The sequence below is a fragment of the Duganella rhizosphaerae genome, assembly GCF_040364205.1.
Taxonomy (GTDB): Bacteria; Pseudomonadota; Gammaproteobacteria; order Burkholderiales; family Burkholderiaceae_D; genus Rugamonas; species Rugamonas rhizosphaerae.
Genome location: NZ_BPWK01000006.1, coordinates 1 through 57,671, shown reverse-complemented (window position 1 = coordinate 57,671; position 57,671 = coordinate 1). Strand labels below are relative to the sequence as shown.

Here is a 57,671-nt window from a genome sequence, read left to right as displayed (position 1 = left end):
CTGGAGACCAACGATGTCGGCGCGCTGACCACGGCGGTGATCGCCGCCTTGCCGACCAGCGCGCTGCTGAGGCTGAGCAGCGCCCAGGTCGCGGCGCTGAGCACGCGCCAGATCGCCGCGCTCGGCTCCGACCAGCTGCTGGGACTGAGTTCGCAGCAACTGGCGGCGCTGACGTCGGCGCAGCTGGGCGCGCTCGGTTCCAGCCAGCTCGGCGCGCTCTCGACCAGCGCCATCGATGCGCTCGACCCGGCCGCCCTGGTCGGCCTGAAAGTGGCCGCGCTGGCCGCGCTGAGCTCGGCCCAGCTGGCCCAGCTGGGCAACGACGCCGGCGGCGCCAGCCATATCGACCTGCTGTCCACCTTGCAGATCGCCGCGCTGCGCAGCACCACCATCGGCGGCCTGAGCACGCGCCAGATCGTCGCCCTGAGCACGGCCCAGGCGGCCGCGCTGAGCAGCGCCCAGCTGGCCGCGCTCGGCACCGGCGACATCGCCGCGCTCGAAGCGGTGGACGTGACGGCCTTGCGCGCGGCCGCGCTGGCCGGCCTGTCGACCGAGCAGATGCGGGCGCTGAGCGCCGCCCAGCTGGCCGCCCTGAGCACCCAGCAGATGGCCGCCTTGAGCAGCCTGCAACTGGGCGCCCTGTCCAACGCCACGCTGGCGGGCTTGTCGACCGCCAATCTCGCGGCGCTGACCACCGCCGCCATCAGCGCCCTGACCACGCGGGTGATCTCGCAACTGGCGTCGTCGCAGCTGGCGGTCTTGAAATCGCAGCAGTTGATGGCCTTGGGCAGCGACCAGATCGCCGCCCTCGGCAGCGCGCAAATCCTGGCCTTCAGTTCGGCGCAGCTGGGCGCGTTCGGCTCGCGCCAGATCGCCGGCCTGAGCACGGTCGACCTGGCCGCGCTCGACAGCCGCACGCTGCCGGGCTTGAGCACGGCGGCGATCGCCGCGCTCAATTCGGCGCAACTGGCCGCCCTCGGCGGCGGCCTCGCCAGCGCCCAGTTCGCCTCGCTGGGCAGCGCGCAGATCGCGGCGCTGAGCACCGCCGCCTTGGCCGGACTGGGCAGCGCGCAGCTGGTCGCCCTGACCACCGGCGAAGCGGCCGCCTTCGGCAGCGCCCAGATCGCCGCCTTCAGCTCGGCGCAGATCGCCGCGCTGCAAACCGATGACCTGGCCGCGCTGAAGACCGCCGCCATCGCCGCCCTCAGTTCCGGCCAGCTGGCCGTGCTGGGCACCGACACGGCCGGCGTCAGCCATATCGATGCCTTGACGACGGCCCAGATCGTTTCCTTGCGCAGCGGCGCGCTGGCCGGCCTGGACACGCGCCAGATCGTCGCCTTGAGCACGCTGCAGGCGGCGGCCTTGCTGAGCCAACAGGTGGCCGCGCTGTCGACCCGGCAGATCGCCGCGCTCGAGTCGGCCGACCTGGCCGCGCTGAAGCTCGCCGCGATCGCCGGCCTGGGCAGCGCCCAGCTGGCGGCGCTGAACAGCGTCCAGCTGGGCGCGTTGACGAGCGCCCAGTTCGGCGCGCTCAGCAGTGCGCAGATCGGCGCCCTGAGCAGCCAGATGGTGGTCGGCCTGTCCACCGCCAACCTGGCCGCCTTGAGCCAGACCGCGGTGGCCGGCCTGAACGTGTCGCTGCTGGCCAACCTGTCGCTACCTCAACTCAACAGCTTGAGCACGCGCCAGGTGACGGCGCTGCAAAGCCATCAGATCGCCGCCCTCGGCAGCGCCCAGGTGGCCGGACTGACGCTGGCGCAAACCGGCGCGCTGGGCACGCTGCAGATGGCCGGCCTGTCGACCGCCGGTCTGGTCGCGCTCGACACCGCGCATGTGAGCGCCCTGAGCACGGTGGCGATCGCCGGCCTGCGCTCGGACCAGATGGGGGCGCTGGGCGTGGAGCCGAACGGTTCGCCGTCCTACGTCGGCGCGTTGACCACGGCGCAGGTGGCGGCCTTGAGTACCGCCGCCTTGCAGGGCTTGACCGCGGTGCAGCTGCTGGCCATGAGCACCAGCCAGGCAGCGGTGCTGAGCAGCGCGCAGCTGGCGGCGCTGGCGCCGGCCTTGCTGACGGTGCTGTCCACCCAGGAAATCGCGGCGCTGCGCACGGTCGCCGTCGCCGGCTTGCGGACGGCCCAGGTCGCGGCGCTGAGCAGCCTGCAGCTGGCGGCCCTGACGACCGCCCAGGCCGGCGTGTTGAACAGCGCCCAGGTGGCGGCCTTGAGCACGGCAGCCTTGTCGGGCCTGGAAAGCGCCGACCTCGGCGCCATGAGCACCATGGCGCTGGCTGGCCTGTCGGGCGCCGATTTCGGCGGCCTGAGCGCGTCGCAACTGGCCGGCCTGACGTCGGCCCAGGTGACGTCGCTGCGCAGCGCCCAGCTCGACGCGCTGGGCACGCAACAGATTTACGGCCTCAGCTCGGCGCAGATCCGTGCGCTCAGTTCGCAACAGTTGGCGCAACTGTCGCTGGCCGACGTGGCCGCCATCAGCACCGCCAACCTGGCTGCGCTGAGCACGGCGGCGCTGGCCGGACTGTCGTCGGCGCAAATGGGGATGCTCGGCGCCGACCCGCTGGGCAGCGCGGCGCAGCTGATCTCCGCGCTCGGCACCGAACAGATCGCCGCCTTGCGCAGCGGCGCCTTGCTGGGCTTGAGCACGGCCCAGGTCGCGGCGCTGACCACGGTCCAGGCCGCAGCGCTGGGCAGCGTCCAGTTGGGCGCCCTGCAGCTGACGGTGCTGGCGGCGATGGAAACGGCGGACGTGGCGGCACTGAAAACCTCGGCCATCGCCGGCCTCAGGACGCAACAGCTGCAAGCCATGACCAACGCCCAGCTGGCGGCGCTGGGCAGCGCCCAGGTGGCCGCGTTGTCCAGCAACCAGCTGGTCGCCCTGAGCGCCGGCCAGGTGGCGGCGCTGGGCACGGAAGACGTGGCCGCGATCAATCCGCTGCTGCTGAACGCCGCCGCGCGCGACGGCAACCTGCTGTCGGCGATGGGCACCGCCCAGCTGCACGCGCTGACCACGGCGCAGTTCGCCGCGCTGGGTACGGCGGCCGTGGTGCAGATCCAGGCGCAGGCGCTGGCCACCATCGAAACGGCCCACATCGCGGCGCTGGGCACGGCCGCGATCCGCGCGCTGCACGACGACCAGCTGCTGGCGCTGGGCACCGACCAGATCACCGCGCTGAGCCTGGCGCAAGTGGCTGCGCTGCTGCCGAACGCTTCCAGCGCCAGCCAGTTCACCGGGGCCCAGATGGTGGCGCTGTCCTCGGCCCAGCTGGGGGCGTTGAGCACCGCGCTGATCGCCGACCTGACCGCGGCCAACCTGAGCGCCATCGAAACGCGCGACATCCCCGGCCTGGCCACGCGCCAGATCGTCGCGCTGTCGACGACCCAGATGCAGGCGTTGTTGACGGAGCAGTTGTCGGCGCTGACCACGACCCAGACCCACGCGCTCTCTTTGGCCCAGTACAACGTCTTGAGTGTCGACCAGCAAGCGGCCTTCAACGCGGCGCAGCTGGCCGCCATGCCGTTCAACACGCCGCTGGTGCTGGACCTGGACGGCAACGGCGTCACCACGCTGGGGCTGGAGGCGGGCGTCCGGTTCGACCTGGCCGCCAGCGGCCGGCAACGGGCCACCGGCTGGGTCGGCGCGGGCGACGGCTTGCTGGCGCTGGACCGCAACCACAACGGCAGCATCGACGACGGCAGCGAGCTGTTCGGCTCGTCCACCCGCCTGGCCGCCGGCGGCACCGCCGTCAACGGCTACCAGGCGCTGGCGGAACTGGACGGCAACCACGACGGCATGGTCAGCGCGCTCGACGCCGGCTACAGCGACTTGCGCGTGTGGGTCGACGCCAATGCCGACGGCGTCAGCCAGTCCGGCGAGCTGAAGACGCTGGCGGAACTGCGCATCACCAGCCTGAACCTGGATGTGCAGCGGGGCGGCGCCGTCGATCACGGCAATCTCATCGGGCTGACGTCCAGCTACACCACCACCGACGGCCAGCAGCACGCGGCCGCCGACGTCTGGTTCCAGCAGGGCTTGAGCGCGCAGGTCAGCGGCATGGCGCAAGCCTTGTCCGCGTTCGGCGCCGGCGCGCAGCCGGCGCAAGCGCAGCAGGCCAGGCAGGGCTTCGACGGCGGCCCAGCGGCCGGTGCGCTGGCGGCCAACGCGGCGCGTCTGGCCGATGTGCTGCAACAGTTCCACGACCTCGGCCGCAACGCCGCGGGCTCCCAGGCGGACAGCGACACGCTGCGCCTGAAAGCCTTGCAGCAGACGGCCAGCCATGGCCTGCTGGCGGTGCCCAAATAGCCGGCAGTTCCGCACCAAACAACCGCCCGCCTGAACGCGCTCAAGATCGCGTTCAGTGCAGGCGGTTTTTTTTGCCCGCGCGCATAGCAAATCCTTAACCTTTCCTTTTCCCTCAACTCAAGCTCGCTACCACTTCATCAAAAAAAAAGGAAATACCATGACCTTCGACAGCAGCCTGACCCCGGAGCAGTTTGCCGCCGGCGGCACCCGTCTGATCAGCCGGCTCACCACCGCCGACCTGGCCCACCTGGGCGTGGAATACATCGCGGCGATGACCACGGCGCAGGCTAACACCCTGACCGCTCCGCAACTGGCGGCGCTGCCGGCGGCCAGCGTCAGCGCGCTGCAGCCGGCCGACTTCGCGGCCTTGCGCACCTACTCGCTGAACCAGGTTTCGCAATCGACCGCCTTCATGGCGGCGCTGACGCCGGAACAACTGGCGGGGCTGACGGTGGGGCAGGCCGGACTGCTCAGCGCCAAGGGCATCCGCGGCCTGTCGCCCGAGGCGCTGGCCGCCATCGGCACCCGGCAGGTCAACGCGCTGGCGGTCGCGCTGATCGAGAACCTGCAGCCGGAGCAGGTGCATGCGCTGGGCACCGCGCAGATCGCCGCGCTCAAGCTCGGCCAGGTGGCCGCGCTGCCGCTGCTGCGCCGCGAGGGCGAGGACATGTTCAGCGCCGAGCAGATCGCGGCGTTTTCCACCCAGCAGATCGGCGCGCTGGGCACGGCGCTGATGAAGCAGCTGAGCGCCACCGAGCTGGCGGCGATAGAAACGGCCGATGTGGCGGCGCTGGGCTCGCGCCAGATCGGCGTGCTGAGCGCTGAGCAGCTGATGGCCCTGACCCTGGACCAGTTGCACGCGCTGCAGAGCCGCCAGGTGGCGGCGCTGGGCAGCCGCCAGATCCAGGCGCTCGATGCCGAGCGCATCCATGTGCTCAGCGCGGCGGTGATCGGCGCGTTCAGCACGGCGCAAATCCACGCGCTGCAAGCGGCCCAGCTGCATGCGCTGAGCAGCGCCCAGCTGGCCACGCTGACCGCGCGCCAGTTCGGCGTGCTGTCGACCGAGGACATCATGGCGCTCGACGGCGCCAGCCTGGCCGCGCTGCGGGTGGCGGTGATGGCGGGCTTGAGCTCGGCCCAGCTGGCGGCGCTGGGCGCCGGCGGCGACGGCGATTTCGGCCTGTTCTCGACCGCGCAGGTGGCGGCGCTGGGCAGCGCCGCGCTGTCCGGCCTGACGGCGCAGCAAGCGGCGCAGCTGACCAGCGCCCAGGCCGCCGCGTTGAGCGCGACGCAGCTGGGCAGCTTGTCGACCCAGGCCATCGTCGCGCTCGACGGCGGCGACCTGGCGGCCCTGAAGGCGAGCGCCATCGCCGGCCTCAAGACGCGCCAGATGGCCGCCCTGAACGGCGAACAATGGGCCGCGCTGACCACGGCGCAGGTGGCCATGCTGAGCAGCAGTCAGGTCAACGCGCTCGATGGCGACGCCTTCGCCGCCATCGAGACCGCCGACCTGGCCGCGCTGGGGGCGAACGCGATCGCCGGCCTGTCGACGCGCCTGCTGGCGCTGCTGGGCCCGGACCGCATCGCGGCGCTGACGCCGCGCCAGCTCACCGCGTTCGGCGCGGCCAGCCTGAACGCCCTGAGCATCGAACAATTCCAGGCCTTGAGCACGGCGCAGATCGCCAAGCTGAATCCGGCGTCGGCGGCCGGCCTGTCGACCGCCAACCTGGCGGCGCTGGCGCCGGCCGCGCTGGCGGCCTTGCCGGCGACGGTGTTCGGCGCGCTGAACTCGGCGCAGTTTGCGGTGCTGGGCGGGGCGGAGCACCAGATCGGCCTGCTCGGCACGGCGCAGATCGCCCAGCTGAAGCCGGCCGCGCTGGCCGGCATGACGGTCGAGCAGGCCTTCGCGCTGAGCACGCTGCAGGCGGCCACGCTGAGCGGCGCCCAGATCGCCGCGTTGTCGCTGGAGGCGGTGGCGGCGCTGGAGTCGCAGGACTTCGCGGCGCTCAGCGCGGCGGCGATCTACGGCTTGCGCACCGCGCAGCTGGCGGTGCTGGGCAGCGAACAGATCCTGGGGCTGACCACCAGGCAGGCGTCCGGCCTGGGCAGCCAGCACATCGCCGCCCTGTCGAGCGACGTGATGGCGCAGATGCAGACGGCGGAAATCGCCGCGCTGCAGGTCGGCGCCATCGTGGGCCTGCGCACCGACCAGTTGCAAGCCATGGGCAGCGACCAGATCAACGCGCTGTCGGCCGGCCAGGCTTCCATGCTCAGCAGCAGCCAGTTCGCCGCGCTGTCGGCCGAGGTGGTGGCCAATATGCAGCTGAGCGACCTGGCGGGGCTGAACACCTCGGTGATCGCCAACCTGACGCCGGCCACGCTGGCGGCGCTGACCAGCCGCCAGATCGGCGCGCTGGCCGGACGCCAGGTGGCGGCGCTGACCACCGCCGCGCTGGCCGGCCTGAGCCTGGAACAGTTCGCGGGGCTGACGGTCACGCAGTTCGGCGTGCTCAGTTCGCGCCAGTACCAGGCCCTGACCGCGGACGAAGTGGCGGCGATCCGCACCGGGCAGCTGGCGGCGCTGTCGTCGCAGGTGATAGGCAGCCTGAACACGGCGCAGCTGGCGGCCTGGTCGACCACGCAGGTGGGCGCGCTGAGCGCGGCGCAGGTAGGGGCGCTGGCGGCCTCGCAGTTGCGCGGCCTGGGCAGCGACGGCCTGGCCGCGCTGAGCACGACGGCGATCGGCGGCCTGAGCACCGGCGCCATCGCCCAGCTGTTGCCGGAACAGTTGCAGGCGTTCGGCACCGGGCAGATCGCCGCCCTGTCGCAGCGCCAGATCGCCGCGCTGCCGACCGCGCACATCACCGGCGGCGACGTGCTGACCACCGATCAGATCGTGGCGCTGACGTCGAGCCAGGTGGCGGCGCTGAGCAAGCCGCTGCTGGCGGCGCTGGGTTCGGACGATCTGGCGGCGATCGAAACGCGCGACCTGCGGGCCCTGAGCAGCGCGCAGCTGGCGGTGCTGTCGACCGCGCAGATCGGCGCGCTGACGACGGCGCAGGCGCTGGTGTTCACCACCGCGCAGACGGCCGGCCTGAGCACGGCGCAGCTGGCGGCGCTGGCGGCGGCCAAGCTGCCGCACCTGACGGCGCAGGGCGGCCCGTCCTTGCGGATGAAGGTGGGCGGCATGGTGGAGGCGCTGGCGGCCTTCGGCGAGGCCGGCCAGCCGGTCGCGGCCGGGCAGTCGCCGCTGACGATGCCGGGCGGGCTGAAGGAGGCGGCCGGCATGCTGGCCGCGCCGGATGGCTTGCGCTTGACTACCCTGCTGCCGGAGACGAAGGACTTGCTGGCGCCTCCGCGCAAGTAAGCGCGCACCCCGGCGGCCGAGCCGCAAGGAAGGGGTCTGACCCCGTACGGGGTCAGACCCCAGGTTTGCGGGTTACGTCAAAGCGGCTGGAACACGCCGGCCGCTTTGTTTTTCTGCACGTTATCCCACGCGAAGATCTTGCCGTTCATGGCCACGTACACGCCCGGCGGCAGGGTCTGCGCCACGCCGGCGGCGAAGCCCAGGTTGAACAGCGCGTCGGAATTGGCGATCTCGTAGGGGATCATGGCGCCGGTCAGCACGATGGTCTGGCCCAGGCCGGCCGGTCCCAGCACGGCGGCGGTCTGCGGCATGGTGTCGGTGCCGTGGATGATGACGATCGCCTTCTCGCCGGCGGCGCGGCACGAGGCCAGGATGCGCTCACGGTCGGCGTCCTGCATGTCCAGCGAATCCATCAGCGGCAACTGTTCCAGCGCCACGTCCACCGTCAGGCGGCAGCGCGCCAGCAGCGCCGGCACATGGCTGTCGGCGAAGCCCAGGGTGCCGTTCAGTTCGTTGTAGTGTTTGTCGAAGGTGCCGCCGGTGGCGAGGATGCGCAGGGTCATGATGAAAGCTCAGGCAGATTAAAATGATCTGCATCATAACCCATACCGCAAGCGCCCAAGAACGCGAAAAGAGTCCGTCGGCGGGCTGGAAAGTTGGGCATACTATGGCTACACTGGTTTCTTTGTTCGTTTCGATACCATGAAAGCGCTTGCCCCCGGAACCGTCATTTTCCATCGCCATCGCGGCTACGGCGTCATCACGTCGGTCAATTTGCTGACCGGCTGGATCTCGGCCCGTTTCGGCAGCGAGGCGAGGACGCTGGACTTGAACTTGTCCACCGACGAGGTGCAGTTCGCCGACGGCGAAGCCATCCTGTTCCGCCGCGCCCCGCCCGACCGCATGCCGCACGCGCGCCTGATGGCGCTGGTGCGCGCGCTGCACGAGGCCGGCTACCAGCGGCTCTACCTGTATTCCTGGCCCAAGCCGTCCGGCCTGCACTGGCGCTGGCACCTGTTCACCGGCCAGCGCGACTGGATGCAGCGTTCCTGGCGTGAGGGCTGGTATGGCTCGGGCGCCGACTACAACGTCAATCCGGTGCTGGGCTGGGGCGACACGCCGGGCGCCAGCACCGAGGAGCTGATCCACGCGCTGGCCAAATTCGACCCGCAAGGGCTGGCGCAGGCGCTGGGCCGCGACGAGGACCACACGGCCTGGTTCGCCAGCGTGTGCGATGCGCTGCTGCCGGGCTATATGTACAGCCTGGACATGCAGCGTGCCGACGGCGGCCCGCTGATCGACATGCCGCCGGTGCCGGTGGTGCCGGTGCGCGCCACCCTGCCGCCGTACGCCGGGCCGGACATCTGCTGGCCGCCCGGCTGGGCCGGGCTGTGGAGCAAGGTGCACGCCATGCCCGCCCCCCGCATCAACCTGACCGGCCTGCCGGAAATCCCCGAACAGACGGACTAGCGGGCGTTTGCCTGGTAGCCCGGGTTGTTGATCTTGTCGCAGCTGCCGGCGGCGAAATCGACGATGTTCTGGAACGCGTGGCGGAAATACAGCTCGTAGCTATCCTGCTCCACATAGCCCAGGTGCGGCGTGGCCAGCACGGTCGGCATGCGCAGCAGCGGGCTGTCGGCCGCCAGCGGCTCGGATTCGAACACGTCCAGCGCGGCGTAGCCCGGGCGGCCCTGGGGCAGCGCCTGCTCCAGCGCGCCGGGCTGCACCAGCTCGGCGCGGCTGGTGTTGACGAACAGCGCGCTCGGCTTCATGCGCGCCAGGTCGTCGGCGGTGACGATGCCGCGCGTGTCCGGGTGCAGCCGCAGGTGCAGGCTCAGCACGTCGGACTGCCCGAACAGCGCCGCGCGCGATTCCGCCGCCGCGTGGCCGTCGGCCACAGCCTTGTCGCGGCTGGACTGGCTGCCCCAGACGATCACCTTCATGCCGAAGGCGCGGCCGTAGCCGGCGATCACCTGGCCGATCTTGCCGTAGCCCCAGATGCCCAGCGTGCGGCCCTTGAGCACCACGCCCAGCCCGTTCAGCTGCGGGTTGATGGAGGCGGTCTGCCACAGTCCGTCCTTCAGGTTGGAGGCATAGGGCACGATCTTGCGCGCCGCCGCCATGATCAGCGCCCAAGTCAGCTCGGCCGGCGCGGTCGGCGAGCCGACGCCCTCGGCGATCGCGATGCCCAGCTCGGTCGCGGCCTCGACGTCGACGTGGCCGGCCAGCTTGCCGGTCTGCGAAATCAGCTTCAGATTGGGCAGCTTGGCCAGCAAAGCGCGGTTGAGCGCGGTGCGCTCGCGGATCAGCACCAGCGCGTCGAACGGGGCCAGGCGGATCGCCAGCTGGCCCAGGCCGCGGGTCGAGTTATTGAACACTTTAACGTCGTGTTCACGCAATAAAGCTAAGCAGGCCAGCGTGGCCGTGGCATTCTGATAATCGTCGAGAATCGCAATTTTCATGGAAGATAACCGATTTTATGAGGAATTTCGTAGGGAAATAACGGCTTGCAAAAGAACCCGAATAGCTTACTACTTTACTCAACTAATTCTCCTACATTTTTGACTGGAACAGCTATTGACGGGTGTACAATCGCCTCAAAAATAAGGCCTGTCGATGATCCATCCGGGCCGCGCAAGACCGCCGTGACCCCGCCGACCCATTTCGAATGGGCATCTGAGCGCAAGCCAAAAGCTGACGACGATCCTGCCGCATGCAGAATTTTAATTAGCATTGGAGGTAGTATGAATCAACCCGTCATGGGTGGCGTTGCAGCACTGCTCAACGTCCCAGCTTACATCAAGCAGCAAAAGTTGATCAACTGGGTAGCGGAAATCGCAGCCCTGACCAAACCGGACCGCATCTACTGGTGCGACGGCTCCCAGGAAGAGTACGATCGCCTGTGCGCTGAAATGGTTGCCGCCGGCACCATGAAAAAGCTGAACCAGCAACTGCGTCCGAATTCCTACCTGGCCTGCTCCGACCCGACCGACGTCGCGCGCGTCGAAGACCGCACCTACATCTGCTCCAACACCAAGGAAGAAGCCGGCCCGACCAACAACTGGATGGCGCCGTCGGAAATGCGCGCCACCCTGAACCCGCTGTTCGACGGCTGCATGGCCGGCCGCACGATGTACGTGGTGCCGTTCTCGATGGGCCCGCTGGGTTCGCCGATCGCCCACATCGGCGTGGAACTGTCGGATTCGCCGTACGTGGCGGTCAATATGCGCATCATGACCCGCATGGGCAAGGCCGTGTACGACGTGCTGGGCAGCGACGGCGAGTTCGTGCCGTGCGTGCACACCGTCGGCGCGCCGCTGGCCGCCGGCCAGAAGGATGTCGCCTGGCCTTGCAACGCCACCAAATACATCGTGCACTTCCCCGAGACCCGCGAAATCTGGTCCTACGGTTCGGGCTACGGCGGCAACGCGCTGCTGGGCAAGAAGTGCTTCGCGCTGCGCATCGCCTCGAACATGGGCCATCAGGAAGCCCAGGCCGGTGGCACCGGCTGGCTGGCCGAACACATGCTGATCCTGGGCGTTGAATCGCCGGAAGGCAAGAAGCACTACGTCGCGGCGGCCTTCCCTTCGGCCTGCGGCAAGACCAACTTCGCCATGCTGATCCCGCCGGCGAGCTTCGACGGCTGGAAAGTCACCACCATCGGCGACGACATCGCCTGGATCAAGCCGGGCGCCGACGGCCGCCTGTACGCGATCAATCCGGAAGCCGGCTACTTCGGCGTGGCGCCGGGCACCAACACCCGCACCAACTCGAACTGCATGGCATCGCTGGGTTCGGACACCATCTTCACCAACGTCGCGCTGACCGACGACGGCGACATCTGGTGGGAAGGCCTGACCAAGGAAGCGCCGTCGCACCTGATCGACTGGCAGGGCAAGGACTGGACGCCGGCCTCCGGCACCAAGGCCGCCCACCCGAACGCCCGCTTCACCGTGGCCGCGACCCAGAATCCGGTGATCGATCCGGCCTGGGACGATCCTGCCGGCGTGCCGATCTCGGCCTTCATCTTCGGCGGCCGCCGTTCGACCACCGTGCCGCTGGTGACCGAAGCGCGCAACTGGGTCGAAGGCGTGTACATGGCCGCGACCATGGGCTCGGAAACCACCGCCGCCGCCGCCGGCCAGATGGGCATCGTGCGCCGCGACCCGTTCGCGATGCTGCCGTTCATCGGCTACAACATGAGCGACTACTTCCAGCACTGGCTGAACATGGGCGAGAAGCTGGGCAAGGTCAACGCCGCCACGCTGCCGAAGATCTACTGCGTCAACTGGTTCCGCACCGACGACCAGGGCCACTTCGTCTGGCCTGGCTTCGGCGACAATATGCGCGTGCTGAAGTGGATGCTGGAACGCATCGAAGGCGTGGCCGGCGGCATCGAAAACATCTTCGGCACCACCCCGCGCTTCGGCGACCTGAAGTGGGACGGCATCCCGTTCTCGCCGGAAGAATTCGAAACGATCACCTCGATCGACAAGGACGCCTGGCGCGAAGAGCTGAAACTGCACGATGAACTGTTCGCCAAGCTGGCCTACCATCTGCCTACCGAACTGACCGCCGTCAAGGCTGAGTTGGAGAAGCGCCTGGCACGATAAGCCGGCCTGGAGGGGACCGAAAACGGCGCGCGTGGGTGATCCCATGCACGCTGTTTTTTTTTGCGCGAGGGACCAGCATGCTAGTATCGGCCGACTTCTTTTTCGATCGGATATTTCATGTCGCGTCTGCCAGCCCTGTTGCTTGTTTTGACCCTGCCTTTTGCCGCCGTCGCCGCCGACGATGCCGCGCTGGTCCATGCGAGGACGCTGCTGAAATCCACCATCCTGCTGGACGGCCACAACGACCTGCCCTGGACCATCCGCGAAGACCCGAAGGCGCCGATGGACGTGGAAGCCTACGACATGCGCAAGACCACCAGCGGCGAGACCGATGTGGCGCGCCTCAAGCAAGGCCAGTTGCGCGCGCAGTTCTGGTCGATCTTCGTGCCGGGCGAGACCAAGGAAGGCTACGCCAAAATGCAGCTGGAACAGTTCGACATCGCCAGGCGCATGATCGCCAGATACCCGGAGGCGATGGAGCTGGCGTTGTCGGTGGCGGACGTGCGCCGCATCGCCGCCCAGGGCAAGGTGGCGTCGCTGCTGGGCATGGAAGGCGGCCACGTGCTGGAAAACTCGCTGGGCGCACTGCGCGCCTACTACAGCCTGGGGGCGCGCTACATGACGCTGACCCACAACGTGACCTTGGACTGGGCCGATGCCGCGCTCGACGCTCCGCGCCACCATGGCCTGACCCCGTTCGGCAAGGAAGTGGTGCGGGAAATGAACCGCCTCGGCATGCTGGTCGATATCAGCCACGTCTCGCCCGACGTCATGCGCGACGTGCTCGACACCAGCGCCGCCCCGGTGATCTTCTCGCACAGCTCGGCGTTTGCGCTGGTCGCCCACCCGCGCAACGTGCCGGACGCCATCCTCAAGCGCATGGCCGCCAACGGCGGCGTGGTGATGGTCACCTTCGTGCCGCCGTTTGTGAACCGCGACGCCATGGCCTGGGGCGACGGACTGCAGAAACTGAGCAAGGGCATCGCCGGCGACGCCGAGCTCAAACGCATAGAAGACGCCCACACCAAGGAACACGGCCCATCGCCCAAGGCCACGCTCAAGGATGTGGCCGACCATATCGACTACGTCGCCAGGACGGCCGGCCACGACCACGTCGGCATCGCCAGCGATTTCTACGGCGGCGTCACGCCGGTGGGGCTGGAGGACGTGTCCAAATATCCCGACCTGTTCGCCGAGCTGATCCGCCGTGGCTGGAGCGACGCCGACCTGAAAAAACTGGCCGGCGAAAACATGCTGCGTACCTTGGAGCAGGCCGAAGGCGTGGCCCGGCGCTTGCAGGCGCAGCGGCCGCCGAGCACCGCCACCATCGCCACGCTGGACGGCAAAAAATAACGCTGGCTATTTCGCACAGGTGTGCTAAAGTTCGATCCATGGACACCCTGACCGCAAAAAGCGAAGCGACTTTCGCCACCATCATCGACGCCGCGCTGGACATGGCGGCGGCCGATGGCATCGGCAAGCTGTCGCTGGGCGAGCTGGCCAAACGCACCGGCATCAGCAAGAGCGGCGTGTTTTCCCGCGTCGGCTCGCTGGAGACCCTGCAGGCGGCCGTGCTGGACGAATACGACCGCCGCTTTGCGCGCGACATCTTCCTGCCCTCGCTGCAGCAGCCCAAAGGCTTGCCGCGTTTGATGGCGATGGTCAGCGCGTGGTCGCGGCGCGCCTGCAACGAAGGCTTGAGCAACGCCTGCCTGTACAGCGCCGGCGCGTTCGAGTTCGACGACCAGGCCGGACCGCTGCGCGACCGCCTGCAGCAGGGCGTGCTGGCCTGGCGCGCCTCGCTGCGCAAGACCATCCTGCAGGCGATGGAGCTGGGCCACCTGCGCCCCGACACCGACGCCGGCCAGCTGGTCTACGAAATCTACAGCCTGATCGTGGGGCTGATGCACGATACCCGTTTCCTGCGCGACGAGCAGGCCGGGCGCCATATGCAGCGCGCCTTCAGCCGGCTGATCTCGACCTACAAAAGCTTCAACGACATGGAATAAACCCGGCCGCAGCTCGTCTGCGGTTTTCTTGAAACTAATTTCGCACACATGTGCGAAAAGGAGAATGTGATGGCCGCCTTGCTGATGTTGATCCCCGTTGGACTATACTTTGCCTACCGCAGCCCGCTGTGGTGCGTCCTGCGTTCGCTACCGAGCTGCAACGAGGATTTCGTACTGTTCTGAGGACCGCTTGAACCGCAAACTGATCATCTTCGATTTCGACGGCACCCTCGCCGATACCCTGCCGGTGTTCGTCGATGTGTTCGACCAGGCCGCCGACAAATACGGCTTCAGGCGCATCGACCGCAGCCGCACGCAGGCGCTGCGCCAGCTCGACGCGCGGCAGATCATGGCGGTCCACGACATCCCGTTGTGGAAGGTGCCGGCCATCGCCACCTTCATGCGTTCCACCATGGGACGCAGCGTGGCCGACATCCGCCTGTTCGACGGCATGCCAGAGGTGCTGCACGCGCTCAAGGCGCGGGGTGTGATACTGGCCGTGGTCAGCTCCAACTCGCGCAGCAATGTGGTCAACGTGCTGGGACCGGAATTGGCCGGCCTGTTCAGCCATTTCGAATGCGGCGCCTCGCTGTTCGGCAAGCTGCCGAAGATACGCAAGGTGCTGGCCGCCGCCGGCGTCGCGCGCGAGCACACCATGCTGATCGGCGACGAGATCCGCGACGCCAAAGTCTCGGCCGAAGCCGGCGTGGATTTCGGCGCCGTGGCCTGGGGCTTCAACACGGTCGAGACGCTGATGGCGGAAAACCCGAGCCGGATATTCCGCGCCGCCGGGGACTTGCTGGCGCACTGATTTCGCCTGTCGCCGGAAAATGCATTTCATGCCCTTGTTTCAACATTCCAGCGCAATTCACGCGCGCCGGGGCGGCTGTCGGCCTACAGTGCATGCTCAACATTTTTCCTGATAGGCCTATAGACATGACAACTGCAACTACCCGTATCGGCGTCGCCAGCGCCCTGTTGTTTTCCCTGATCCTGGGCGTGGCCCATGCCGACACGGCAGCTCCCGACCTGGCGGGTCGCCGCGAAGCACTGAACTCCCTGATCAAGGAGCAGTGGGAATACACGATGCGCTCCAGCCCTGAGTGGGCGTCGCTGCTGGGCGACAAGCGCTACAACGACAAGTGGTCCGACTTCTCGCAGGCCGGCATCGACGCCGACCTCAAGGTCACGGCCGACTTCCTCAAGCGCTTCGAAGCGGTCGACACCTCCGGCTTCCCCTTGCAGGAACAGCTGAACCGCGAACTGATGGTGCGCCAGCTGCGCCAGAACGTGGAAGGCGGGCGCTTCAAGGAATGGGAGATGCCGCTGGCGCAGAACTCCGGCATCCACATCGACGCGCCGCAGCTGGTGTCGGCGCTGCCGTTCGACACCGTCAAGGACTACGAGGACTACATCGTCCGCCTGCACGCGCTGCCGAAACTGTTCGACGAGACCCGGGTGCAGATGGAAAAAGGCGTGCACGACAAGCTGATGCCGCCGAAATTCCTGATCCCGAAAATCGTCAAGCAGTGCGAGGACGTGGCGGCCATCAAGCCGGCCGATTCGCCGTTCGCCGAGCCGCTGAAGAAATTCCCGAAAGAGTTTTCGGACGCCGACAAGGCGCGCCTGAGCAAGGAAGTGCTGGCGGCGGTGCAGAAGGACGTGATCCCGGCCTACAAGAAGCTGGCCGTGTTCACCAAGACCAAGTATGCGCCATACGGCCGCATGGACGTAGGCATGTGGTCGCTGCCCGATGGCGCGGCGCGCTATTCGTACAAGGCCAAGTCCTCGACCACCACCGAGATGTCGCCGGAAGCGATCCATCAACTGGGCCTGTCCGAGGTCAAGCGCATCGAAGCGCAGATGCTGGCGACGGCGCAAAAGCTGGGCTACAAGGACCTGAAGAGCTTCAACAAGGCGGTGGCCGCCAAGCCGGAGCTGCATCCGAAATCGCGCCAGGAAATCATCGACCTGTACCAGAAATATACGGACCAGATGTACACCCAGCTGTCGCAGCAGTTCGGCGTGCTGCCGAAGGGTAAAGTGGAAATCAAGCCGGTGGAGGAATTCCGCGAGAAGGGCGCATCCGCTGCGGCGTACATGCCAGGTTCGCCGGACGGCAAGCGCGCCGGCCGCGTGATGGTCAACACCGGCGACTTCGAGCACCGCTCGACCATCGACATCGAAACCACGGCGCTGCACGAAGGCGTGCCGGGCCACCACATGCAGCTGACCATCGCGCAGGAGATCGAAGGCTTGCCGACCTTCCGCCAGCAGGGCAATTACACGGCCTATGCCGAAGGCTGGGCGCTGTACTCGGAGCGGCTGGGCGAGGAGCTGGGCTTCTACCAGGACCCGTACAGCTATTACGGCCACTTGCAGGATGAGATGCTGCGCGCGATCCGCCTGGTGGTGGACACGGGCCTGCACTACAAGAAGTGGAACCGCCAGCAGGTGGTGGACTTCTTCCACGACCACTCGGGCATCGAGGAAGTGGAAGTGCAGAGCGAGACCGACCGCTACATCGTGTGGCCGGGCCAGGCGCTGGGCTACAAGATCGGCCAGCTGAAGATCCTCGAACTGCGCGACTATGCCCGTAAAGAGCTGGGCACCGGCTTCGACATCCGTCAGTTCCACGACCAGGTGCTGGGCGCGGGCGCGTTGCCGATGGATGTGCTGGAATCGCACATCAAGGACTGGGTCGGCGCCGAGAAGTTGAAGCAGACCCGCGTCACTGCGCAGTAAAGGCTGTCACCCCGCACTGCGGCTGAAAGGGGTCTGACCCCGTACGGGGTCAGACCCCGGCGTCCGGGTTGCGGGTCTACGTCTGCGCTTATTTCAGCAACGGCCCCAGATACTTGCCGGTCACGCTGGCGGGATTGGCCGCCACGTCTTCCGGCGTGCCGGCGGCGATGATCTTGCCGCCGCCGGCGCCGCCTTCCGGTCCCAGATCGACGATCCAGTCGGCCGTCTTGATGACGTCCAGATTGTGCTCGATGATGACCAGCGTGTTGCCCTGGTCGCGCAGACGATGGATCACCTTCAGCAGCAAGTCGATATCGTGGAAGTGCAGGCCGGTGGTCGGCTCGTCCAGGATGTACAGCGTACGTCCGGTGTCGCGCTTGGACAGCTCCAGCGACAGCTTGACGCGCTGCGCCTCGCCGCCCGACAGCGTGGTCGCGCTCTGGCCCAGCTTGATGTAGCCCAGGCCCACGTCCAGCAGCGTGTGCAGCTTGCGCGCGATCAGCGGCACCGGCTTGAAGAACTCGTGCGCATCCTCCACCGTCATGTCGAGGATCTCGGTGATGTTCTTGCCCTTGTAGTGCACTTCCAGCGTTTCGCGGTTGTAGCGCTTGCCGTGGCAGACATCGCACGGCACGTACACGTCCGGCAGGAAGTGCATCTCGACCTTGATCACGCCGTCGCCCTGGCAGGCTTCGCAGCGGCCGCCCTTGACGTTGAACGAGAAGCGCCCGGCGCTGTAGCCGCGCTCCTTGGCGGTCGGCACGGTTGCGAACAGGTCGCGGATCGGCGTGAACAGACCGGTGTAGGTGGCGGGGTTCGAGCGCGGCGTGCGGCCGATCGGCGCCTGGTCGACCGAGATCACCTTGTCGAAGTGTTCCAGGCCGCTGATGGAATCGTGCGGCGATGGTTCGGTCTGCGAGCCGTACAGGTGGCGCGACAGGGCCGGATACAGCGTGTCGTTGATCAGCGAGGACTTGCCGGAACCGGACACGCCGGTCACGCAGGTCATCAGGCCGACCGGCAGGTGCAGGTTGACCTTCTTCAGGTTGTTGCCGGTGGCGCCGGTGATGACCAGCTGCTTGTCCGGATCGGCCACGTGGCGCTTCTTCGGCACGGCGATCTTCAGCGTGCCTTTCAGGTACTGGGCCGTCAGCGAATTCTTGTTCTTCAGGATGTCCTGCAACGTGCCCTGGGCGATGATGTCGCCGCCATGCACGCCAGCGCCCTTGCCCATGTCGACGATGTAGTCGGCGGTGCGGATCGCGTCCTCGTCGTGCTCCACCACCAGCACGCTGTTGCCGATGTCGCGCAGGTGCTTGAGCGTTTCGATCAGGCGGTCGTTGTCGCGCTGGTGCAGGCCGATCGACGGTTCATCGAGCACGTACATCACGCCCGTCAGGCCGGAGCCGATCTGCGAGGCCAGGCGGATGCGCTGCGCTTCGCCGCCGGACAGCGTGTCGGCGCTGCGGTCCAGCGACAGGTAGTCGAGGCCGACGTTGTTGAGGAACTGCAGGCGCGAGATGATCTCCTTGACCACGCGGTCGGCGATCTCTTTTTTCGCGCCCTTCAGCTTGAGCTGTTCGAAGAAGGACAGCGTGTCGCGCAAAGGCTTCTCGGCGATCTCGTAGATGGCCTTCTCCTGCTTGCCGGTGCCGACCTTGACGAAGCGCGCTTCCACCCGCAGGCGCGCGCCATGGCAGGACGGGCACTGCTTCTCGTTGATGAACTTGGCCAGCTCTTCTTTGACCGCCATCGAATCGGTCTCGCGGTAGCGGCGTGCCAGGTTGGTGACCACGCCTTCGAACGCGTGTTCCTTGATGACGGTGCGGCCGCGCTCATTGACGTAGGTGAACGGGATGTGGGTCTTGCCCGAGCCGTGCAGGATCACTTCCTGCGCGGTCTTCGGCAGCTGCTCGTACGGCAGGTCCAGGTCGAACTCGTAGTAGGCCGCCAGGTTGGACAGCATCTGGAAGTAGAACTGGTTGCGGCGGTCCCAGCCCTTGACGGCGCCGGAGGCCAGAGACAAATTCGGGAAGGCGACGATGCGCTTCGGATCGAAGAACTCGATGTGACCGAGGCCGTCGCATTCCGGGCAGGCGCCCATCGGGTTGTTGAACGAGAACAGGCGCGGTTCCAGCTCCTGCAGCGAGTAGCCGCACTCGTTGCAGGCGAACTTGCTGGAGTAGACGTGTTCGGCGCCGCTGTCCATCTCCAAAGCCACGGCGCGGCCGTCGGCCAGGCGCAGCGCGGTCTCGAAACTTTCGGCCAGGCGCTGCTTGATGTCGGCGCTGACCTTGACGCGGTCGATCACCACGTCGATGGTGTGCTTCTCGGTTTTCTTCAGCTTGGGCAGGTCGTCCACTTCGTAGATCTTGGCGTCGTGGGTGCCGCTCTGCACGCGGAAGCGCACGAAGCCCTGGGCCTGCATCTGCTCGAACAGGTCGGAGTGCTCGCCCTTGCGGTTGGCCACCACCGGCGCCAGGATCATCAGCTTGGTCGCTTCCGGCATGGCCAGCACGGCGTCGACCATCTGCGAGACAGTTTGCGCGGCCAAGGCATGGTCCGGGTGGTTGATGCAGTACGGCGTGCCGACGCGCGCGTACAACAGGCGCAGGTAGTCGTGGATCTCGGTCACGGTGCCGACCGTCGAACGCGGGTTGTGCGAGGTGGCTTTCTGCTCGATCGAGATGGCCGGCGACAGGCCTTCGATCAGGTCGACGTCCGGCTTCTCCATCAGTTGCAGGAACTGGCGGGCATAGGCCGACAGCGATTCCACATAGCGGCGCTGGCCCTCGGCGTACAGCGTATCGAACGCCAGCGAGGACTTACCGGAGCCGGACAGACCGGTAATCACGATGAGCTTGTTGCGTGGCAGGTCGAGGTTGATGTTTTTGAGGTTGTGCGTGCGTGCGCCGCGGATGCGGATCTGTTCCATGGATTTTTTGCCTTTCGGGTCAACCCGTTACTATAGCCGGGTTTGATTACTTGCGCCGACCTTGCGCTGGATCGCGTTCCGGTGGCTTGACACTGTATATAATACCAGTATTTTCTTGCGGCGTTACAAGTTGGTCTGCACGGAAATTTCGGTGGCCGGTCGGCGGCATCGTCTATAATCGTCGTTTAGCATTTGTTAAACAGCCCGCTTTTGCGGCCGCCGTTACTCAGGAGTTTCATACATGGCATCAGTCAACAAAGTCATCATCGTCGGCAATCTGGGTCGCGATCCGGAAATTCGCTACATGCCTAGCGGTGACGCGATCGCCAACATTGCTGTGGCGACATCGTACAAATCGAAGGACCGCAACACCGGCGAGCAGAAAGAGCTCACCGAGTGGCACCGTATCTCGTTCTTCGGCCGCCTGGCTGAAATCGTCGGCCAGTACCTGAAAAAAGGTTCGTCGGTCTACGTCGAAGGCCGCCTGCAGACCCGCAAGTACACCGACAAAGACGGCGTAGAGAAATACGCGACCGACATCATCGCCGAGCAGATGCAAATGCTGGGTGGCCGTCAAGGCATGGGTGAAGGCGGCGGCATGGACGACGGCGGCGGCTACGAAGCCCCGCCACAGCAGCAGCGCCAGGCACCGGCACCGCGTCCGCAGATGGCGCCACCGGCGCCAGCCCCGCGCCCGGCTCCACGCCCAGCGCCGAACTTCTCGGACATGGATGACGACATCCCGTTCTAAGATCGACTTCTTTGAAGTTGTAAACGAAAGGCCCGCAGCTCACGCTACGGGCCTTTTTTCTTGACCTGCGTCTCTATATTTTCTCCACAATTAGTAGCGATAATGGTCCTGTCTTCCACCCGCTACTGAAAGGACTACCATGTTCCGCATCGCCACTCTCGCCTTGCTGCTCGCCGCCGCCAACGCCTACGCCCAGCAGCAACCCGCTCCGCAGAACCAGCCCCAGGAGCATCGCGGCCCGCCGCAGGAAGCTTTCGATGCCTGCAAGGGCAAGAAGGAAGGGGACACCGCGCAAATGAAAACGCCGCGTGGCGATTCGATGGCCGGCACCTGCCGCATGGTGCTGGTGCCCAGCCGTGCTCCCGCCGAAAAGACGCCACCCCGCGAACGTCCGCCGGCCAAATAAAGGCAGCGCAGCCATGCTGGACGACGGCGTCAGGCCGACCCTGAGCTGTACCGATCACGGAGAAATGCGCGACTTGCCAAGGGCAACGCGTGTTAATCTCAATTTTTTGATCAAGACAAGGGGCACGCTTGCGTCACGAACCGGTACAGCGTCAGGTGGCGTTGGTCAGCTACGGCACTCAATTCCTGGGCAACAAGCTGGCGCTGGAGGACTGGTACCGCCACGGCATTTTCTTCGGCGCGCGCCTGCAGTTTCGCGAATTGGCCGACAACGCCTTGCTGGCCGATGACTTCACCTTGTGGCTGGGCATATTGCGGCAGTGCGGCGCCACGCGCTTGTCGCTGCACCTGTGCACCGAATTCGATCTCGGCGTGGAGCGCGCCACGCGCGGCGGCGAGTATGTGGTGGTCGTGCACTACGCGGACCGTCATGAAATCTGGGTCGTGGGGGAAGAGCGGGCCGCGTGGCTGGCGCATCCCTTGCTGCCCGGCGATGCGGGCTTCCCCGCGTTCCCGGACGCGACCCACTGGGGCGGCGAACTCGATAGCTATTGGCGCGTCGCCGAGCGGCCAGGCACGCTCGACGTGCCCGAAACCAACTGGAAGCAGTTGGCGGCCACCATCGCCGCCGATCTCGCTATCCGTGTGCCGTCCAGCCTGGTGCCTGCCGGGCCGGTTTTCCTGTTCGGGCAGGAGCCGGAATCGTGGGCGAAACTTCCGCTGTTTCCCAAGTCTTCGGTGGCCGCGCCGGCGCATCATCTGCTGGCGACGCTGTACCGGGAGCAGGCGACGTTTTCCAATGATACGAATCCGAAGAACGAAGGCAGCCACTATCAACATCTGGATGCCGAAGCTGCGGCGAACATGGAAAATTGGGGACGTCGCCTCGACAGTTGGGTGATCGAAACGCAGTTGCGCTGCGCGAACGAGTGCCGGTCCTGATCGGCTTGGCGTTCGCGCAGGTGCGGTTCAACGCGGCAGCGCCCTTTCGACATTGACCCGCGCCAGCGCGAACGCCTGGCGCAACACCGCCAGGTCGCCGATGTGGTTGGACAGCAGCAGGATCAACTGGTCGCTCAGCATTTTGCTCTGATTCTCGTCCAGGTCCTGGTGCGAGTCGCTGAGCATGGCGTAGAAATCATCGTAGTCGGCCAGGTTCTGGCCCAAGTTCAGTGGCAGGTTCATATTTGCTCCTAGGCCGTCAGCAGGCGGCCGGCCGCCAGGCCCCACAGTGTGCGCAGCGACAGCACCAGCACCGCGGCCGTCAGTAGCAACAGCAGGATCACGGCGATCCAATGCAGCACGGCGCCGCCGACCGCGTTGGCGTAGATCAGCGCGGCGTTGGCCAGCGCCGCCATCGGGAAGCCGATCGCCCACCACGACGGCGAGAACGGCGCCGGCTTCACCGCCAGGCGATAGCCGATGATGGCGAACAGGAACAGCGCGAAGTAGAACAGCAGCGCCGCAAACATGTCCACTTGGTGCACCAGGTTGACGTAGGCGATGAAGCCGACCGCGAACGGCGCCACCAGGATCATCTTGGACGGCCGCATCGGCGCGGCCAGCGGCTCCTGGTGCACCAGCCGCGAGAAGATCAGCACGAAGAACACCAGCGCGCTGACGGCGCCGATGGCGGCCGCGAACAGGTTCACTTCATGTGCCCAACCGGCCGTCAGCGCGCCGCCCGTGACCACGATATCGAGGCTGCCGACGCCGGCGATCAGCCAGGCCGGCACCACGCTGGTGGGCGCGGCGTTGCCGTTGAGCAGACGGGAAATCATGACCACGCTCAGCGCCAGCGTGGCGACGCTGCCGATGCTCCACACCACCAGCTGGGCCGGCGCGCTGTAGCCGCCGATCACGCTCGACAGCAGCAGCACGCTGATGCCCACCGTGCCGAAGAAGCTGCCGATCACCGGATGCGAAAATTCGTGCTTGACCAGCTCGGGATGCCTGAGCAGCTTGGCGAGATAGGACAGCGCCAGCACCACGAACAGCGCCAGCGCGGCGACGCCGATCGCGTTCGACACCGCGATGTCGGCGCCGTAGGTCTTGCTGGCCAGGCGCCAGGCCAGCGCCAGGCCGGCCACGCTCATCACCGAGCCGAACAGACTGACGGGCAGGTAGCGAATAGACGGCATGGCGCGCGCGGGCAGGGCGGGGTGTGTTTGAGCGGATTCCATCATGACTCCAGTGGGTTTTTTGCGTGAGGCCATTCTGCCCCGGCGCCGCCCGCCCGTGAGCGGGCTGACCCAAAAGGAATGCCGGATGTCCCCAAATCCGCTAAGCGGCCCGTCCGTGGTCGCCGGCGCGGAAGCGTTCGCGGTACAGCTTGGGCGTGGTGGCCAGCTGGCGCGAGAAGATCATGCGCATCTGGGTGGCGTTGCTGAAGCCGCAGCGGAAGGCCACCGTCTTCAGCGGCACGTCGGTCTCCTCCAGCAGCTTGCGGGCGAAATCGATGCGCACCTGGTCGACGAACACCGACGGCGTCACATGCGCATGCTTGGCGAAAGCGCGCGAGAAGGTGCGCCGGGAGACGCCCACCGCGTCGGCGATCTCCTCGATGGTCAGGGCGTCGCTGATGTGGTCGGTCACATGCTTCAACACCTTGGCCACCAGCGAGTCCTCGTCCGGGCCGACCGCCAGGTAGGGACTGTACTGCGACTGCCCGCCGTCGCGGCGGATGTAGACGATCAGGCGCTTGGCCACCTTCATCGCCAGTTCGTGGCCCCAGTCCTCGGCGATCAGGGCCAGGCACAGGTCGATGCCGGCGGCGACGCCGCCGCAGGTGAACAGGTTGCCGTCGCGCACGAAGATCTTGTCGGGCCGCACATTGGCGCCGGGGAACTGGGTCGACAGCCGTTCGGCGTGGTCCCAGTGGGTGGTGATTTCGCGACCACCCAGCAGGCCGGCGTGGCCCAGCAGGAACACGCCGTTGCATACCGCGCCGTAGCGGCGGGCGCCGCGCGCGCGCTGCTTGAGCCAGTCGACCAGGGCCGGCTCCGGCCGGTAGTCCGGGAAGCGCGGGCCGCCGGCCACCAGCAGCATGTCGCTGTCGGCGTGGTGGTTCAGGTAGTCGCAGTGGACCTTGAACTCGATGCCGCTGGAGCACAGCACGCTGTCCGGACGGCCGCCGGCCAGCGTGATCTCATAGTGCTGCTCCTTGGGCAGCAAGCTGTTCGCCTCGGCGAAGACGTCCAGCGGACCCGCCACGTCCAGCGCCTGCACGCCATCCAGCACCAACAGGGTTATCTTCACCGTATCCCGCCTTTTTTCGAAGTAGCAATGTCCAGACTATGATAAGCCATACGGCGGGTCATACGGCGGGCGGGCGTGGCGGCGGCATGCCGGGCCGATCGGCCGTCCCGCCGGCCGGCCGCTCATCCCCGCCGGCCGCCGCTCGGCACTTTTTCGTGCCGGACGCCGGGGTTTGCCCAAAATGGCCGCTTTCCACCCGAAAGCGAGACCATGAAACTGCTCCCATTGATCGCGTTGTTGCCGCTGGTGCTGGCCGCCTCCGCCGCCCCGTTCGACACCCAAGGCTACGATCGCCAAGTCCGGCCCCAGGACGACCTGTTCCGCGCCGTCAACGGCGGCTGGCTGAAAACCACCGAGATCGCGGCCGACCGCTCGGACGCCTTCGGCGCGGACCTGCCCGCCATCGCGTCCGAACGCGTGCGCGCCTTGCTCAGCGAGCTGGCGGCCAAGCCGCAGCCGGCGGGCAGCCTGGCGCAGAAGGCCGGCGCCTACTACGCCAGCATTGTCGACACCGCCGCCATCGACGCCGCCGGCCTGGCGCCGGTGCAGGCGCTGCTGGCGGACATCGACGCCATCGGCGACCGCGCCGCGCTGGCCCGCTGGCAGGGCGCGATGCAGGGCAGCCTGGCGACGCCGGTCTGGCTGTGGGGCGGCTTCGCCGACTTCAAGGACCCGGGAGTCAGCCGCGCGCTGGCCTGGCAGGGCGGCCTGGGCATGCCGGATCGCAGCTACTACCTGAACGATGGCGACGCCCGCATCGGCGCCGTGCGCGCCGCCTACCAGCGCTACCTGGCCGCGCTGGCGGCCTTGGCCGGCATGCCGCAGCCCGAGCAGGCCGCGCAGCAGGTGCTGGCGCTGGAGCGGCGCATCGCCCTGGCCCACGTCGGCCAGGACGAGGCGCGCGACCCCGGCAAGATGTACCACCCGCTGACGGCGGCGCAGTTGAACCAGGCCGCGCCCGGCTTCGACTGGCCGGCCTTCCTGCACGCGGCCGGCATGGCGGACGGCGCCACGGTCACGGTGGCGCAGCTGCCGGCGGCGGTGGCGATCGCCCGCCTGTACGACGAGGTGGCGCTGGACCAGTGGCGCCAGTATGCCAAGCTGCACGTGCTGATGGAGGCGGCGCCGGTGCTGCCGCAGGCCTTCCGCGACGCCCACTTCGCCTTCAACGGCAAGGCGCTGGCCGGCGCCGCCGCGCCCGAGCCGCGCTGGCAGAGCGCGATCGACCAGCTCAACGCCGGCCTCGGCGACGCGGTCGGCCACCTGTACGTGGCGCGCTATTTCCCGGCCGCCGACCGGGCCCGCGTCCAGCGCATGTTCGAGCAGGTGCGCGCGGCCTACGGCGCCGCGATCGCCCACGGCAGCTGGATGAGCGCGCCCACCAGGGCGCAGGCGCTCGCCAAGCTGGAGCGCATGCAGGCCAAGATCGGCTATCCCGAACGCTGGACCGACTACGGCGCGCTCGACATCCGCGCCGGCGACGCGCTGGGCAACCGCCGCCGCGCCCAGCGTTTCGAGTGGCTGCGCAAGGCGGCGCAGTCGGGCGGCCCGGTCGACCGCGGCGCCTGGATGATGGCGCCGCAGACCGTCAACGCCTACTACGATCCCTCGCTCAACGAGATCGTGCTGCCGGCCGGCATACTGCAGGCGCCGCTGTTCGATCCCAAGGCGGACGACGCCGCCAACTACGGCGCCATCGGCGCCATGATAGGCCACGAGCTGAGCCACGGTTTCGACACCATGGGCAAGCAGTTCGACGGCGCCGGCGTGATGCGCGACTGGTGGTCCGGCGCCGACCAGGCCGCCTTCGACGCGCTCGGCGCGCGCCTGAGCGCCCAGTTCGACGCCTACCAGCCGCTGCCCGGCCGGCATGTCGACGGCAGGCTGACCTTGCCGGAAAACCTGGCCGACCTGGCCGGCCTCGAAGTGGCGCTGCAAGCCTACCGCCGTTCGCTGGGGGGCAAGCCGGCGCCGGTGATCGGCGGCTACAGCGGCGAGCAGCGCTTCTTCCTCAGCTATGCGCGCAGCCAGCGCATCAAGCTGCGCGCCGAGCGCCAGGCCGCGCTGCTGGCCAGCGATCCGCACGCGCCGGGCGAGTTCCGCGTCAACGGCGCCGCCGTCAACGTCGACGGCTTCCACCGCGCCTTCGGCACCCGGCCCGGCGACGTCATGTACAAGGCGGTTTCCGAACGGCTGCGCATCTGGTAACGTGCGTCAAACACAACAGGAGTCACAGATGCAGCAGCAGTTCTTTCCGCGCGCGCCGGAATTCTGGTTTTTCCACGCCGGCGCCATGCTGCTGACCGCCGGGCTGACGCTGGCGTCGGCGCTGCTGTGGGACCAGTTGTCCGGCAACGTGCTGTGGTCCTCGCTGGCCTGGATGCCGCCCTACACGCTGGCGGTGCTGGCCTTCCGCTGGTGGTACCTGCGCCGCTGCGGCGGGCGCCGGGCGCCGCCGGCCATGCGCCGCCTGGTGCCGGCCGTGGTGCTGTACGCCACCGTGGCCGGGGTGCTGGTGATGCTGGCGGTGACGGCCGTCATGGCGCCGTTCTACTGGACGCAGATGTATGTGCCGCAGTTGCGCTCGGGCCTGCTGCTGTCGCCGTTCCAGTTCGTCTGGCGCTCGGCCCTGAGCGGCGGCTTCCAGACCCAGTTGCTGATCGGCGCCTGGATCTTCGTCTACGTGGGCGCGACCCGCAACCAGGCCGCCAGCGTCGCCGAGCTGCTCAACGAACGCCTGCAGGGCACGCTGAAGGAAGCCCAGCTGAGCAGCCTGGCCAGCCAGCTCAACCCGCACTTCCTGTTCAACGCGCTCAACAACATACGCTTCATGATCCACGAGGACGCCGGCCGCGCCGACAGCACGCTAGTGGCGCTGTCGGACCTGCTGCGCTACTCGCTCGAAAGCGCGCGCTGCGACACCGTGCCGCTGCAGCAGGAAATCGCCATGGTCGAGCGCTACGTGGCGGTGGTCGAGATCCAGCTGGAGCGGCGGCTGGCGTTCGCGCTGCGCTTGCCGCCGGGCTTGCGGGCGTGGCGGGTGCCGCCCATGCTGTTGCAGATGCTGGTGGAAAACGCCGTCAAGCACGGCATCGAGCCGGCGCGGCGCGGCGGCCGGCTGACGGTGACGCTGGCCGAGCAGGGCCAGCTGCTGAACTGCCGCATCGTCAACGACGTCGATCCGGCCGCCGAGCACGCCGGCGCGGCGGCCGGCATCGGCATCGGCCTGCAGAACATCGAACGGCGGCTGCAGCTGCTGTACGGCGGCGCGGCCGGCGTGGCGCTGCGCCGCAGCGCCACCGAGTTCGACGTCACGGTCAGCTTGCCCTGGGAGTGCGCGCAATGAAAGTGGTGGTGGTGGAGGATTCGCGCCTGGCGCGCGAGGGCCTGGTCAGGATGCTGCGCGCGTTCGCGCAGATCGAGATCGTCGGCGTGGCCGAGGACGCCGACGCGGCGCTGGCGCTGATACGGCGCACCGCGCCGGACGTGCTGTTCCTCGACATCCACCTGCCCGGCGCCTCCGGCTTCGAGCTGCTGGCGCAGCTCGACACCGTCCCGGCGCTGGTGTTTACCACCGCGTATTCCGAATACGCGATCCGTTCGTTCGACTTCAACACGGTCGACTACCTGCTCAAGCCGATCAGCGCCGAGCGGCTGGCGCAGGCGGTGCGCAAGCTGTCCGGCCCGGACGAGGCGGCGCCGGCCGAGGCCTGGCAGCCGGTGCTCGAGATCGGCAGCAGGATCTTCGTCAAGGACGGCGAGCGCTGCCACCTGGTGGCGCTGGAGACGATCCGCTACATCGAGAGTTGCAAGAACTATGCGCAGATCTTTTTCGGCGACCAGCGCGCCTATGTGAAGAAATCGCTGAGCGCGATCGAGGCGCGGCTGCCGCCGCAGCATTTCTTCCGCGTCAGCCGGCAGCACATCGTCAACCTGCATGCGATCACCGGCATCGCCGAGGCGATCCACCAGGGCTACGACATCACGCTGAGCGGCGGCACGGTGGTGGCGGCGTCGCGCCGGCACGCGGCGCAGCTGAAGGAGCTGCTCAGCCTGTAGCGGCGGCCTGCGGCGCTCATTTGGGCGGCGCCGCGCCGAAAAAAACCTGCGACGCGAATGCCAGCGCGTCGTGGCGCGACTGCCGCAGCGCGGCGTCGTTGCGGCCGACGTGCACGCCGCGCCTGACGCAGCCGGCGAAGTATTCGCCCACCCTGGCCGCCGCGATCGGCGCGCCGGCCGGCTCGGTGCGCAGGGTCCAGTTGGACAGGTCCCAGCGCACCACCTCGCAGGCGATGCCGGTGGTGGCCTGCGGCAGCAGGCGCACCGGGTAGTTGCCGTCCCACGAGTGGTGGGCGCCGGCGTACTTGATGGTGCGGATGCCGGCGCCGGCCGCCGCGTACTGCGCCGCCAGCTGCTCGCAGGCGGCCGCGCCGGTGTAGTCGTCGGCCTCGCCCACCAGGTTCAGCATCGGCGCCCGGCTCAGCTCCGGCGACCAGTACACCTGGCCGCAGCCGGCGTACACCGGGATGTGCAGCGCGAAGCGCAGCTCCGACTTGATCACCGCGCGCCGCAGCGGCTCGACCGCGCTCTGGAAGGCGACGCTGCCGCCGCGCGAGAAGCCCATCACGCCGATGCGCGCCGGGTCGGTGCGCGGATGCGTGGCCAGCAGCTGCAGCGCCTGCAGGCTGTCGATCAGGTTGGCCGCCGCCGGCACCAGGCTCTGGTCCTCCACCGTGCGCCTGACGCCGCGCGGCTCGAAGCTGCTGACCTCGATGCCGCCGCTTGGGGGTGTAGCTGTCGAACTCGATGCGCCCCTGACTGGCGGCGTTCAGTTGCTGGGCGTGCGGGGCGCTGGCGGCCAGCAGCAGGGCGGCCGGCAGCAGCAAGGCGGTGGGTTTCATCGGGGCGGCGTCCATAAGTTTGTTTTATTGACAATATGAATACCATTTCAGCCACGTTTTTGCAACAGCCGCCAGGCCGGCTGTTCAGCTGAAAGCGACTTCGTGTAATACTGGCCTGACGTGAGTTCGCTACGGGGGCAGTGCCATGTCTGCATCTGAAACACGATCCTATGCCGCGACCGCCAGCGAAGCGGCCGTGGTGGAACAGCTGCTGCAAACCCTGCGCACCTGCCTGATGGCGCAGGAGATGCCGCACTACGCCCCGACCCTGCAACAACTGGCCGGCTGCCGCCTGAACGGCTCGCAGGCGCTGGAGCTGGCGGCGTTCCAGCTGCTGGCGCGGGCCGCCGACGCCGCCGTCGCCGCCGACACCCTGCTGCTGCCGGCCAGGAATCTGCAGCTGCAGGCGCAAACCGAACAGCACCCGCTGGCCCAGGCCGCCGCCTTGCGGGCGCTGCACTGGGTGCAGATGCGCCTGCGCCTGCACCACGCCGCGCTCGACAGCCTGGCCAAGGCCGCCGAGCTGTATGCGCGCTGCGCGCTGCCGCGCCTGGCCACGCAGATGCGGGCCAGCCGCTGCCGCGTGATGCTGGGCGCCGAGATGTACCTGGAGCTGCTGCCATTCTGCACCGGCATGCTGGCCGAGCCGGGCGAGCTGACGCCGTCCGTCCATGTCATGCTGCTCGACAGCGCGGCCTCGGGCGCCTACTACCTGGCGCTGGAGGAGCCCGACGACGACGCCGCCGCGCCGCTGTGGCGCGACTGCCTGGCGCGGCGCGAGCTGGTGCTGCGCCGCACCCGCGAGTCCGGCCTCGACGCGCAGGAATGCCTGGCGCTGCTCAACCTGGCCGTGGTCAGCGCCAGCTGCGAGCACGCCGACGCCAGCCGCGACTACATGGCCCAGCTGCGCGCCAAGTTCGGCCGCGACGGTTACTGGACCGCGTGGCTGCGGCTGTGCGCGCTGCTGGCCGACTGCGCCGACGGCGCGCGCGAACGCGCCTGGCCGGCGCTGCTGGCCTACGACGCCGGCCTGGACGACGAGACCCCGCAGGGCACGCGCCTGCGCGAGATCACGCTGTGGGCGATCCGCCGCTACGGCCGCCGCTGGGGCCGGCTGGACGCGGCGCTGCAGGCCACCATCGCCCAGGTCGGGCTGGAGCGGCGCCACAAGCGCGCGCTGGCGACCTCGCTGGGCGAGACCTTGAACGCGGTGATGGAGCGGCCGCAGCTGCTGCACCAGAACGCCCTGCTGGCGCAGCACGGCACGGTGCTGGAGAACTCGCTGGTGCAGCGCAACCAGGAGCTGGGCGAGGCGCTCGAGACGCTGCGGCGCGAGGTGGCGGTGCGCCAGGCCGCCGAGGCGGCGCTGCAGGGCGCGCACGACCGGCTGGAGCAGCAGGTGCGCGAGCGCACGGACGAGCTGGGCCACGCGATGCGGGCGCTGATGCAGCAGGAAAAACAGCTGGGCATGTCGCGCATGGTGGTCGGCATGGCGCATGAACTGAACACGCCGCTGGGCAACGCGCGGGTGGCGGCCAGCGCCATCACGGCCCAGGCCGAGGACTTGCGGCGCGGCCTGGACGCCGGCGCGCTGCGCCGCAGCGAGGTGGCCGGCCTGCTCGACAGCGTCACCCAGGGCGGCGAGCTGGTCGACCGCGCGCTGGCGCAGATCAACCGCCTGGTCGAGCGCTTCAAGGGCCTGTCCGGCCAGCCGACCCAGGAGCCGGCCAGCCGCTTCGACCTGGCCGAGCGGCTGCGCTTCTGCGCCGGCGCCTGGTCGCACGGCCTGCAGGCGCGCGCCGTCAGCCTGACGCTGCGGGTGCCGGACCAGCTGTGGCTGCACGGCTACCCGGGCGCCTGCCAGCAGGTGTTCCAGCACCTGCTCGACAACTGCCTGCTGCACGCCTTCGCCCGCCGCGCCGGCGGCGCCATCGTGGTCGAGGCGCGCGCCGCCGCCGACGCCATCGTCATCGACTGGAGCGACGACGGCTGCGGCATCGCGCCCGAGCACCTGGCGCAGGTGTTCGAGCCGTTCTACACCACCCAGCTGGGCCTGACCGGCGCCGGGCTCGGCCTGGCCAGCGTGCACAGCATGGTGGTCAGCCTGATGCGCGGCCAGATCACGCTCGACAGCGCGCCGCAGCGCGGCACGCGGGTGTCGCTGCGCCTGCCCTACGGCGACGGGGGGGCGCCTTGATGCGGGCCAAGTTAGCTACCGCGCTGCTGTGCGCGCTGGCGCTGCTGGCGCGCGCCGAGTCGCCGGAGCCGCTGCGGCTGGTGGCGGCCGACCTGCCGCCGTATGCCGTCGCGGCCGGCGGCGACAGCCCCGGTTCGCTGGTGGAAATCGTGCAGGAGCTGGCGCGCCGCGTGGGCACGCCGGCCACGGTGGAGTTCTATCCGTGGCAGCGGGCGCTGGCGCTGACCGGCGTGCTGCCGCACACCGCGGTGCTGCCGCTGACCCGCACGCCCGAGCGCGAACCCCAGTACCGCTGGCTGGTGCGGCTGCGCCAGCAGAACTTCGTGTTTGTGGCGCGCCACGGCAGCATCGACCCGCGCGAGCTGCGCGATCCGGCGGGGCTGGCGCGGCGGCGGCCGATCGCGGTGCTGCGCGGCTCGCCGCACAAGCAGGTGTTGCAGTCGCTGAACTTCAGCGCGGTGGCCGAATGCGCCAGCGTCAGGGAATGCATGCGCATGGTCACCAAGGGCGTGGCCGACGCCACCTACGGCGGCGAGGACATCCACCGCCACGCCGCCAACCTGGACGGCCACCGCGAGGCCGACTTCGATTTCAGCCCGGTGTTCCGCAGCGGCGACATCTGGCTGGGCGGCTCGCTCGACTTCAGCGAGGACGAGGCGCGCAAATGGCGCGCCGCCTACGAGGCCATGCGCGCCGACGGCTCGCTGGCGCGCATCCAGCGCAAGTACGGGCTGGCCGGCAACTGAGGTTGCAACTGAGGCTGCAACTGAGGCTGCAACCGAGCCGGTCTATTTCGGCTTGGCGCGGCGCGCCTGGATTTCCCTGATCAGTTTGAGCTCCTTGTCGCTGGCCTTGTCCAGCAGCGCCGCGTGCTTTTTGCCCTGCTCGGCCAGGCTGGTCACCTCGGGTGGCACGGGCGTGTCCGGGTGCACCTTGTAGGCGATCCAGGCCGACAGCAGGCACATCGCCAGCGTGCCGGCCACGTAGGCGGCCAGCCACAGGCCGGTCTGGCCGCGCGCGCGGTGCAGCGCGCCGCAGACCTGCTCGGCCTCGCGGCTGGCGGCCTGCATCTGGATTATCATCCCGGCCACGGCGGCGTTGGCCGCCTCGGTGGCGGCGCGCGCCGCCTCGCGCCCGGTGGCCTCCAGCTGGACCGCGGCCTGGGTTTCGATCCGCACCGCCTCGGCGATGCGGGCGTCGATCTGGTTGAGGCTGATATGCGCCATGCGCACCAGCTTGTCGCAGCCGGCGATCTGTTTGGACAGCGTTTGCAGGTCGACGTGGAAGCGTTCGACCAGCGCGCCGTGGGCCTCGACCTTGTCGTTGAGCGTGTTGAAGAAATCGCCTTGCGATGCCGCGGGCTGCTCGTCTGGATTCATGCGCTGCGCCTCTCGATAACCGGGAAGCCCTATTGTAGTTTCAAGCGGCGGCCTTGTGGGGGCCGCCGCCGTGCAACCTAGCCGCCGATGGTCAGCGTCAGCGTGGTGGCGCCGTAGTTGGGCGTGACGTTGGCGACGCCGTCGACCTTGATGGCGGCGTAGCGGCCCAGCAGGCGGCCGGCCGTCAGCACGGTGAGCACCTCGCCCGCCTTGGGCTTGTAGCCGCCGACGAACTTGACGCTCAGCGTGCCGCCGCCGATGGTGGCGTTGCCGGCCACCGCCAGGCTGCCCTGGGCGCCGCCGCCCAGGTCCAGTTCCAGCGTGGTGGCGCCGCCGAGCTGGGTGTACTGGCCGGCCAGCTTCAGGCCGGCCGGGGCGTTGGCGATCAGCGTGCCGCCGCTGACGTAGACGTCGCCGCTGCCGAAGGCGCTGGCGCTGTCGCCCTCCAGCGCGCCGGCGCTCAGCTCGGTGCCGCCGGACCAGCTGTTGTTGCCCGCCAGCCTGAGCGTGCCGCTGCCCTGCTTGACCAGCTTGCCCGTGCCGGCGATGTTGTTGCGCCAGCGGTCAACCGCGTGGAAGCCGCCCCTGGCGGCGTCCATCAGCAGCACCACGTTGCCGCTGAAGGCGCCGTAGCCGTCGGCCGCCGCGAACAGGTTGAGCCGGCCCCAGCCCTCGGGGTCGTCCATCACCGGATAGCCGGAGGCCAGCGCGGTGGTCTTGAGCACCACGCGGCGCTGGGCGTCGCTCAGGTAGGGCAGGCGGGTTTCCAGCAGCACTTCGGCGCCCTTGGGCACCACGGCCGGCGCGCCGGCGGCGCCGATTTGCGGCATGCCGTAGGTGCTGCGGCGCAGGTAGTTGGCCTGGTTGACGGCGTAGTCGGCGAAGCGGTCGCCGGAGGCGGCGCCCGACTGCGCGTAGGCCAGGAAGCTGTCGGCGCTGGTCGAGGTGGCGGCCATCAGCGTGGCGTGGGCCTGGGCCAGCGCCGCGCTCTTTTTCGCGGCGTTGGCCGGGTCGACCAGGTTGGCGGCCACCACCGCGGTGCCGTGGATGCGGCCGCTCAACACGTCCAGCGGCGAATGCATGCCGGCCCAGATGCGCGCCTCGCCCAGCTCCAGGCCGCGGCTCAGCAGCTCCTGGTAGCGCTCCGGCACCGCGTAGGCCATCGCCAGCGCGTTGCGCATCGCCTCGGCCGAGTGGCCGCTGGTGAAGCCGCCGTCGGTGGCCGGGGTGGCGCTCTTGGCCGGCACCAGCGCCGGCAGCACCTGCACCGCGCTGCTCCAGCGGTAGGGGCGGGCGTATTTGTAGAAGCGCTTGGCCGGCTCGGTCGAGCCGTTGTTGCCGACCAGGTTGACGAAGTCCACCACGGCGCCGAAGTTGGCGTTGGCGCTGCCGCCGACGCCGTTGTTGTTGCCGCCGTCGTTGTACAACCTGGTGGTGGCGTCGTCGGCGATGGCGCTGATGGTGGTGGTCTGCTGGGCGGCCGCGCGCCAGGCGGCGGTCAGCGGGCCCATGCCGTCGGACACGCTGTAACCCTTGTTGCGGCGGTCGTCCAGGTAGGCTTGCAGCGCCTGCGCCGGCGTGCGCTTGGCGGTGGCCTGCACCACGTAGTCGATATTGGCCGCGTGCACGGCGGCGTTGACGACGGCGCCGCCGTTGCTGCCGTCGTTGGGCACGCCGCTCCAGGTCGAGGCGACCACGGCCGGGAAGCCGGCCGCGGCGTCGGCGCTGACGCCGGCGTCGACGATCTCGGTCAGCGGCTTCCACACCTGCAGGAAGCCGCCCAGCACCCGCACGCCGGCGTTGGTGGCCAGCGTGGCGTAGCGGGCGTCGCCGCGCTGGTTGCTGGCGACGGTGTCGACGAAGGCGGTGACGGCCGGCGCCGCCGCCACCTCGGCCGCGCCCTGGTCGGCCGGCGCCGGCGGCATCACCAGCACCTGGTCTTCGGAGCTGGAGCCGCAGGCGGCCAGGGCGAGGGCGATGCTGACGGCGAGAAGCAGGGGACGCGCGGGGACAAAATGCATGGAGAGATCCTGGAGTGATGGGAAAGAGGCCATAGAGTAATGACGTCGTATGACATGGCGATTACACAAGCAAAAATAAACGCGTCGCGCCCTGATACAATGGCCGGGTGAAAAAACTCCTGCTGATCCTGCTGCTGACCATCCTGCCCATCCAGTACGCCTGGTCGATGGCGGCCGTCTATTGCCAGCACGAGCCGGCCAAGGTCACGCATTTCGGCCACCACGGCCACCAGCACCAGGCGCAGTCCGACGACGGCGCCGACAAGAGCAAGCCGGGCAAGATCCACAGCGACTGCAAGGTGTGCCATCACGCGGTGCAGGCTTCGGTGGCGGGTGGCGCCGCGCCGGCGCTGGCCGTCACGGTGGGCGGCCACGCGCCGCCTTTGCCGGCGCTATACCTGTCGCATATCTCCGACGGGCCCTCGCGGCCCAATTGGCTGCTCGTCGCCTAGCGCGACGAGGCCCTCGCCCCCTTTTTTAGACGCCTGAGTCTCGTCGAATTCTTTTTCCTATCGTCTGGAGAATTCGATGGTCAAGTATCTGTTGCCGCTCGTCGTAGCGGCATGGCCTGCCTATGCGCAGGCCGAAATCGAGCCGTCCGCGCCGCTGACGCTCAAGGCCGCGCTGACGCTGGCCCTGGCCGGCGGCGCCAATGCCGAACTGGCCGCCGCCCGTCATGAACTGGGTGCGCTGGACGGCGCCGTCCAGCAGGCCGGCCTGCTGCCCAATCCCACGCTGTCGGTCGAACGGCTCGACACCCGCCGCAGTGATAGCGACCGCCGCGAAACCACCTTCCAACTGAGCCAGCCGCTGGAGCTGGGCGGCAAGCGCGCCGCCCGCGTGCAGGCGGCCGAGCGTGGCCGCGACAGCGCATCGGCCGAACTGGTGTTGCGCCAGGCAGAGATCCGCGCCGCCGTGATCGACGGCTGGTTCGCCGTGCTGGCCGCGCAGGAGCATGTGCGGCTGGCGCAGCAGGCGGCCGAGCTGGCGCAGCGCGCGGCCGGCGCCACCGCGCGCCGCGTGGTGGCCGGCAAGGTGTCGCCGGTGGAGGAGACCCGTGCCCGCGTGGCCGCGTCGTCGGTGCAGCTGGACCTGATCCGCGCCCGCAGCCTGCTGGCCGGCGCGCGCCAGCGGCTGGCGACCCTGTGGGGCAATCCGGCGCCGCGTTTCGAGCGCGCGGACGGCGCCATCGAGGCGCTGTCGCAACTGCAGGAACTGGGCCCGGCCGAGGCCATGCGCGGCCGGCTGCAAGGTGCGCCGGCGCTGGCGCTGGCCCGCTCGGAGCTGGCGCGGCGCCAAGCCTTGGCGCAGGTCGAGGTCAGCAAGCGCACGCCGGACCTGACGTTCAACGTCGGCGGCAAGCGCTCGGAGGAACTGGGGCGCACGCAGGCGGTGTTCGGCATCTCGGTGCCGCTGCCGCTGTTCGACCGCAACCAGGGCAGCGTGCTGGAATCGGCGCGCCGCGTCGACAAGGCGCGCGACGAGCTGGCCGCCACCGCACTGCGGCTGGAGGCCGAGCTGGCGCAGGCGCGCGAAGAATTCGACGTCGCCCGCCAGCAGGCGCAGGCCCTGCGCGCCGACATCCTGCCCGGCGCGCAAAGCGCCTACGACGCCGCCAGCACCGGCTTCGAATACGGCAAGTTCGGCTTTCTCGACGTGCTCGACGCCCAGCGCACCTTGCTGCAGGCGCAAACGCTATACCTGAACGCCCTGGCGGACGCGCATCGCGCGCTGGCCGTCATCGGCCGCATCCTCGGAGAAGAACATGAATAAAACGCAGAAAATCACCGTCGCCGTCATGGCGCTTGTCGGCCTGCTGCTGGCGGGCCTGATGCTGATGCCCAAGAGCGGCGCAGGGCCGGCGGCCGCGCAGGCGGAACCGGAACGCGGCGAACACCGCGAGGCGGAACCGGAAAAGATCGCGCTCGACGACACCCAGGCCAAGGCGGCCGGCGTGGCGTTGGCCGTGGCGGCGCCGGCCAGGATCAGTGTCGCCATCACGCTGCCGGGCGAGATCCGCTTCAACGAGGACCGCACCGCGCACGTCGTGCCCAAGCTGGCCGGCGTGGTCACCAGCGTGCGCGCGGAGCTGGGGCAGAACGTCAAGCAGGGACAGGTGCTGGCGGTGATCGCCAGCAGCGGCCTGTCCGAGCAGCGCAGCGAGCTGCTGTCGGCGGAGCGGCGGCTGGCGCTGGCCGGCACCACCTTCGAACGCGAACGCCGCCTGTGGCAGGACAAGATCTCCGCCGAGCAGGACTACCTGCAGGCGAAGCAGGCGCTGAGCGAAGCCGAGATCGCGGTGCGCAACGCGCGCCAGAAGCTCAGCGCCATCGGTGCTGGTGCAGGGACGGCAGCGGGCGCGGACCTGAACCGCTTGGAACTGCGGGCGCCGTTCGACGGCGTGGTGATGGAGAAGCATCTGGCGCTGGGCGAAGCGGTGAAGGAGGATGCCGCGGTGTTCACGATCTCCGACCTGTCCGGCGTGTGGGCGGAAATCGCCGTGCCGCCCAAGGACCTGGCGCTGGTGCGCGTGGGCGAGACGGTGGTGGTCAAGGCCTCCGCCTTCGACGCCCAGGCCAGCGGCAAGATCACCTACGTCGGCTCGCTGCTGGGCGAGCAGACCCGCACCGCCAAGGCCCGCGTGGCGCTGGCCAATCCCGACCGCGCCTGGCGTCCCGGCCTGTTCGTCAGCGTCGACGTGCTGTCGGGGCAGGCCTCCGACGCCGCCGCTGCCGTCACGGTGCTGGCCGACGCGATTCAAACGGTGGAAGACAAGCCGGTGGTGTTCGTCAAGGTGGCGGGTGGTTTCCGCGCGCAGCCGGTGGTGCCCGGCCGCAGCGACGGCAAGCTGACCGAGATCCTCAAGGGCCTGTCGGCCGGCGCGCAGTACGCGGCGGCGGGCAGCTTCGTGCTCAAGGCGGAGCTGGGCAAGGACAGCGCCGAGCATGCGCACTGATACGGGAGACACCATGTTTGAACGCATCATCCAATTCGCCATCGCCCAGCGCTGGCTGGTCCTGCTGGCGGTGGCCGGCATGGCCGCACTCGGCGTCTACAACTACCAGAAGCTGCCGATCGACGCCGTGCCCGACATCACCAACGTGCAGGTGCAGATCAACACCTCGGCGCCCGGCTACTCGCCGCTGGAGACCGAGCAGCGCGTCACCTTCCCGATCGAAACGCTGATGTCCGGCCTGCCCAAACTGGAGCAGACACGTTCGCTGTCGCGTTACGGGCTGTCGCAGATCACCGTCATCTTCAAGGACGGCACCGACATCTTCTTTGCGCGGCAGATGGTCAGCGAGCGCATACAGGAAGCGCGCGCGCAGCTGCCGGCCGGCGTCACGCCGGCCATGGGCCCCGTCTCGACGGGGCTTGGCGAAATCTACCTGTGGACGGTGGAGACCAGACCAGGCGCGAAGAAGGCCGACGGCACGCCCTACACGCCGACCGACCTGCGCGAGATCCAGGACTGGATCATCAAGCCGCAGCTGCGCAACGTGCCCGGCGTGACGGAGATTAATTCCATCGGCGGCTACGCCAAGGAGTACCAGGTGGCGCCCAATCCGCAGCGGCTGGCGTCCTACGGCCTGACCCTGCAGGACGTGGTGACGGCGCTGGACCGCAACAACGGCAACGCCAGCGCCGGCTACATCGAAAAGCGCGGCGAGCAGCTGCTGGTGCGCGCGCCGGGGCAGGTGCAGTCGCTCGACGACATCCGCAACATCATCCTCAGCAACGTGGACGGCGTGCCGGTGCGCGTGCGCGACGTGGCGGAGGTGGACGTCGGCCGAGAGCTGCGCACCGGCGCCGCCACCGAGAACGGCCGCGAGGTGGTGCTGGGCACCGTCTTCATGCTGATCGGCCAGAACAGCCGCGCCGTGTCGCAAGCGGTGGATCGCAAGATGGTCGACATCAATCGCAGCCTGCCGGCCGGCGTGCAGGCGGTCACCGTGTACGACCGCACCACGCTGGTCGACAAGGCGATCAACACCGTGAAGAAGAACCTGCTGGAAGGCGCGGTGCTGGTGATCGTGGTGCTGTTCCTCTTCCTCGGTAACATCCGCGCGGCGGTGATCACGGCGCTGGTGATCCCGCTGGCGATGCTGTTCACCTTCACCGGCATGGTGACGTACAAGGTCAGCGCCAACCTGCTCAGCCTCGGCGCGCTGGACTTCGGCATCATCGTCGACGGCGCGGTGGTCATCGTCGAGAACTGCGTGCGGCGGCTGGCGCACGCGCAGGCGCGCCACGGCCGCGTGCTGACGCGCGCGGAGCGCTACCAGGAAGTGTTTGCCGCCGCGCGCGAGGCCCGCAGGCCGCTGCTGTTCGGACAGTTGATCATCATGGTGGTCTACCTGCCGATCTTCGCGCTGACCGGCGTCGAAGGCCGCATGTTCCATCCGATGGCGCTGACGGTGGTGATGGCGCTGGTGGGCGCGATGCTGCTGTCGATCACCTTCATTCCCGCCGCCGTGGCGCTGTTCATCGGCGACAGCGTGGTCGAGAAGGAGCACCGCAGGATCAGCGATTGGTACGCGGCGGTGCTGGAGCGCGTGCTGGCCAACACGCCGGTGGTGCTGACGTTTGCCGGCATCGCGGTGGCGCTGTCGGTGTTGCTGGCCACGCGCATGGGCAGCGAATTCGTGCCCAGCCTGAACGAGGGCGACATCGCGATCCAGGCGCTGCGCATCCCCGGCACCAGCCTGACGCAGTCGGTGGAGATGCAGAAACAGGTGGAGCTGGCGCTGAAGCAGCAGTTCCCCGAGATCGAACGCGTGTTCGCGCGCACCGGCACGGCGGAAATCGCGTCGGATCCGATGCCGCCCAACGTCTCGGACGGCTACATCATGCTCAAGCCGGAATCGCAGTGGCCGGCGCCGAAGAAGTCGCACGCGGAACTGGTGGCGGCGATCCAGCAGGCCGCCGAGCGTTTGCCGGGCAATGCCTTCGAATTCTCGCAGCCCATCCAGTTGCGCTTCAACGAACTGATATCGGGCGTGCGCAGCGACGTCGCGGTCAAGCTGTTCGGCGACGACATGGCGGTGCTTAACGAGACCGCAGCGCGCATCGCCGCCACGCTGGGCAAGGTGGACGGCGCGACCGAGGTCAAGATCGAGCAGACCAGCGGCCTGCCGGTGCTGATGGTGCAGATCGACCGCGGCAAGACCGTGCGCTACGGCCTGAATGTGGGCGACGTGCAGGAGACCATCGCCACCGCCATCGGCGGCAAGGAGGCCGGCACGATGTTCGAGGGCGACCGCCGCTTCGATATCGTGGTGCGCTTGCCGGATGCGCTGCGCAGCGACCTGGATGTGATGCGGCGCTTGCCGGTGCCGCTGCCGCGCGCCGGCGGCGCTGCCGGTGGCATTGGTGCGGCCAACTTCATTCCGCTGGGCGAGGTGGCGACGTTCGCCATCGCGCCGGGGCCGAACCAGATCAGCCGCGAGGATGGCAAGCGGCGCGTGGTCATCAGCGCCAATGTGCGCGGGCGGGATATCGGTTCCTTCGTCGCGGAGGCAGAAGAGCGTCTGAAGCAAGTGCAGATCCCGGCCGGTTACTGGACCAGTTGGGGCGGACAGTTCGAACAGCTGCAGTCGGCGTCGCGGCGCCTGCAGATCGTGGTGCCGGTGGCGCTGCTGCTGGTGATCGTGCTGCTGTTTGCGATGTTCGGCAATCTGAAGGATGGGCTGCTGGTGTTCAGCGGCATACCGTTCGCGCTGACCGGCGGCATCGCGGCGCTGGCCTTGCGCGGCATACCGCTGTCGATATCGGCGGCGGTGGGCTTCATCGCGCTGTCCGGCGTGGCGGTGCTGAATGGACTGGTGCTGATCTCCTTCATCCGCAGCCTGCGCGAAGAAGGGCGCACGGTGGAGCAGGCGATCCGCGAGGGTTCGCTGGGCCGTTTGCGGCCGGTGCTGATGACGGCCTTGGTGGCGTCGCTGGGCTTCATCCCGATGGCGATCGCCACCGGCACCGGCGCCGAAGTCCAGCGCCCGCTGGCGACGGTGGTCATTGGCGGCATCCTGTCCTCCACCGCGCTGACGCTGCTGGTGCTGCCGCTGCTTTACCGGCTGGTGTATTTGAGACGGCAGTCTAAAACGGCTTGAGACTTGGGGAGTTCCGCAGCCGATAACACCCGGCTGCGTTTTTACCTGGGTGTCAATATCATTTCCTGCCGCTCGCGCCGCATGCTGAATTGGTCCAGGAAATTACTGCCCAGCAGAATGATGGGCAAGCCGCTCTCGTGGACGATGGCCTCAAGATTGCGGAGTTCCACCTCGCCGATGCGCATCCTCTCTATATGCACCCGAAACACGTTGGTGACACCATTGGCCGTCGATGCGGTGCCGGGCTGTCCTTTGCGGTAGTCGATGCCGAAGCGGGTTGCATCCGTCGCGGGCATCGCGATGTGGGTGGCGCCGGTGTCGACCAGCATCCGCGCACTCATGCCATTGATGCTGCCATTGGTGTAAAACTGGCCGGCGGAATCCGCACGCAAAAGCAGCGATTGGTTCGCTCCATTCGGCGCCGGATAACGGCCCATGGCGATCGTCACCGACTTGCCGTGCTCGGTGATGGTGGCGCCGTCGTTGTGGACTGCCAGCAGTCGATAGCCCGGCGCAATGGTGCTGCCGGTTGCGTAGGCAGTGGGTTCGCCGCCGTCCACCGTCATCAGCGCCCGATCGCGGATTACGCCCACCAGGCTGATATTGGCGGCGAAGGCATTCGCGCCGGTGAGGATAAAGCCGGCTGCTAAGGCATAAGTTGGGAAGCGCATGGTAGTCGGCGGAAAAATGTTGAGAATTGCTTAATTTCCGCTGAGCATAACATTTTAAGCTGGCCCAAAATGCGCACATCCTCACGCTATTGCCATCGCTATACAGGGGGGCGTATTTTTGGCGGGCTCTAAAAGCTCTAAACGTTCTAATTCAGTAGAAATTGAACTAAATCGTTAGAGATCGCTCTAAAAAATAGACGCGGCATGGAAAAAATAGAGAAATTAGAACCGCGGTTAGAAAAATTAGAGCGAAGTCTAGCGAATTAGACTGATCTATAACGATTTAGATCTTTTAGAGTCGGAGAAAAAAATGACCCACCCCATACCCCTCCATCTACCGGACGACGTATTCCACGGCCTGACAACGCCAAAGTACAGGACGAAGTCATCATCTGCGACGGCGATCCGACCACGCCATCGCGGCTAGCCAACGCAAGCGGCTGCGGCACGCGCAACGCCTGGCGAGCGATCTGGTTGCGTTTTCCCGGCGACCGCACATGGAAGCTAGCCGCCGCTTGCCGCGCGGACGAATAGAGAGCGCTACTCGCCGACCGGCGCCAGTCGGATAGCCTGGCCGCCGCCGGGAGCCAGCTTGAGTTGCAAGACGGTCTTGGAGGTGACGATCTTCTTCTCGATGACGATGTCGAAGCGGTGGCTGTTGCGGTAGTCGGCGTGCTCGCCGTCGCGGTAGATCTCGGCGGTGTAGCGCTTGCCGGGATCAAGGAAGGACAGCGGCAGCGACAGGGTGCGCGCCGCGCCGTCCGTCACCGAACCGACATACCAGTTGTCCGAGTGGCGGTCCTTGCGGGCGATGGTCGCGTATTCGCCCACCGCGCCGTGCAGCACGCGCGTGTCGGCCCAGTCGGTCGGCACGTCCTTGATGAATTTGAACGGACCCGGATACTTCTCATAGTTCTCGATCAGGTCCGCCGCCATCACCACCGGCGAGTAGATCACCACGAAGCTGGCCAGCTGCTTGGCCTGCGTCGAGTTGATTGGCTTGCCCTTCACGCCTTCCAGGCTCAGGATGCCCGGCGTGTAGTCCATCGGCCCGCTCAGCATGCGCGTGAACACCAGGTTCACTTCGTGATCGACGCCGTTGATCGGATTGCCCCAGGCGTTGTACTCCATGCCCCGTGCGCCCTCGCGCGATACCCAGTTCGGATAGGTGCGGCGCAAGCCGGTGTCCTTGATCGGCTCGTGCGTGTCGATCGCCAGCTTGTAGCGCGCCGCCTCCGTCACCGCCTTCAGATAGTGCCGCGATCCTTCCTGCGAATCGGTGTAGGCGTAGTGCGTGCCGCCGCCGGCGCTGCGGAACTGCGCCGTGCCGGCATCGGTCACGTAGCCGGACTTGATGCTGTCCACGCCGTGCTTCGCGTACAGCTGATAGCCGGCGTCCATCTGCTCCTCGTAGTGCGCCACGTTGCCGCCGGTCTCGTGGTGACCGATCAGCCGCACGCCCTTGCCGATGGCGTAGGCGCTGGCCGCCGCCAAGTCGAAGTCGGGATACGACTGCGTGAAGCTGAACTCCGAACCGTCGCCGTACCACTTGCCGTCCCAGCCCACGTTCCAGCCTTCCACCAGCACGCCGCGGAAGCCGTGCTTGGCGGCGAAGTCGATATAGCGCTTGGTGTTCGCCGTGGTGGCGCCGTGCTTCGCGCCCGCGCCCCAGGTGCTGTGCTCCAGATGCATCTCCCACCAGACGCCGACAAACTTGGACGGATGCACCCACGATACGTCGCCAAGCTTGTTCGGCTCATTCAGATTCAAAATGAGGTCCGACATATACAAGCCAGCCGCATTGTCGGCGATCTGCATGGTGCGCCACGGCGTGGTGAAGGCGCCCGTGCGCTCGACCGGCGCGCCGGTGGCCGACGGCGTTAGCTGCGCGCGCAGCTTCTGGCCATCCACCTTGCGCAACCACATCGACGCATAGTCGACCAGCGCCGCTTCATGAAACGCGATATGCGTTCCGTCCTTTGTGCGTATGGTCATCGGCGTGTTGGCCGTGCCCACTTCGCTCAGCGGTGTTTTGGTGATCGGGTATTCCAGCGCGGCCATCTCACCGGCCTGCTGCCACCACGCGGTGGCCGGCGCGGCGACGACGAACTCGGTCAGCTCGTCGGCGATGCGGGTCTGCGGCAATTGCGGCTGCTCCGGCAGCTCGTAGCGGAAGCCGACGCCGTCGTCGAACACGCGGAACACCAGCGCCATGCGGCGGTCGTGCTGCGCCTTCTGCACCAGCTCCAGCCGCAGCTCGCGGTAGTGGTTGCGCACGTAGCGGCGCTCGCCCCATGGCTGTTCCCAGGTATCGTCATGCTCGGTCACCGTCTGCCCGGCCAGCGAGAAGCCGCCGTCCAGCTGCGGCGCGTTGGCCAGCACAAAGCCCAGCCGCGACGGCGCGATCAGCGGCTTGCCGTTGCGCTGTACCAGATAGGCCAGCCGGCCGTCGCCGCTCAATTGCAGTGACACGCTGATCTTCTGGTCGGGCGAGGCGACGGTCGCCAGCGTGTCGTCGGCGCGGGCCGAAGCGGCGCAGGCGGTGAGCAGCAGGAGCGCGAGGGCGCGGCGGGAGCGGGGCAGGAGGGACACGGGTGGTTTCCTTGATTGCATGATAGGGACCGCACATCATGCCAGAAAACGAAAAACGCCAGCCGCAAGGGCTGGCGTTGATGCCGCGCGGGCGGCGCTTACTCTTGCGGGGTCAGCGCCAGCGCGGAGCTGAAGTCGCCCATCGGCTTGGCGCCGTTGGCGGCCAAGGCTTTGTCGCGGGTGCTCAGGCCGTCCAGCACCGGCAGGTTGAAGCGGCGCGTGATGGCGCGCAGGATCGAGGCCGAGTCGTACTGGGTGTGGTCCACGCCCTTCTTCACGTACGGCGAGACGATGATCGCCGGCACGCGCGTGCCCGGACCCCATTTGTCGCCCTTCGGCGGGCTGGCGTGGTCGTAGAAGCCGCCGTTCTCGTCGTAGGTGACGATGACCAGCATGTTCTTCCACTGCGGGCTCTTCTTCAGCTTGGCGATGACGTCGGCGATATGGGCGTCGCCGTCGGCCACGCTGGCGTAGCCGGGATGCTGGTTCAGGTTGCCCTGCGGCTTGTAGAAGGCCACCGGCGGCAAGCTGCCGTTGGCGACGTCGGCCACGAACTGGCTGTCGTAGTCCTTCAGGTGGGCCGCGCGGTAGGCCGGGTTCTTCACCGGATCCATGTTGGCGTAGTAGTTGAACGGCTGGTGGTGGAACTGGAAGTTGGGCGGATTGGTGATCGCGCCGCGGGTCGCGCCGGTGGTGGCGGCGGTGGTGTCCTTCCAGGCGCCGGCGTACCAGGCCCAGTCGATGTTCTTGCCGCTCAGCAGGTCGCCGATGTTCTTCTGCGTCTGCGGCGGCAGCGTGTTGGACTTGCCGGCGTCGGCGTACAGGTGGGTGCTGTCGTCGGCGGCGTAGCTGTTGCTGCTCGGCTGGTACGGCGGCTGCATGGTATTGACCGCGTAGAACATGCCGCTGGCGTCGGCCGGCGTGATGGCGCCGTCGTTGGCGTAGGCCGGCGCGCCGTTCAATACGCTGCTCGGCGCGGTGGCCGACGGCGTCAGGCGCACGAAGTTGCCCTTGGCGTCGACGTCGATCTTGGCGATCGAACCCTTGGCCACCGAGGTGTCGGCGTTCGGGTATTGCGGCGCGCAGGCGCAGATCAGGTACTGGTGGGTCAGGAAGGAGCCGCCGAAGGCGCCGATGTACAGGTTGTCGGCCAGCGCGTACTGCTTGGCGATGTCCCACAGCTTCATCTTGCTGCCGTCGTAGTAGCCCATGGTCAGGCCGCCGGCGTCGGAATAGGCCGCGAACTTGTCGTTGGCGCCGCCGTTGATCTGCATCTGGTTGTTGTAGAAGCGGTGCACCAGGTCGCGCGTGATGACCGATTGCGGCAGGTACAGCGGGCTGTTGACGTCGTCGATCTGGAACGGCTTGTTGGCCATTCCCGTCGTCTGCGCCTGCGTGATCACCACGCTCTGGCCGGCGGCCGTCATGCCGCCCCAGGTTGGCGGCAAGGTCGGCAGCGTGCTGCCGTCGTAGTCCTTCTGCGGCACGTAGGCGCTGGTCGAGGTCGGGTTCACGCCCGGCACGCCGTTGGCGCCGGGGAACAGGCCGTACATATTGTCGAAGCCGCGGTTTTCCGCGTAGATGACGACGATGTTCTTGATGTTGTTGAGCGCCAGGCCGGCGTTGAGCGCGGCGGCGATGTCGGCCGGCGCGGCCAGCGCGCTGGCGGCGGCGATGACGTCGGTCACGCTGGCGTTCTCGGCCTTGAGTTTGGCCTGGTCGTCGCCGCTCACTTTGTTGAGGTCGGCGACCAAGCCCGCCTCGGCCACGCCCAGCTTGGCCGCCAGCTTGCTGCTGGCGGCGGCGAAGTCGCCGCCGTTGGCGTCCATCAGCGTGACCAGTTCGGTGGTGAGGGCGCTGACCACGCCGGTGTGGCCGTTCGGCGCGCGCAGCAGCAGTTTCTGGGTGACCTTGACGCCGGCGTCGCCGACGGCGTCGTGGCGGATGGCGTCGGTGCCGACCGTGACCAAGAGCGCGCCGCTGCTGGCGCCGGTGATGGCGTAGCTGCCGTCGGCGCCGGTGCGCACGGACGACGAGCCGCTGTCGCAGGTCAGCTTGGCGCTGGTGCTTTCCAGGCAGACCACGGCGTTCTCATAATAGCTGCCGACCACCTGGCCCTTGATCGCGGGCACGTTGTCGGAGGAGCTGCCGCAGGCGATCAGGCCGGCGCCCAGGCCGATCGACATCAGCATCAGGGGCAGTGGGCGCATCGGGTTCAGTTTCATCTTCTTGCCTTGTGGGGTGGGGTTCAAAGCGCTTCATGCTAGGTTTGAAATATTTCAGGATGATGAAATTTCATGTATCGCTATGTATCCTTTCCTAACTGTCATGTAGCGGTCATTTCACGCTGCTAGGCTTGCCGCATGAAAAAGATTGTCGTTGTCCTCGCCGCCGCGCTGCTGGCGGCCTGCCAGAAACCGCCCGCCGCGCCGCCCGTCGCCAGCCCCGCCGCCTACGCCCCGATGCGGCACCAGCCCGGCGTGCCGGTGCTGACGGCGCTGGGCCGCGCCATGTTCAACGAGCCCAGCCTGTCAGCGTCCGGTCGCCATAGCTGCGCCAGCTGTCACAGTCCCGACAACGCCTATGGTCCGGCCAACCGGCTGGCGGCGCAGCTGGGCGGCGGCGACGGCGCCACGCAAGGCACGCGCGCCGCGCCGTCGCTGAAGTATCTGCAGACGGTGCCGCCGTTCAGCGAGCACTATCACGACGACGACGGCGACGACAGCGTCGACGCCGGCCCGACCGGTGGCTACGACTGGGACGGCCGCGCGCGTTCGGCGCACGAACAGGCGCGCGGACCGCTGCTGTCGCCGCGCGAGATGGGCAACAAGGATGACGCGGCGGTGGTGGCCAGGCTGCGCGCAGGCCCGCTGGCGCCGCAGTTCCGGCAGGCCTTCGGCGACGACATCTTCGACCATCCGGATGCGGCCATGCGCGCCGCGCTGATGGCGCTGGAAGTGTTCCAGCAAAGCCCGGCCGATTTCTACCCCTACACCAGCAAGTACGACGCCTACCTGCGCAAGCAGGCCGCGTTGACGCCGCAGGAGGCGCGCGGCCTGGCGCTGTTCAACGACGAGGCCAAGGGCAATTGCGCGTCCTGCCACATCAGCAAGATTTCGCAGGGCGGGGCCTTCCCGCAGTTCACCGACTACGGCCTGATCAACCTGGGCGTGCCGCGCAACGGCAAGCTGGCGGTCAACGCCGATCCCAAGTATTTCGACCTCGGCCTGTGCGGCCCGGACCGCACCGACCTGCGCGAGCACCGCGAATACTGCGGCCGCTTCCGCACGCCGTCCTTGCGCAACGTGGCGCTGCGCAAGGTCTACTTCCACAACGGCGGCTTTGACAGCCTGGAGCAGGTGCTGCGCTTCTACGTGCAGCGCGACACGGCGCCGCAGAAATGGTATCCGCGCAATTCCGACGGCAGCGTCCACAAATTCGACGACCAGCCGGCCGGCCTGGACGCCAACGTCAACATGGAAGCGCCGTTCGGCGGCCGGCCAGGCGACAAGCCCGCGCTGAACGACAAGGAAATCGCCGACGTCGTGGCCTTCCTGCACACGCTGACCGACGGCTACCCCGGGGTCAGATCTGACATTCGGACAGGAGCTCTGCCGTAGCGGCGGGCGAGCGCTGAGGCCGTGTCCGAATGTCAGACCTGACCCCGATGTAAAATTAGCAAATGTGTCATAGAATGCGGGATTCGCTTTTTATAGACTTCACCCATGAAATACATCAAGCAGTTGAGCATCGCGGCCGTGGTGGTGGCCGTCGCCGGCGCGGGCGCCTTCGTCGCGCTGCGCGGCAAGCAGCCGGCCGCCGCGCCCGCCGCCGCCCCGGTGGTCGCCGGCGCCGCGCCGGAGCTCATGCCGGAGCTGCGCAATATGCTGGCGGCCTACCGCAAGATCATCGTGCTGCTGGCCGACGAGAAGTCGCTGTCCGAATCGGACCGCAAGGCCGCCGGCCAGGTCGGGCAGTCGCTGTTCCACGAGAACCTGGAGCGCCTGGCCAAGGTGCAGGCCATGCTGGCGCAAACCCAGGCGCTGCCGCCGTCGCAGCGCGACGCCGCCGACGATGCGCTGCTGTCGTATATCGAATCGGCCAGCGATCTGTTCGACGCCGACCGCCTGGCCTTCCGCGAAGTGCTGCTGTCGCTGCAAAAGCTGGCGGCCGCCGACCAGACCCTGCCCGCGATCAAGCTGCACAAGCGCGTCAGCGAAGACCTGGCCGCGCTGGAGGATATCGAGAAGCAGTATGACAAGGAGATCAACGACATCTTCTCGCGCTTCGACACGCGCGCCATCACGCCCAAGCGCGAACGCTGGGACGACTATGTGACCCACCTGCGCAAACTGTACGCGCGCGACCAGATCATGAAGGACTACGGCGTCATCGTGCCGTATCCGGAGCAGCCCAAGTCGGCCGAGCAGGAAGTGCAGGCCAAGGAAATCTTCGGCAACGCGCTGCCGCCGAAGACCGTGGTGCTGACCTTCGACGACGGCCCGCACAAGAGCTACACCGAGGAAGTGGCGGCCATCCTCAAGCAGTACAACGTGCCGGGCGTGTTCTTCCAGGTCGGCCAGAACCTCGGCAAGCTCGATGCGCAGGGCAAGCAGACCTTGAGCGCCAACGCCGCCGAGAGCCGCCGCCTGATCGACGCCGGCCACACCGTCGGCAACCACAGCTTCAGCCACGCGCTGCTGTCGAAGGAAAAGGGCGAGCAGCTGTACGGCGAGATCGCCAACGCCGACCTGCTGCTCAAGGCCACTGATGCGCGCCGCTCGGACCTGTTCCGCTTCCCCTACGGCGCGCACAACGCCGAGGGCCTGGCCATCCTGTCCAAGCTGGGCCTGCGCTCGGTGATGTGGAATATCGATTCGCTGGACTGGGCCGACCCGGTGCCGAGCTCCATCGCCAACCGCGTGCTGACCACCCTGAACAAGGAGCAGCGCGGCATCATCCTGTTCCACGACATCCACGAGCGCAGCGTCAAGGCGCTGCCGATGGTGCTGGATAAATTGATCGCCGACGGCTACAGCTTCGCGGCCTGGGACGGCCATGAGTTCAAGGTGACCAAGGGCGGCAAGCCGGAGCCGGAGAAGATCGCCGTCAGCACCGGCTACGCCAACAGCTACGCGGTGGTCATCGGCATCAACGATTACCAGAAATGGCCCAAGCTGCAGTACGCGGTGCAGGACGCCAAGGCTATCCGCGACACGCTGGTCAACCGCTTCGGCTTCGCCGGCGAGCGGGTGTTCACGCTGTCCAACGGCGAGGCCACGCGCAACAACATCCTGGCGCTGTTCCACGACAAGCTGGCCGACGCCCAGCTGAAAAAGGACGACCGCATCTTCGTGTTCTTCGCCGGCCACGGCGCCACGCGCCAGCTCAGCTCCGGCCGCAACCTGGGCTACATCATCCCGGTCGATTCGGACCCGCAGCAGGTCAGCTTCGACGCCATCCCGATGACGGACTTGCAGAACATCGCCGAAAGCCTGAACGCCAAGCACGTGCTGTTCGTGATGGACGCCTGCTACAGCGGCCTGGGTCTGACGCGCGGCGGCGGCAACAGCGCCTTCCTGCGCGATAACGCGCGTCGCATGGGCCGGCAGATGCTGACCGCCGGCGGCGCCGACCAGATGGTGGCCGACGGCGGCCCGAACGGCCACTCGGTGTTCACCTGGACCTTGCTGCAAGCCCTGAACGGCAAGGCCGACCTGAACGGCGACGGCCTGATCACCGCGACCGAGCTGGCGGCCTATGTGGCGCCGGCGGTGGCCAGCGTGTCGCAGCAGACGCCGGCCTTCGGCAGCCTGCCGGGATCGGAGGGCGGCGAGTTCGTGTTCCAGCTGCCGGTGGAGGCGGAGTTCCTCAGCGCGCAGTCGGCGCAGCTGTCGCCGGACGCGATTGCGCTGAACAGCAAGCTCGATAAGGGCCGCGACCAGAAGGCCGACGGCAACACGGTGCTGGTCAAGAACCTGCAGGGCGAGGAGCAGAAGATCGCCGCGCCGAAACCGGTGGACGCGTCGAGCCGCCAGCTGGCGCAGCGCGCCAACGACAAGGGCCTGCAGCTGTACAAGGAGAAGCAGTACGCGCAGGCGGAAGCGGCGTTCACCGAGGCGTTGAAGTACCGTCCCGATTTCGGGCTGGCGGCCAACAACCTGGGCTTCGTCTACTACAAGCAGGAGAAGTACGCGGAGGCGGCGCGCTGGTTCGAGAACACGCTGCAGATCGACACTTCGCGCGCCATCGCCTACCTGAACCTGGGCGACGCCCGCATGCACCTGGGCGACGGCGATAAAGCGAAAAAAGCCTACACCAGCTTCCTGGAGCTGGCGCCCAACCACGCCAACGCCGCCTACGCGAAAGAGCAGCTGAAAAAACTATGAAAAAATCCAAAGCCGATCTTGACGTCATCAGCATCGCGATCGCGATCGTCAGCTTCATCCTGGCCGCCGTGATGATGTCGGGCGGCTTTTCGGGCGGGCAGGCGCAGTGCGGCGACTTCGGCTTCACCTGCCTGGGCAACGCCTTCATCGTGCTGGTGATCGGCACGATGATCGGCTTCGTCACGGCGGTCATGGGCCTGATCCTGGCGCGCTGGCGCTCCTGGTACGGCTGGATAGGCCTGATCCTCAACGGCCTGCCGGCGCTGGCCCTGTGCGGCTGGCTGCTGCTGGTCTTCGTCGCCCGCGGCTAGCGCAGGGTCAAACGCTGCCGGCGCGCTCGATCACCAGGATACGCGCCTGGCCGCACGGGTGCGCGGAGTGGGCCTCGCCCTGGTCGACGAAGAAGATGTCGCCCGCTTGCAGCCGCACCGTTTGCTCCGCTCCGTCCCGGCGGTAGTGCATGTCCACCGCGCCGTCCATCACGGCGAATACTTCCTGGCCGTGGTTGACGTGCCAGCCGTAGGGCTGGTCGGTCCAGTGCAGGCGCACCGTGGCGTCCTGCATGGCGGCGATCAGGTCGGCGCCCCAGGCGCGCTCGGCGCGGTAATCCTTGCTGCGCACAACCCTCATGCCTCATCCCAGTCGTATTCCATTTGCAGCGCGGTGCGCGCGGCCAGGTCGTGGCCGGCCAGGCGCGCCACCAGGTGCAGCGACATGTCCATGCCGGCCGAGATGCCGCCGCTGGTGACGATGCGGCCGTTGTCGATCCAGCGCCGTTCGCCCGCCACCGTCAGGCGCGGGAAGGCGGCGCGCAGGTCGGCGATGTCCTCCCAGTGCGTGGTCACTTGCTGGCCGTCCAGCAGCCCGGCCTGCGCCAGCAGGAAGGCGCCGGTGCACACCGACGCCACCAGCTCGCAAGCGGGCGCGGTGGCGGCGATCCAGCGTATCACCTCCTGCTTGTCCTGCTCCGCCGTCACCACGCCGCCCGGCACGATCAGCACGTCGATCTGGCCGGCGTTGCCGAAGTCCGCCTCGGGGAACACGCTCAGGCCGGCGCGCGCGCGCAGCATGGCGCTGCGCTGGCCGATGGTGCGCACGCGGAACGGCGCTTCCGATCCCGGCGCCAGCTTGGCGGCCATCCGCGTGGCGCAGGTGAATACTTCGTAGGGACCGGCGAAGTCGAGCACTTCAACGTCGTCGAATACATAGATGCCTATGGTGCGTGTCATGGTGGCTCCTTGAGTAGAAGCGTTCATCATGCCCTGATGGTGGTTGACACAAATGACATTCATGGTTGAATATCTGCCACATGAAACCTATCGACATCTGGCTGCTCGTTTATCCCGGCTTCGTGCTGCTGGACGCCACCGGCCCGGCGCAAGTGTTCTCTACCGCGAACGACGAGGCGCGCGACGCCGGCCTGCCCGAACCCTATCGCATCCGCATGATCGCGCCCGGCGGCGGGCTGGTGGCGTCCACCGCCGGCGTCAGCGTGATGACGGAGCCGCTGCCCCGGCGCAGCCTGGCGGGATCGACCCTGATCGTGGCCGGCGGCCGCGGCCTCGAACTGGGCGACAGCGCGGCGCTGGAGCCGGCCAACGTGCGCTGGGTGCAGCGCGCGGCCGGCGGTGTGCGGCGCTGCTGCGCGGTGTGCACCGGCGCCTTCGTGCTGGCGCAGGCCGGCCTGCTGCAGGGCCGCAGCGCCGTCACGCACTGGATGGACGCCGCGCAGCTGCAGGCGCAATACCCGGAGGTGCGGGTGCTGGACGACGCGATCTACGTCAAGGATGGCCCCTACTACACGTCGGCCGGCATCGCGGCCGGCATGGACCTGGCTTTGAGCCTGGTCGAGGAAGACCAGGGGCGCGGCGCCGCGCTCGATACGGCCAAGCGGCTGGTGGTGTTCTTCAAGCGGCCCGGCGGCCAGCGCCAGTTCAGCTCCGAGCTGCTGGCGCAGGCCGATCCGCAAGGCCTGCACGGCCAGCTGACCGACTGGCTGCGCCCGCGGCTGCAGCGCCAGATCGATGTCGAGCAGATGGCGGCGGCGTTCGCGCTGTCGGTGCGCACGCTGCACCGCCGGCTGCAGCAGGAGGCCGCCATCTCGCCGGCGCAGCTGCTGCTGCGGCTGCGCATGGAGGCGGCCTGCGGCCTGCTGGAGCGGCCCGGCATGAGCGTCAAGCGCGCCGCCAGCCAGAGCGGCTTCGGCAGCGAGTACAATCTGCGGCGCGCGTTTGCCGCCCAGCTGGGCGTGGTGCCCAGCGATTACCAGGCGCGCTTTGGCTGAAGCGGACGATATTGATGATGCAAGAATTCGAGAAGTGGGTGGCGCGCGTGCTGCTATTGAACAGCGCGCTGGCCTTGGGCGTGAGCCTGGGCCTGCTGGGCGAGCAGCAGGCGCCTGATGCGTTGCCGCTCTTGTACGGCGCCGCCATGCTGGGCTTCCTGTCGGCCGTGCTGTCGCTCAAGCGCTGGAAGACCGGCCTGTGGGGCGGCCTGTTGTACTACGCGCTGCAACTGGTCAGCATCTATCCGTTCGGCGGCGGCTGGCAGTTCGCCGTCAAGGCTGGCGTCAGCATCGGGCTGGTGATGCGCTTCGCCAGCGGCGTGGTGGTGGTCAACATGGTGGCGCTGGCGCTGCTGGCGGCCACCGGCGCCGTGCTGGCCTGGCGCTATCGCGCGCCGAACACCTGACCGCCCAGGTAGGAGTAGTAGAAGCGCTGCCGGCCGGTGGCCAGCAGCACCCGGTGGGCGCGCAGGAAGTCGCGGCCCAGTATCATGTCGATGTGCTTGATGCCGAACTGCTGGGTGTTGGGCAGCGCGCCCAGCGCGATGCGCGGGTGGCCGATGGTTTCCTCGCCGATGGCGAAACTGTCGAACACGGCGCCCTCCGGCCCCGGGGCGGTCACGCCCAGCGCCGCCGCCGTGCCCAGGTCGACCACCGACTGTTCGGCGCTGGTGTCGATCAGCGCGCGCACGCTGCGGCCGTTGAGCTGCGTCTGCACGTAGGCGGCGCTGTGCTTGTCGCTCAGTTCCAGCGGCACGTCCAGCGCCTGCGTGTCCCAATAGGCCAGCGATTTGGCGCCGCAATCTTCCTCCTTGAAGAATTTCAGCTTGCGCTCGGCCAGCGCGATTTCCAGGTCCGACTGCAGCAGGTAGTCGGCGCCGACCTTGCCGCCGTAGCCGGGATCGTCGGCGCGGTCGACCACCGGGAACCAGGCCCTGGCCACGCGCGCCGGCCCGATCACCACTTCCTCCGGCTGGGCCGCGAAGCTGGCGGTGTCGGTGTCGGCGCCGCGCACGCGGTTGAGGGTGCGCGTCAGCGGCAGTTGCTGGCGGTCGGCCTCGGCGCGCGTGAGCACGGTGCGCGGCGCGCCGGTGTCGATCAGCATGCGCACCGGCTTGCCGTTGACCTGGCCTTCGATGTAGGGGATGCCGGTCGCGGCCTGGAGGTTGAGCTCAAGCGACGCCAGCTCGGTGTAGCGGCAGGCGTGGGCGGTGGCGCTGGCCGCCAGCAGCAAGCCGGCGCCCAGCAGTCGTTGCAGGGTAGGGTGGGTCATGGCGCGAAAGCGATGGGTATGCCTGGATCAGGCGACGCCCGATGTTAGCATTTCAATCAACTTTCGTGGCCGCCAATTTTTACGGCTTGCGGAAGCGCAGGATGAACTGGTCGGTGTGGGCGCGGATGCCGGTCTCGAACACCTGGGCCGTGCGGTCGTCCTTGGGATTGCGCAGCGCCTGCGATTCGGCGTCGAGCACGAAGCCGGCCGCCAGCACTTCCTTCTTCACCAGCGCCTCGTCGATCCGGTGCAGCTTGGCCATGCCGGCCTCGTCCAGCCCCGGCTGCGCCGCGTGGTCCAGCACTATATAGTAGCCGCCCGGTTTGAGCGCCTCGAACACCGCCTTGTTCAGCTCGGCCGTGCCGGCGGCGCCGCTCCAGATGCGGATGTCGTGGTAATTCTGCGAGGTCCACACCAGGTCGGCCTTGACCGGCACGTTGAGCGAGGCGGCGCTGACCGCTTCATGCACGTTGGCGCGGCCCGGCTCGGCCGACACGGCCGGCGGCAGCGGCTTGCCCTTCAGGCGGTCCAGCAGCACCTGCGGCGCGATCGCATACACCGCGCCCTGCGGGCCGACCGCCGTGCTGAACAGGCGGGTGAAGTAGCCGCGGCCGGCGAAGTAGTCGACCACCACCTGGCCCGGCTGCACCTTGGCGAAGGCCAGCATCTCGGCCGGCTTGCGGTCGGCGTCGCGTGCCTTGTCGGCGTCGGGGCGGGTGGCGTCGGCCACGGCGGCGGCGGCCAGCGGCGCTTGTCCGGCGGCACCGGCCAGGCCGGCGGCCAATGCCAGGGCGCTGCTCAGGCAAAGTAATCCCAAGGTGCGGTTTCTAGGCAACAATTTCATTTTGGAAGTCTCCATAGGTGGGGGGAGGAACCGGCGGAATCCGGATTATGCGCCGGATATGTCAAATTGGCATGGGTTCCCCCCATTGTTCGGTCATCTGCCGGTCATACGGCAAGGGCAAAATGTCCGTATGGATATATTTCTACGCGAAAAATTGGCAGCAAAGACATTGTATTTTCCTTTGGGAATTACTCTGAAGGTAATTTTTTTAATAAATAAACATTCCTCTCAAGCAGGTTGCGCCAGAGAGACAGCGATGGAAATAAATTCTTTTGGGAAATTTACTCAGATATAATCGACCCCTTGGACTCCCATCTGAAGAGCCGTTTGTCCAGTTCCGGCCGGGATGGCCCGAAACTTGTGGCCAAAAGAAAAGTTTACTTAATGAAAGTCCAAATTCAGTCGTTATATGCAGTACGGAGTAGTTTTTTCCGGCAGCATCTAAAAAATTTTGTTAAAAAAGTAACAAATCCACTAGGGCTCGAGCGACAGGCATAAGCTGATCGCTCGAGTTGCTTTCTGAGCAGATAGAGAAGTACCTCCAGGAGAATTAGCATGAGTTTCGCGACCAGTTTTACCACTGAGCAGATTGCCAGTTTCAGCACGGCCCAGATCATCACACTGGCAACTGCCGATATTGCGGCGTTCAATTCAGATCAGTTGGCCGCGTTCACGACCATGCAGATCCCTGCCTTCACTACTGCTCAGGTGGCAGGGGGCCTGACCTCCACCCAGATCGCCTTCCTGACGACCCAACAAGCCAACGCGCTGACCTCGAGTCAGATCGGTGCGCTGCAAACGGCGGCCATCGCTGCGATGACCACCAACGACGTTGCCGCGCTGGCCACGGCTGCGGTCGGCGGCATCACGGTCGGCCAGGTCAAGGCGCTGACGACCAGTCAAGTGGTCGCCCTGACCAGCAACCAGGCCGGGCAACTGAGCTCGACCCAGGTCGCCGCGCTGAGCACCGCCTCCATCGCCGCGCTGGAAACGGCCGACCTGGCCGCGATCAAGAGCGCCGCCATCGCCGTGTTGGCCAGTGACCAAGTGGCCGCGCTGACCACGGCGCAAATCAATACGATGGGCACCGCAGCAGTGGCCGCGCTGAGCACCGCCGGCATCGCCGCGCTGAGCAGCGACCAGGCCGTCGCGCTGACGTCGGCGGAAATCGCCGCCATGAGCACGTCGCAAGTTGCCGCGCTGTCGAGCAAAGCCATCGGCGCGATCGAGACCGCCGACCTCGGCGGCCTGAGCACCAATGATATCGTCGCCCTGCGTACCTCGCAGCTGGCCGGCCTGGCCACGGCCCAGGTTGCCGCGCTGTCGACCAACCAGATCGCCGCGCTGAGCACCGCCGCCGTCGCCGGCCTGAGCACCGATCAAGTAGTCGCGCTGACCACCGCACAAGCGAGCTCGCTGAGCACCGCACAGGCGGCTGCGCTGAGCACCAAGGCCATCGCCGCGCTGGAAACGGCCGATTTTGCCGCCCTGTCGACCAACGCGATTGCCGCATTGAGCGTCGCGCAAGTCAAGGCGCTGAGCACCAATGATGTGGTCGCCCTGAGCACCGCAGCCGCAGCCGCGCTGAGCACCGCGCAAGTGGCCGCGCTGTCGACCGATGCGATCGCCGCGCTGGAAACGGCCGATCTGTCGGCCATCAAGACCGCCGCCATCGCCGCCCTGAGCTCCGCCCAGGTCGCCGCGCTGACCACCGCCCAGGTCAACAACCTGGCCACCGCTTCGCTGGCCGCGCTGAGCACCGCCGGCGTCGCCGCGCTGACCACCAACCAGGTCGTCGCGCTGACCTCGGCCCAGCTGAGCAGCCTGGCTTCGGCCCAGGTTGCCGCGCTGTCGAGCAACGCCATCGGCGCCATCGAGACCGCCGACCTGTCCGGTCTGACCACCGCCAACGTCGCCGTGCTGCGCAGTTCGCAGCTGGCCGGCCTGGCCACGGCGCAGGTTGCCGCGCTGTCGACCAACCAGATCGCTGCGCTGAGCACCGCCGCCGTGTCCGGTTTGAGCACCAATCAGATCGTCGCGCTGACCACCGCGCAAGCGAGCTCGCTGAGCACCGCGCAAGTGGCCGGTCTGACGACCGCCGCCATCGCCGCGCTGGAAACGGCCGATTTTGCCGCCCTGTCGACCAACGCGATTGCCGCATTGAGCGTCGCGCAAGTCAAGGCGCTGAGCACCAATGATGTGGTCGCCCTGAGCACCGCAGCCGCTGCCGCACTGAGCACCGCGCAAGTTGCCGCGCTGTCGAGCGATGCGATCGCCGCGCTGGAAACGGCTGACCTGTCGGCCATCAAGACGGCCGCCATCGCCGCCCTGAGCTCCGCCCAGGTCGCCGCACTGACCACCGCCCAAGTCAACAACCTGGCCACCGCCTCGTTGGCCGCGCTGAGCACCGCCGGCGTCGCCGCGCTGACCACCAACCAGGTCGTCGCGCTGACCTCGGCCCAGCTGAGCAGCCTGGCTTCGGCCCAAGTCGCCGCGCTGAGCAGCAACGCCATCGGCGCCATCGAGACCGCCGACATCGTCGGCCTGACCACCGCCAATGTCGCCGCCTTGCGCAGCGCACAGCTGGTGGGTCTGGCCACGGCACAGGTGGCC

The 57,671-nt window shown here is 67.7% G+C and carries 42 protein-coding genes (1 of these 42 running past the window's edge); 26 read left to right on the top strand and 16 right to left on the bottom strand.

Annotation, left to right across the window (positions count from 1 at the left end):
- Positions 1-4,314: the 3' portion of an SPM autocatalytic domain-containing protein gene (locus RUGAMON1_RS14405; protein WP_445231166.1), read on the top strand. The gene continues 3,483 nt to the left of window position 1, outside the view; only the last 4,314 of its 7,797 coding nucleotides appear in the window; its start codon lies beyond the left edge, outside the window; it ends in the stop codon at positions 4,312-4,314.
- Positions 4,315-4,471: 157 nt separating this feature from the next.
- Complete coding sequence (locus RUGAMON1_RS14400; RefSeq protein ID WP_445231165.1) at positions 4,472-7,681, top strand: hypothetical protein; 3,210 nt, start codon at positions 4,472-4,474, stop codon at positions 7,679-7,681.
- Positions 7,682-7,758: 77 nt separating this feature from the next.
- On the opposite strand, the gene RUGAMON1_RS14395 is transcribed toward RUGAMON1_RS14400, so the two are convergent.
- On the bottom strand, positions 7,759-8,244 hold the full coding sequence (locus tag RUGAMON1_RS14395) for an asparaginase domain-containing protein (RefSeq protein WP_445231164.1): 486 nt from the start codon (positions 8,242-8,244) through the stop codon (positions 7,759-7,761).
- A gap of 139 nt (positions 8,245-8,383) precedes the next feature.
- On the opposite strand from RUGAMON1_RS14395, the gene RUGAMON1_RS14390 reads away from it, so the two are divergent.
- The gene (locus RUGAMON1_RS14390) at positions 8,384-9,151 is read left to right on the top strand and encodes an L-asparaginase (RefSeq protein WP_445231163.1); all 768 of its coding nucleotides are present in this window, start codon (positions 8,384-8,386) and stop codon (positions 9,149-9,151) included.
- On the opposite strand, the gene RUGAMON1_RS14385 is transcribed toward RUGAMON1_RS14390, so the two are convergent.
- Positions 9,148-10,143 (bottom strand): D-2-hydroxyacid dehydrogenase family protein, encoded by a 996-nt coding sequence (locus RUGAMON1_RS14385; RefSeq protein ID WP_445231162.1) that lies wholly within the window; start codon positions 10,141-10,143, stop codon positions 9,148-9,150. The two genes, RUGAMON1_RS14390 and RUGAMON1_RS14385, sit on opposite strands and share 4 nt — an antisense overlap.
- A gap of 282 nt (positions 10,144-10,425) precedes the next feature.
- Between RUGAMON1_RS14385 and RUGAMON1_RS14380 the strand changes: the two genes are divergently transcribed.
- The 5 genes from RUGAMON1_RS14380 to RUGAMON1_RS14360 all read left to right on the top strand — a co-directional run bounded on the left by RUGAMON1_RS14380 (position 10,426) and on the right by RUGAMON1_RS14360 (position 17,048).
- Positions 10,426-12,294 carry a phosphoenolpyruvate carboxykinase (GTP) gene (locus tag RUGAMON1_RS14380; RefSeq protein WP_445231161.1) on the top strand — a complete coding sequence of 623 codons (1,869 nt, stop codon included), beginning with the start codon at positions 10,426-10,428 and terminating at the stop codon, positions 12,292-12,294.
- 117 nt (positions 12,295-12,411) lie between these two features.
- A complete protein-coding gene (locus RUGAMON1_RS14375) occupies positions 12,412-13,647 on the top strand; it encodes a dipeptidase (protein ID WP_445231160.1) in 1,236 nt (411 codons plus the stop codon).
- 38 nt (positions 13,648-13,685) lie between these two features.
- Positions 13,686-14,303: a TetR/AcrR family transcriptional regulator gene (locus RUGAMON1_RS14370; RefSeq protein WP_445231159.1), complete on the top strand. Its 618-nt coding sequence runs from the start codon at positions 13,686-13,688 to the stop codon at positions 14,301-14,303.
- A gap of 190 nt (positions 14,304-14,493) precedes the next feature.
- On the top strand, positions 14,494-15,114 hold the full coding sequence (locus RUGAMON1_RS14365; RefSeq protein ID WP_445231158.1) for an HAD hydrolase-like protein: 621 nt from the start codon (positions 14,494-14,496) through the stop codon (positions 15,112-15,114).
- A gap of 125 nt (positions 15,115-15,239) precedes the next feature.
- A complete protein-coding gene (locus RUGAMON1_RS14360) occupies positions 15,240-17,048 on the top strand; it encodes a DUF885 domain-containing protein (protein WP_445231157.1) in 1,809 nt (602 codons plus the stop codon).
- An 88-nt stretch (positions 17,049-17,136) separates the two neighbouring features.
- Here the strand turns inward: RUGAMON1_RS14360 and uvrA are convergent, their stop codons facing one another.
- Positions 17,137-19,983: an excinuclease ABC subunit UvrA gene (uvrA, locus tag RUGAMON1_RS14355; RefSeq protein ID WP_445231156.1), complete on the bottom strand. Its 2,847-nt coding sequence runs from the start codon at positions 19,981-19,983 to the stop codon at positions 17,137-17,139.
- 241 nt (positions 19,984-20,224) lie between these two features.
- Here uvrA and ssb point away from each other — a divergent pair, with 241 nt between their 5' ends.
- From ssb to RUGAMON1_RS14340, 3 genes are all read left to right on the top strand, one after another.
- A complete protein-coding gene (gene ssb / locus RUGAMON1_RS14350; RefSeq protein WP_445231155.1) occupies positions 20,225-20,734 on the top strand; it encodes a single-stranded DNA-binding protein in 510 nt (169 codons plus the stop codon).
- A 139-nt stretch (positions 20,735-20,873) separates the two neighbouring features.
- Positions 20,874-21,140 carry a hypothetical protein gene (locus tag RUGAMON1_RS14345; RefSeq protein WP_445231154.1) on the top strand — a complete coding sequence of 89 codons (267 nt, stop codon included), beginning with the start codon at positions 20,874-20,876 and terminating at the stop codon, positions 21,138-21,140.
- Positions 21,141-21,268: 128 nt separating this feature from the next.
- Positions 21,269-22,081, top strand: a complete 813-nt coding sequence (locus RUGAMON1_RS14340; RefSeq protein ID WP_445231153.1) for a hypothetical protein — start codon at positions 21,269-21,271, stop codon at positions 22,079-22,081.
- A gap of 27 nt (positions 22,082-22,108) precedes the next feature.
- Here RUGAMON1_RS14340 and RUGAMON1_RS14335 read toward each other — a convergent pair whose 3' ends face one another.
- From RUGAMON1_RS14335 to RUGAMON1_RS14325, 3 genes are all read right to left on the bottom strand, one after another.
- Entirely contained in the window at positions 22,109-22,324 is a 216-nt protein-coding gene (locus tag RUGAMON1_RS14335) for a DUF2783 domain-containing protein (RefSeq protein ID WP_445231152.1), read from the bottom strand.
- 8 nt (positions 22,325-22,332) lie between these two features.
- Entirely contained in the window at positions 22,333-23,280 is a 948-nt protein-coding gene (locus tag RUGAMON1_RS14330) for an SLAC1 anion channel family protein (RefSeq protein WP_445231151.1), read from the bottom strand.
- 142 nt (positions 23,281-23,422) lie between these two features.
- Positions 23,423-24,397: a GlxA family transcriptional regulator gene (locus RUGAMON1_RS14325; protein WP_445231150.1), complete on the bottom strand. Its 975-nt coding sequence runs from the start codon at positions 24,395-24,397 to the stop codon at positions 23,423-23,425.
- A gap of 210 nt (positions 24,398-24,607) precedes the next feature.
- Here RUGAMON1_RS14325 and RUGAMON1_RS14320 point away from each other — a divergent pair, with 210 nt between their 5' ends.
- From RUGAMON1_RS14320 to RUGAMON1_RS14310, 3 genes are read left to right on the top strand one after another with little or no spacing between them, the layout of a single operon-like run.
- Positions 24,608-26,605: a M13 family metallopeptidase gene (locus RUGAMON1_RS14320; protein ID WP_445231149.1), complete on the top strand. Its 1,998-nt coding sequence runs from the start codon at positions 24,608-24,610 to the stop codon at positions 26,603-26,605.
- A gap of 28 nt (positions 26,606-26,633) precedes the next feature.
- Entirely contained in the window at positions 26,634-27,743 is a 1,110-nt protein-coding gene (locus tag RUGAMON1_RS14315; RefSeq protein WP_445231148.1) for a sensor histidine kinase, read from the top strand.
- Positions 27,740-28,456 carry a LytR/AlgR family response regulator transcription factor gene (locus RUGAMON1_RS14310; protein ID WP_445231147.1) on the top strand — a complete coding sequence of 239 codons (717 nt, stop codon included), beginning with the start codon at positions 27,740-27,742 and terminating at the stop codon, positions 28,454-28,456. The genes RUGAMON1_RS14315 and RUGAMON1_RS14310 overlap by 4 nt, the downstream gene beginning before the upstream one ends.
- Before the next feature lie 16 nt (positions 28,457-28,472).
- Here RUGAMON1_RS14310 and RUGAMON1_RS14305 read toward each other — a convergent pair whose 3' ends face one another.
- Positions 28,473-29,129, bottom strand: a complete 657-nt coding sequence (locus RUGAMON1_RS14305; protein ID WP_445231146.1) for a dienelactone hydrolase family protein — start codon at positions 29,127-29,129, stop codon at positions 28,473-28,475.
- Between the two features lie 314 nt (positions 29,130-29,443).
- On the opposite strand from RUGAMON1_RS14305, the gene RUGAMON1_RS14300 reads away from it, so the two are divergent.
- Together RUGAMON1_RS14300 and RUGAMON1_RS14295 are read left to right on the top strand one after the other, a co-directional pair.
- Positions 29,444-31,495, top strand: coding sequence for a sensor histidine kinase (locus tag RUGAMON1_RS14300; protein WP_445231145.1), 2,052 nt, complete (start codon positions 29,444-29,446; stop codon positions 31,493-31,495).
- Positions 31,495-32,241 (top strand): substrate-binding periplasmic protein, encoded by a 747-nt coding sequence (locus RUGAMON1_RS14295; RefSeq protein ID WP_445231144.1) that lies wholly within the window; start codon positions 31,495-31,497, stop codon positions 32,239-32,241. The genes RUGAMON1_RS14300 and RUGAMON1_RS14295 overlap by 1 nt, the downstream gene beginning before the upstream one ends.
- Positions 32,242-32,283: 42 nt before the next feature.
- Here RUGAMON1_RS14295 and RUGAMON1_RS14290 read toward each other — a convergent pair whose 3' ends face one another.
- Together RUGAMON1_RS14290 and RUGAMON1_RS14285 are read right to left on the bottom strand one after the other, a co-directional pair.
- Positions 32,284-32,874 carry a hypothetical protein gene (locus RUGAMON1_RS14290; protein WP_445231143.1) on the bottom strand — a complete coding sequence of 197 codons (591 nt, stop codon included), beginning with the start codon at positions 32,872-32,874 and terminating at the stop codon, positions 32,284-32,286.
- 77 nt (positions 32,875-32,951) lie between these two features.
- Positions 32,952-34,895 (bottom strand): phosphatase PAP2 family protein, encoded by a 1,944-nt coding sequence (locus RUGAMON1_RS14285; protein WP_445231142.1) that lies wholly within the window; start codon positions 34,893-34,895, stop codon positions 32,952-32,954.
- Between the two features lie 107 nt (positions 34,896-35,002).
- Between RUGAMON1_RS14285 and RUGAMON1_RS14280 the strand changes: the two genes are divergently transcribed.
- The 4 genes from RUGAMON1_RS14280 to RUGAMON1_RS14265 all read left to right on the top strand — a co-directional run bounded on the left by RUGAMON1_RS14280 (position 35,003) and on the right by RUGAMON1_RS14265 (position 41,005).
- The gene (locus tag RUGAMON1_RS14280) at positions 35,003-35,347 is read left to right on the top strand and encodes a hypothetical protein (RefSeq protein ID WP_445231141.1); all 345 of its coding nucleotides are present in this window, start codon (positions 35,003-35,005) and stop codon (positions 35,345-35,347) included.
- A gap of 76 nt (positions 35,348-35,423) precedes the next feature.
- Positions 35,424-36,668: a TolC family protein gene (locus RUGAMON1_RS14275; RefSeq protein ID WP_445231140.1), complete on the top strand. Its 1,245-nt coding sequence runs from the start codon at positions 35,424-35,426 to the stop codon at positions 36,666-36,668.
- Entirely contained in the window at positions 36,661-37,851 is a 1,191-nt protein-coding gene (locus RUGAMON1_RS14270; RefSeq protein ID WP_445231139.1) for an efflux RND transporter periplasmic adaptor subunit, read from the top strand. The genes RUGAMON1_RS14275 and RUGAMON1_RS14270 overlap by 8 nt, the downstream gene beginning before the upstream one ends.
- A 13-nt stretch (positions 37,852-37,864) precedes the next feature.
- A complete protein-coding gene (locus tag RUGAMON1_RS14265; protein WP_445231138.1) occupies positions 37,865-41,005 on the top strand; it encodes a CusA/CzcA family heavy metal efflux RND transporter in 3,141 nt (1,046 codons plus the stop codon).
- Positions 41,006-41,046: 41 nt separating this feature from the next.
- Here the strand turns inward: RUGAMON1_RS14265 and RUGAMON1_RS14260 are convergent, their stop codons facing one another.
- The 3 genes from RUGAMON1_RS14260 to acpA form a co-directional block, all read right to left on the bottom strand.
- Positions 41,047-41,676, bottom strand: a complete 630-nt coding sequence (locus RUGAMON1_RS14260) for a retropepsin-like aspartic protease family protein (RefSeq protein ID WP_445231137.1) — start codon at positions 41,674-41,676, stop codon at positions 41,047-41,049.
- Positions 41,677-42,216: 540 nt separating this feature from the next.
- A complete protein-coding gene (locus tag RUGAMON1_RS14255; RefSeq protein WP_445231136.1) occupies positions 42,217-44,268 on the bottom strand; it encodes a glycoside hydrolase family 97 protein in 2,052 nt (683 codons plus the stop codon).
- A 98-nt stretch (positions 44,269-44,366) separates the two neighbouring features.
- Positions 44,367-46,493: an acid phosphatase gene (gene acpA / locus RUGAMON1_RS14250; protein WP_445231135.1), complete on the bottom strand. Its 2,127-nt coding sequence runs from the start codon at positions 46,491-46,493 to the stop codon at positions 44,367-44,369.
- Positions 46,494-46,631: 138 nt separating this feature from the next.
- Here acpA and RUGAMON1_RS14245 point away from each other — a divergent pair, with 138 nt between their 5' ends.
- The 3 genes from RUGAMON1_RS14245 to RUGAMON1_RS14235 all read left to right on the top strand — a co-directional run bounded on the left by RUGAMON1_RS14245 (position 46,632) and on the right by RUGAMON1_RS14235 (position 50,968).
- Positions 46,632-47,888: a cytochrome-c peroxidase gene (locus tag RUGAMON1_RS14245; RefSeq protein ID WP_445231134.1), complete on the top strand. Its 1,257-nt coding sequence runs from the start codon at positions 46,632-46,634 to the stop codon at positions 47,886-47,888.
- A gap of 105 nt (positions 47,889-47,993) precedes the next feature.
- Positions 47,994-50,657 (top strand): polysaccharide deacetylase family protein, encoded by a 2,664-nt coding sequence (locus RUGAMON1_RS14240; protein ID WP_445231133.1) that lies wholly within the window; start codon positions 47,994-47,996, stop codon positions 50,655-50,657.
- Positions 50,654-50,968 (top strand): hypothetical protein, encoded by a 315-nt coding sequence (locus RUGAMON1_RS14235; protein ID WP_445231132.1) that lies wholly within the window; start codon positions 50,654-50,656, stop codon positions 50,966-50,968. The genes RUGAMON1_RS14240 and RUGAMON1_RS14235 overlap by 4 nt, the downstream gene beginning before the upstream one ends.
- A gap of 7 nt (positions 50,969-50,975) precedes the next feature.
- On the opposite strand, the gene RUGAMON1_RS14230 is transcribed toward RUGAMON1_RS14235, so the two are convergent.
- Positions 50,976-51,287, bottom strand: coding sequence for a cupin domain-containing protein (locus RUGAMON1_RS14230; protein WP_445231131.1), 312 nt, complete (start codon positions 51,285-51,287; stop codon positions 50,976-50,978).
- A complete protein-coding gene (locus RUGAMON1_RS14225; RefSeq protein WP_445231130.1) occupies positions 51,284-51,886 on the bottom strand; it encodes a DJ-1/PfpI family protein in 603 nt (200 codons plus the stop codon). The genes RUGAMON1_RS14230 and RUGAMON1_RS14225 overlap by 4 nt, the downstream gene beginning before the upstream one ends.
- An 80-nt stretch (positions 51,887-51,966) precedes the next feature.
- On the opposite strand from RUGAMON1_RS14225, the gene RUGAMON1_RS14220 reads away from it, so the two are divergent.
- Positions 51,967-52,941: a GlxA family transcriptional regulator gene (locus RUGAMON1_RS14220; protein WP_445231129.1), complete on the top strand. Its 975-nt coding sequence runs from the start codon at positions 51,967-51,969 to the stop codon at positions 52,939-52,941.
- A 14-nt stretch (positions 52,942-52,955) separates the two neighbouring features.
- The gene (locus tag RUGAMON1_RS14215) at positions 52,956-53,348 is read left to right on the top strand and encodes a hypothetical protein (RefSeq protein WP_445231128.1); all 393 of its coding nucleotides are present in this window, start codon (positions 52,956-52,958) and stop codon (positions 53,346-53,348) included.
- Here the strand turns inward: RUGAMON1_RS14215 and RUGAMON1_RS14210 are convergent.
- Together RUGAMON1_RS14210 and RUGAMON1_RS14205 are read right to left on the bottom strand one after the other, a co-directional pair.
- Entirely contained in the window at positions 53,327-54,214 is an 888-nt protein-coding gene (locus RUGAMON1_RS14210; protein ID WP_445231127.1) for a retroviral-like aspartic protease family protein, read from the bottom strand. The two genes, RUGAMON1_RS14215 and RUGAMON1_RS14210, sit on opposite strands and share 22 nt — an antisense overlap.
- A gap of 79 nt (positions 54,215-54,293) precedes the next feature.
- Complete coding sequence (locus RUGAMON1_RS14205; protein WP_445231126.1) at positions 54,294-55,058, bottom strand: class I SAM-dependent methyltransferase; 765 nt, start codon at positions 55,056-55,058, stop codon at positions 54,294-54,296.
- A gap of 555 nt (positions 55,059-55,613) precedes the next feature.
- Between RUGAMON1_RS14205 and RUGAMON1_RS14200 the strand changes: the two genes are divergently transcribed.
- Positions 55,614-57,671, top strand: a 2,058-nt coding sequence (locus RUGAMON1_RS14200) for a beta strand repeat-containing protein (RefSeq protein WP_445231125.1), incomplete at its 3' end; no start/stop codon positions are given.

Excerpts from the sequence above, each read along its gene's own strand:
- RUGAMON1_RS14400 (WP_445231165.1), top strand. The coding sequence starts at position 4,472 with ATGACCTTCGACAGCAGCCTGACCCCGGAGCAGTTTGCCGCCGGCGGC.
- RUGAMON1_RS14395 (WP_445231164.1), bottom strand. The coding sequence starts at position 8,244 with ATGACCCTGCGCATCCTCGCCACCGGCGGCACCTTCGACAAACACTAC.
- RUGAMON1_RS14390 (WP_445231163.1), top strand. The coding sequence starts at position 8,384 with ATGAAAGCGCTTGCCCCCGGAACCGTCATTTTCCATCGCCATCGCGGC.
- RUGAMON1_RS14385 (WP_445231162.1), bottom strand. The coding sequence starts at position 10,143 with ATGAAAATTGCGATTCTCGACGATTATCAGAATGCCACGGCCACGCTG.
- RUGAMON1_RS14380 (WP_445231161.1), top strand. The coding sequence starts at position 10,426 with ATGAATCAACCCGTCATGGGTGGCGTTGCAGCACTGCTCAACGTCCCA.
- RUGAMON1_RS14375 (WP_445231160.1), top strand. The coding sequence starts at position 12,412 with ATGTCGCGTCTGCCAGCCCTGTTGCTTGTTTTGACCCTGCCTTTTGCC.
- RUGAMON1_RS14370 (WP_445231159.1), top strand. The coding sequence starts at position 13,686 with ATGGACACCCTGACCGCAAAAAGCGAAGCGACTTTCGCCACCATCATC.
- RUGAMON1_RS14360 (WP_445231157.1), top strand. The coding sequence starts at position 15,240 with ATGACAACTGCAACTACCCGTATCGGCGTCGCCAGCGCCCTGTTGTTT.
- uvrA (WP_445231156.1), bottom strand. The coding sequence starts at position 19,983 with ATGGAACAGATCCGCATCCGCGGCGCACGCACGCACAACCTCAAAAAC.
- ssb (WP_445231155.1), top strand. The coding sequence starts at position 20,225 with ATGGCATCAGTCAACAAAGTCATCATCGTCGGCAATCTGGGTCGCGAT.
- RUGAMON1_RS14345 (WP_445231154.1), top strand. The coding sequence starts at position 20,874 with ATGTTCCGCATCGCCACTCTCGCCTTGCTGCTCGCCGCCGCCAACGCC.
- RUGAMON1_RS14335 (WP_445231152.1), bottom strand. The coding sequence starts at position 22,324 with ATGAACCTGCCACTGAACTTGGGCCAGAACCTGGCCGACTACGATGAT.
- RUGAMON1_RS14330 (WP_445231151.1), bottom strand. The coding sequence starts at position 23,280 with ATGCCGTCTATTCGCTACCTGCCCGTCAGTCTGTTCGGCTCGGTGATG.
- RUGAMON1_RS14320 (WP_445231149.1), top strand. The coding sequence starts at position 24,608 with ATGAAACTGCTCCCATTGATCGCGTTGTTGCCGCTGGTGCTGGCCGCC.
- RUGAMON1_RS14315 (WP_445231148.1), top strand. The coding sequence starts at position 26,634 with ATGCAGCAGCAGTTCTTTCCGCGCGCGCCGGAATTCTGGTTTTTCCAC.
- RUGAMON1_RS14310 (WP_445231147.1), top strand. The coding sequence starts at position 27,740 with ATGAAAGTGGTGGTGGTGGAGGATTCGCGCCTGGCGCGCGAGGGCCTG.
- RUGAMON1_RS14300 (WP_445231145.1), top strand. The coding sequence starts at position 29,444 with ATGTCTGCATCTGAAACACGATCCTATGCCGCGACCGCCAGCGAAGCG.
- RUGAMON1_RS14295 (WP_445231144.1), top strand. The coding sequence starts at position 31,495 with ATGCGGGCCAAGTTAGCTACCGCGCTGCTGTGCGCGCTGGCGCTGCTG.
- RUGAMON1_RS14290 (WP_445231143.1), bottom strand. The coding sequence starts at position 32,874 with ATGAATCCAGACGAGCAGCCCGCGGCATCGCAAGGCGATTTCTTCAAC.
- RUGAMON1_RS14285 (WP_445231142.1), bottom strand. The coding sequence starts at position 34,895 with ATGCATTTTGTCCCCGCGCGTCCCCTGCTTCTCGCCGTCAGCATCGCC.
- RUGAMON1_RS14275 (WP_445231140.1), top strand. The coding sequence starts at position 35,424 with ATGGTCAAGTATCTGTTGCCGCTCGTCGTAGCGGCATGGCCTGCCTAT.
- RUGAMON1_RS14270 (WP_445231139.1), top strand. The coding sequence starts at position 36,661 with ATGAATAAAACGCAGAAAATCACCGTCGCCGTCATGGCGCTTGTCGGC.
- RUGAMON1_RS14265 (WP_445231138.1), top strand. The coding sequence starts at position 37,865 with ATGTTTGAACGCATCATCCAATTCGCCATCGCCCAGCGCTGGCTGGTC.
- RUGAMON1_RS14260 (WP_445231137.1), bottom strand. The coding sequence starts at position 41,676 with ATGCGCTTCCCAACTTATGCCTTAGCAGCCGGCTTTATCCTCACCGGC.
- acpA (WP_445231135.1), bottom strand. The coding sequence starts at position 46,493 with ATGAAACTGAACCCGATGCGCCCACTGCCCCTGATGCTGATGTCGATC.
- RUGAMON1_RS14245 (WP_445231134.1), top strand. The coding sequence starts at position 46,632 with ATGAAAAAGATTGTCGTTGTCCTCGCCGCCGCGCTGCTGGCGGCCTGC.
- RUGAMON1_RS14240 (WP_445231133.1), top strand. The coding sequence starts at position 47,994 with ATGAAATACATCAAGCAGTTGAGCATCGCGGCCGTGGTGGTGGCCGTC.
- RUGAMON1_RS14235 (WP_445231132.1), top strand. The coding sequence starts at position 50,654 with ATGAAAAAATCCAAAGCCGATCTTGACGTCATCAGCATCGCGATCGCG.
- RUGAMON1_RS14230 (WP_445231131.1), bottom strand. The coding sequence starts at position 51,287 with ATGAGGGTTGTGCGCAGCAAGGATTACCGCGCCGAGCGCGCCTGGGGC.
- RUGAMON1_RS14225 (WP_445231130.1), bottom strand. The coding sequence starts at position 51,886 with ATGACACGCACCATAGGCATCTATGTATTCGACGACGTTGAAGTGCTC.
- RUGAMON1_RS14220 (WP_445231129.1), top strand. The coding sequence starts at position 51,967 with ATGAAACCTATCGACATCTGGCTGCTCGTTTATCCCGGCTTCGTGCTG.
- RUGAMON1_RS14215 (WP_445231128.1), top strand. The coding sequence starts at position 52,956 with ATGATGCAAGAATTCGAGAAGTGGGTGGCGCGCGTGCTGCTATTGAAC.
- RUGAMON1_RS14210 (WP_445231127.1), bottom strand. The coding sequence starts at position 54,214 with ATGACCCACCCTACCCTGCAACGACTGCTGGGCGCCGGCTTGCTGCTG.
- RUGAMON1_RS14205 (WP_445231126.1), bottom strand. The coding sequence starts at position 55,058 with ATGAAATTGTTGCCTAGAAACCGCACCTTGGGATTACTTTGCCTGAGC.